The 56,291-nt window shown below is 63.9% G+C and carries 55 protein-coding genes (2 of these 55 only partly in view); 21 read left to right on the forward strand and 34 right to left on the reverse strand.

What is annotated here, in order from left to right:
• The 3 genes from CLU94_RS19880 to CLU94_RS19890 all read left to right on the forward strand — a co-directional run.
• Positions 1-703 carry the 3' end of a phospholipase effector Tle1 domain-containing protein gene (locus tag CLU94_RS19880; RefSeq protein WP_099666892.1) on the forward strand. Its footprint begins 1,469 nt before the window's first position, so 703 of the gene's 2,172 nt are visible here — the last part of the coding sequence; its start codon lies off the left edge, out of view; its stop codon occupies positions 701-703.
• A gap of 38 nt (positions 704-741) precedes the next feature.
• A complete protein-coding gene (locus CLU94_RS19885; protein WP_099666893.1) occupies positions 742-1,194 on the forward strand; it encodes a DUF3304 domain-containing protein in 453 nt (150 codons plus the stop codon).
• Between the two features lie 146 nt (positions 1,195-1,340).
• Positions 1,341-1,793 (forward strand): DUF3304 domain-containing protein, encoded by a 453-nt coding sequence (locus tag CLU94_RS19890; protein WP_099666894.1) that lies wholly within the window; start codon positions 1,341-1,343, stop codon positions 1,791-1,793.
• A 51-nt stretch (positions 1,794-1,844) separates the two neighbouring features.
• Here the strand turns inward: CLU94_RS19890 and CLU94_RS19895 are convergent, their stop codons facing one another.
• The 3 genes from CLU94_RS19895 to CLU94_RS28120 all read right to left on the reverse strand — a co-directional run bounded on the left by CLU94_RS19895 (position 1,845) and on the right by CLU94_RS28120 (position 4,738).
• Positions 1,845-2,699: an SIS domain-containing protein gene (locus CLU94_RS19895; RefSeq protein ID WP_034750862.1), complete on the reverse strand. Its 855-nt coding sequence runs from the start codon at positions 2,697-2,699 to the stop codon at positions 1,845-1,847.
• A gap of 131 nt (positions 2,700-2,830) precedes the next feature.
• Complete coding sequence (gene zwf, locus CLU94_RS19900; RefSeq protein ID WP_034750861.1) at positions 2,831-4,303, reverse strand: glucose-6-phosphate dehydrogenase; 1,473 nt, start codon at positions 4,301-4,303, stop codon at positions 2,831-2,833.
• Positions 4,304-4,399: 96 nt separating this feature from the next.
• Positions 4,400-4,738: a hypothetical protein gene (locus tag CLU94_RS28120; RefSeq protein WP_143451491.1), complete on the reverse strand. Its 339-nt coding sequence runs from the start codon at positions 4,736-4,738 to the stop codon at positions 4,400-4,402.
• A gap of 126 nt (positions 4,739-4,864) precedes the next feature.
• Between CLU94_RS28120 and CLU94_RS19905 the strand changes: the two genes are divergently transcribed.
• Positions 4,865-5,818, forward strand: coding sequence for a chemotaxis protein (locus CLU94_RS19905; RefSeq protein ID WP_070281275.1), 954 nt, complete (start codon positions 4,865-4,867; stop codon positions 5,816-5,818).
• Between the two features lie 71 nt (positions 5,819-5,889).
• Here the strand turns inward: CLU94_RS19905 and CLU94_RS19910 are convergent, their stop codons facing one another.
• Complete coding sequence (locus tag CLU94_RS19910; RefSeq protein WP_099666895.1) at positions 5,890-6,786, reverse strand: SMP-30/gluconolactonase/LRE family protein; 897 nt, start codon at positions 6,784-6,786, stop codon at positions 5,890-5,892.
• A gap of 14 nt (positions 6,787-6,800) precedes the next feature.
• Positions 6,801-8,465 (reverse strand): glucose-6-phosphate isomerase, encoded by a 1,665-nt coding sequence (gene pgi / locus CLU94_RS19915; RefSeq protein WP_099666896.1) that lies wholly within the window; start codon positions 8,463-8,465, stop codon positions 6,801-6,803.
• 336 nt (positions 8,466-8,801) lie between these two features.
• Between pgi and edd the strand changes: the two genes are divergently transcribed.
• Genes edd through CLU94_RS19930 form a run of 3 tightly spaced genes read left to right on the forward strand, consistent with a single transcriptional unit; the run spans position 8,802 to position 11,927 of the window.
• Positions 8,802-10,715, forward strand: a complete 1,914-nt coding sequence (gene edd / locus CLU94_RS19920; RefSeq protein WP_099666897.1) for a phosphogluconate dehydratase — start codon at positions 8,802-8,804, stop codon at positions 10,713-10,715.
• Between the two features lie 3 nt (positions 10,716-10,718).
• On the forward strand, positions 10,719-11,348 hold the full coding sequence (gene eda, locus CLU94_RS19925; protein WP_099666898.1) for a bifunctional 4-hydroxy-2-oxoglutarate aldolase/2-dehydro-3-deoxy-phosphogluconate aldolase: 630 nt from the start codon (positions 10,719-10,721) through the stop codon (positions 11,346-11,348).
• A 57-nt stretch (positions 11,349-11,405) separates the two neighbouring features.
• A complete protein-coding gene (locus CLU94_RS19930) occupies positions 11,406-11,927 on the forward strand; it encodes a type IV secretion protein Rhs (protein WP_099666899.1) in 522 nt (173 codons plus the stop codon).
• A gap of 8 nt (positions 11,928-11,935) precedes the next feature.
• On the opposite strand, the gene CLU94_RS19935 is transcribed toward CLU94_RS19930, so the two are convergent.
• The 23 genes from CLU94_RS19935 to CLU94_RS20040 form a co-directional block, all read right to left on the reverse strand.
• The gene (locus tag CLU94_RS19935) at positions 11,936-12,958 is read right to left on the reverse strand and encodes a LytR C-terminal domain-containing protein (RefSeq protein WP_099666900.1); all 1,023 of its coding nucleotides are present in this window, start codon (positions 12,956-12,958) and stop codon (positions 11,936-11,938) included.
• Between the two features lie 13 nt (positions 12,959-12,971).
• Positions 12,972-13,922, reverse strand: coding sequence for a type II secretion system F family protein (locus tag CLU94_RS19940; RefSeq protein ID WP_099666901.1), 951 nt, complete (start codon positions 13,920-13,922; stop codon positions 12,972-12,974).
• A gap of 19 nt (positions 13,923-13,941) precedes the next feature.
• Complete coding sequence (locus CLU94_RS19945) at positions 13,942-14,916, reverse strand: type II secretion system F family protein (RefSeq protein ID WP_099666902.1); 975 nt, start codon at positions 14,914-14,916, stop codon at positions 13,942-13,944.
• Between the two features lie 10 nt (positions 14,917-14,926).
• On the reverse strand, positions 14,927-16,294 hold the full coding sequence (locus CLU94_RS19950) for a CpaF family protein (protein WP_099379045.1): 1,368 nt from the start codon (positions 16,292-16,294) through the stop codon (positions 14,927-14,929).
• A 26-nt stretch (positions 16,295-16,320) separates the two neighbouring features.
• A complete protein-coding gene (locus tag CLU94_RS19955; protein WP_099666903.1) occupies positions 16,321-17,472 on the reverse strand; it encodes an AAA family ATPase in 1,152 nt (383 codons plus the stop codon).
• Between the two features lie 22 nt (positions 17,473-17,494).
• Entirely contained in the window at positions 17,495-18,013 is a 519-nt protein-coding gene (locus CLU94_RS19960; RefSeq protein ID WP_099666904.1) for a TadE/TadG family type IV pilus assembly protein, read from the reverse strand.
• Positions 18,014-18,023: 10 nt separating this feature from the next.
• On the reverse strand, positions 18,024-18,491 hold the full coding sequence (locus tag CLU94_RS19965) for a TadE/TadG family type IV pilus assembly protein (protein ID WP_099666905.1): 468 nt from the start codon (positions 18,489-18,491) through the stop codon (positions 18,024-18,026).
• 7 nt (positions 18,492-18,498) lie between these two features.
• Positions 18,499-20,046, reverse strand: a complete 1,548-nt coding sequence (locus CLU94_RS19970) for a TadE/TadG family type IV pilus assembly protein (RefSeq protein ID WP_099666906.1) — start codon at positions 20,044-20,046, stop codon at positions 18,499-18,501.
• 46 nt (positions 20,047-20,092) lie between these two features.
• A complete protein-coding gene (locus CLU94_RS19975; RefSeq protein ID WP_099666907.1) occupies positions 20,093-20,371 on the reverse strand; it encodes a pilus assembly protein in 279 nt (92 codons plus the stop codon).
• A 9-nt stretch (positions 20,372-20,380) separates the two neighbouring features.
• Entirely contained in the window at positions 20,381-21,967 is a 1,587-nt protein-coding gene (locus CLU94_RS19980; protein WP_099666908.1) for a type II and III secretion system protein family protein, read from the reverse strand.
• Positions 21,968-21,989: 22 nt separating this feature from the next.
• Complete coding sequence (gene cpaB / locus CLU94_RS19985; RefSeq protein WP_099666909.1) at positions 21,990-22,838, reverse strand: Flp pilus assembly protein CpaB; 849 nt, start codon at positions 22,836-22,838, stop codon at positions 21,990-21,992.
• Positions 22,835-24,181: an ATP-binding protein gene (locus CLU94_RS19990; RefSeq protein ID WP_180278711.1), complete on the reverse strand. Its 1,347-nt coding sequence runs from the start codon at positions 24,179-24,181 to the stop codon at positions 22,835-22,837. The genes cpaB and CLU94_RS19990 overlap by 4 nt, the downstream gene beginning before the upstream one ends.
• A 33-nt stretch (positions 24,182-24,214) precedes the next feature.
• Complete coding sequence (locus CLU94_RS19995) at positions 24,215-24,835, reverse strand: methyltransferase family protein (protein ID WP_099666910.1); 621 nt, start codon at positions 24,833-24,835, stop codon at positions 24,215-24,217.
• A gap of 40 nt (positions 24,836-24,875) precedes the next feature.
• Positions 24,876-25,463, reverse strand: coding sequence for a prepilin peptidase (locus CLU94_RS20000; protein WP_218965309.1), 588 nt, complete (start codon positions 25,461-25,463; stop codon positions 24,876-24,878).
• Positions 25,460-26,530 carry a phosphatase PAP2 family protein gene (locus CLU94_RS20005; RefSeq protein ID WP_099666911.1) on the reverse strand — a complete coding sequence of 357 codons (1,071 nt, stop codon included), beginning with the start codon at positions 26,528-26,530 and terminating at the stop codon, positions 25,460-25,462. The genes CLU94_RS20000 and CLU94_RS20005 overlap by 4 nt, the downstream gene beginning before the upstream one ends.
• Positions 26,527-26,700 (reverse strand): Flp family type IVb pilin, encoded by a 174-nt coding sequence (locus tag CLU94_RS20010; RefSeq protein WP_077407717.1) that lies wholly within the window; start codon positions 26,698-26,700, stop codon positions 26,527-26,529. Before CLU94_RS20010 ends, CLU94_RS20005 begins: the two co-directional genes overlap by 4 nt.
• Positions 26,701-26,794: 94 nt before the next feature.
• On the reverse strand, positions 26,795-26,977 hold the full coding sequence (locus CLU94_RS20015; protein WP_035821247.1) for a Flp family type IVb pilin: 183 nt from the start codon (positions 26,975-26,977) through the stop codon (positions 26,795-26,797).
• A 70-nt stretch (positions 26,978-27,047) separates the two neighbouring features.
• Positions 27,048-27,194 carry a hypothetical protein gene (locus tag CLU94_RS28445; protein WP_158300249.1) on the reverse strand — a complete coding sequence of 49 codons (147 nt, stop codon included), beginning with the start codon at positions 27,192-27,194 and terminating at the stop codon, positions 27,048-27,050.
• A 251-nt stretch (positions 27,195-27,445) separates the two neighbouring features.
• Entirely contained in the window at positions 27,446-28,147 is a 702-nt protein-coding gene (locus tag CLU94_RS20020; protein WP_251350351.1) for a response regulator, read from the reverse strand.
• The gene (locus tag CLU94_RS20025; RefSeq protein WP_180278712.1) at positions 28,144-29,811 is read right to left on the reverse strand and encodes a sensor histidine kinase; all 1,668 of its coding nucleotides are present in this window, start codon (positions 29,809-29,811) and stop codon (positions 28,144-28,146) included. Before CLU94_RS20025 ends, CLU94_RS20020 begins: the two co-directional genes overlap by 4 nt.
• A 150-nt stretch (positions 29,812-29,961) precedes the next feature.
• Entirely contained in the window at positions 29,962-30,933 is a 972-nt protein-coding gene (locus CLU94_RS20030) for a sensor domain-containing diguanylate cyclase (RefSeq protein ID WP_099668402.1), read from the reverse strand.
• A 5-nt stretch (positions 30,934-30,938) separates the two neighbouring features.
• On the reverse strand, positions 30,939-31,565 hold the full coding sequence (locus tag CLU94_RS20035; RefSeq protein ID WP_034786994.1) for a chemotaxis protein CheC: 627 nt from the start codon (positions 31,563-31,565) through the stop codon (positions 30,939-30,941).
• A 2-nt stretch (positions 31,566-31,567) separates the two neighbouring features.
• Positions 31,568-31,936 carry a response regulator gene (locus tag CLU94_RS20040; RefSeq protein WP_077407710.1) on the reverse strand — a complete coding sequence of 123 codons (369 nt, stop codon included), beginning with the start codon at positions 31,934-31,936 and terminating at the stop codon, positions 31,568-31,570.
• A 206-nt stretch (positions 31,937-32,142) separates the two neighbouring features.
• On the opposite strand from CLU94_RS20040, the gene rpiA reads away from it, so the two are divergent.
• Complete coding sequence (gene rpiA / locus CLU94_RS20045; RefSeq protein ID WP_077407708.1) at positions 32,143-32,820, forward strand: ribose-5-phosphate isomerase RpiA; 678 nt, start codon at positions 32,143-32,145, stop codon at positions 32,818-32,820.
• A 32-nt stretch (positions 32,821-32,852) separates the two neighbouring features.
• On the opposite strand, the gene CLU94_RS20050 is transcribed toward rpiA, so the two are convergent.
• Together CLU94_RS20050 and CLU94_RS20055 are read right to left on the reverse strand one after the other, a co-directional pair.
• Entirely contained in the window at positions 32,853-33,422 is a 570-nt protein-coding gene (locus CLU94_RS20050) for a DUF6622 family protein (RefSeq protein WP_306558526.1), read from the reverse strand.
• A gap of 122 nt (positions 33,423-33,544) precedes the next feature.
• Positions 33,545-33,817, reverse strand: a complete 273-nt coding sequence (locus CLU94_RS20055; RefSeq protein ID WP_034750797.1) for an oxidative damage protection protein — start codon at positions 33,815-33,817, stop codon at positions 33,545-33,547.
• A 219-nt stretch (positions 33,818-34,036) separates the two neighbouring features.
• Here CLU94_RS20055 and kdsA point away from each other — a divergent pair, with 219 nt between their 5' ends.
• The gene (kdsA, locus tag CLU94_RS20060) at positions 34,037-34,882 is read left to right on the forward strand and encodes a 3-deoxy-8-phosphooctulonate synthase (RefSeq protein WP_034750794.1); all 846 of its coding nucleotides are present in this window, start codon (positions 34,037-34,039) and stop codon (positions 34,880-34,882) included.
• A gap of 61 nt (positions 34,883-34,943) precedes the next feature.
• On the opposite strand, the gene argA is transcribed toward kdsA, so the two are convergent.
• Positions 34,944-36,254, reverse strand: a complete 1,311-nt coding sequence (gene argA / locus CLU94_RS20065) for an amino-acid N-acetyltransferase (protein WP_046685875.1) — start codon at positions 36,252-36,254, stop codon at positions 34,944-34,946.
• Between the two features lie 56 nt (positions 36,255-36,310).
• Here argA and hrpA point away from each other — a divergent pair, with 56 nt between their 5' ends.
• Complete coding sequence (hrpA, locus tag CLU94_RS20070) at positions 36,311-40,525, forward strand: ATP-dependent RNA helicase HrpA (RefSeq protein WP_099666914.1); 4,215 nt, start codon at positions 36,311-36,313, stop codon at positions 40,523-40,525.
• 243 nt (positions 40,526-40,768) lie between these two features.
• On the opposite strand, the gene CLU94_RS20075 is transcribed toward hrpA, so the two are convergent.
• Positions 40,769-41,359 (reverse strand): PRC-barrel domain-containing protein, encoded by a 591-nt coding sequence (locus CLU94_RS20075; protein WP_099666915.1) that lies wholly within the window; start codon positions 41,357-41,359, stop codon positions 40,769-40,771.
• A gap of 239 nt (positions 41,360-41,598) precedes the next feature.
• On the opposite strand from CLU94_RS20075, the gene CLU94_RS20080 reads away from it, so the two are divergent.
• The 3 genes from CLU94_RS20080 to CLU94_RS20090 all read left to right on the forward strand — a co-directional run bounded on the left by CLU94_RS20080 (position 41,599) and on the right by CLU94_RS20090 (position 46,438).
• Entirely contained in the window at positions 41,599-42,795 is a 1,197-nt protein-coding gene (locus CLU94_RS20080) for an extracellular catalytic domain type 1 short-chain-length polyhydroxyalkanoate depolymerase (RefSeq protein WP_099666916.1), read from the forward strand.
• Between the two features lie 305 nt (positions 42,796-43,100).
• Positions 43,101-44,315: an MFS transporter gene (locus tag CLU94_RS20085; protein ID WP_099666917.1), complete on the forward strand. Its 1,215-nt coding sequence runs from the start codon at positions 43,101-43,103 to the stop codon at positions 44,313-44,315.
• Between the two features lie 83 nt (positions 44,316-44,398).
• A complete protein-coding gene (locus CLU94_RS20090; RefSeq protein ID WP_099666918.1) occupies positions 44,399-46,438 on the forward strand; it encodes a GNAT family N-acetyltransferase in 2,040 nt (679 codons plus the stop codon).
• 66 nt (positions 46,439-46,504) lie between these two features.
• Here the strand turns inward: CLU94_RS20090 and CLU94_RS20095 are convergent, their stop codons facing one another.
• Positions 46,505-47,770 carry a putative Na+/H+ antiporter gene (locus tag CLU94_RS20095; protein WP_099666919.1) on the reverse strand — a complete coding sequence of 422 codons (1,266 nt, stop codon included), beginning with the start codon at positions 47,768-47,770 and terminating at the stop codon, positions 46,505-46,507.
• Between the two features lie 205 nt (positions 47,771-47,975).
• On the opposite strand from CLU94_RS20095, the gene imuA reads away from it, so the two are divergent.
• The 4 genes from imuA (at position 47,976) to CLU94_RS20115 (ending at position 51,730) form a co-directional block, all read left to right on the forward strand.
• A complete protein-coding gene (gene imuA, locus CLU94_RS20100) occupies positions 47,976-48,686 on the forward strand; it encodes a translesion DNA synthesis-associated protein ImuA (RefSeq protein WP_099666920.1) in 711 nt (236 codons plus the stop codon).
• Positions 48,616-50,103 carry a Y-family DNA polymerase gene (locus CLU94_RS20105; protein ID WP_099666921.1) on the forward strand — a complete coding sequence of 496 codons (1,488 nt, stop codon included), beginning with the start codon at positions 48,616-48,618 and terminating at the stop codon, positions 50,101-50,103. Before imuA ends, CLU94_RS20105 begins: the two co-directional genes overlap by 71 nt.
• A 79-nt stretch (positions 50,104-50,182) precedes the next feature.
• Entirely contained in the window at positions 50,183-50,887 is a 705-nt protein-coding gene (locus CLU94_RS20110; protein WP_099666922.1) for a glutathione S-transferase N-terminal domain-containing protein, read from the forward strand.
• An 84-nt stretch (positions 50,888-50,971) separates the two neighbouring features.
• Positions 50,972-51,730, forward strand: a complete 759-nt coding sequence (locus CLU94_RS20115) for an alpha/beta hydrolase family protein (protein WP_099666923.1) — start codon at positions 50,972-50,974, stop codon at positions 51,728-51,730.
• A 198-nt stretch (positions 51,731-51,928) separates the two neighbouring features.
• Here CLU94_RS20115 and CLU94_RS20120 read toward each other — a convergent pair whose 3' ends face one another.
• Positions 51,929-52,279, reverse strand: a complete 351-nt coding sequence (locus tag CLU94_RS20120; protein WP_099668403.1) for a hypothetical protein — start codon at positions 52,277-52,279, stop codon at positions 51,929-51,931.
• A gap of 221 nt (positions 52,280-52,500) precedes the next feature.
• Here CLU94_RS20120 and CLU94_RS20125 point away from each other — a divergent pair, with 221 nt between their 5' ends.
• The 4 genes from CLU94_RS20125 to CLU94_RS20140 all read left to right on the forward strand — a co-directional run.
• A complete protein-coding gene (locus CLU94_RS20125) occupies positions 52,501-52,962 on the forward strand; it encodes an Hsp20 family protein (protein ID WP_099666924.1) in 462 nt (153 codons plus the stop codon).
• A 283-nt stretch (positions 52,963-53,245) separates the two neighbouring features.
• Complete coding sequence (locus tag CLU94_RS20130; protein WP_099668404.1) at positions 53,246-54,760, forward strand: Do family serine endopeptidase; 1,515 nt, start codon at positions 53,246-53,248, stop codon at positions 54,758-54,760.
• Between the two features lie 51 nt (positions 54,761-54,811).
• A complete protein-coding gene (locus CLU94_RS20135) occupies positions 54,812-55,471 on the forward strand; it encodes a response regulator (protein ID WP_034783312.1) in 660 nt (219 codons plus the stop codon).
• Positions 55,472-55,473: 2 nt separating this feature from the next.
• A protein-coding gene (locus tag CLU94_RS20140) for an ATP-binding protein (protein WP_070291769.1) crosses the window boundary here: on the forward strand, positions 55,474-56,291 show its 5' portion. 514 nt of this gene lie beyond the right edge of the window; 818 of the gene's 1,332 nt are visible here — the first part of the coding sequence; it begins with the start codon at positions 55,474-55,476; its stop codon lies beyond the right edge, outside the window.

Below are 56,291 nucleotides of genomic sequence, written 5' to 3' on the forward strand. Positions count from 1 at the left end.
TGAGGATAAACCGTTCAGCGCCCGGGATATTGCGCGCATCAATCACTGGCAATACTATCGCGCGCAAAATCATACACCGCTGGATGACTGGGAAGCTTGGGCGCTCGACATATTCGATCACCCAAAACCACTGCCGCCCGAAGTGATGCGTTTTTTTGACGACTATGTACACGATTCCCTGGCCGGATTCTATATGGCGGGCGAAGTGACGGAATACGATAAACGGGCCAAGATCGCCTCGTTCGCCGATAAACCGCCTGAAGAAGGCTTTTATAAACGCGCGTATGAACTGAGCCGAAAGACCGAAGTTGCGCAATTGAAACAGAAGAATGGCGAAGCATTGACGCCGGAAGAGGACGCACTGGTCAAGGAAGCGCAGTACGGCACCCCCTACCCAATCCGTACGGATGCCGACAGCGCCGACATGCGCAGTGCGGTGATCACCACGCAAACCTATACGCGTCGCGAGGGTGGCGGCTATATCTTGCGCCGTGGCTACTACCCGCAAAGCGGCTTTTTCCGGAAAAGCGTGCACGAGAAGGAATTGCAACGCATGCCGACGGCCGGCATCCAGGCGGAAGAAGCACCCGAAAAATTCGTGTGGAGTGAAAACTTAACACAGGATATTGCGCAGGCCAAAGCCGATGAAGAGATTTACCTGGCGCAGCAGCGCTATGCAACGCGAGCAGAGGCGCTCGCATAGGGCGTGATTTCAGCGCGGCTGGAGCCGAAAGGAAAATCATGAAATGGATTATTTATCTTGGCACTGCTTTGCTGCTGAGCGGCTGTGCGTTCACGGCCAAGCAGGTTGAGGACGCCGGCTCAAGTGCTACCGCGACGGCGCAGGTGGGTATTGTCAACCATACGGGGAAGTATATTTACTCCGCATCGGTGGATGGGGCAGGAGGCGCCAATATGGCCAGATGGGGAGCGGGAGGAGCCGAGGTTTGCTGCGCATCCATCCCGCGGGTATGGTATGCGGGGATGATGGTTCTAGTGCGGTGGGATATGCCGGAAGAGCATACGCATATTGTCAAAGAAAAAATGGTGGAAGTGGAAAAATACGATGAGCCCGGGGATATCTATATGCATTTCTTCCCCGATGACGGGGTGAGAGTGGTTGTGTCAAATGTGGACGGCGATAGTAAAATTCATCCTATTCTTCATTCTGGAAAGCCTGCCAATCTTCCTTGATAGGATGATCGATAAAAATTTCTTTTCTGGACCGATTCCCATCACTTTTTCTTGAGGCATTCAAGCGTGGGCAGTCCCCTATTTTTATTGCCGTATGTGGCAGTGAAGTAGAAAAACCACGTGGCATTTTTTGCAAGGTGAAAATTATGAAATGGATTATTTATCTTGGCACTGCCCTGCTGCTGAGCGGCTGTGCCCTCAAGGCCAGGCAGGTCGAGGAAGCCCGCCCAAGTCCTACCGCGACGGCGCAGGTGGGTATTGTGAACCATACCGGGAATTTTATTTACTCCGCGTCGGTGGATGGAGCCGGAGGCGCGGATATGGCGAGATGGGGGGCGGGAGGAGCAGAAATCTGTTGCGCCTCTATCCCGAGAGTGTGGTATCCCAGAATGATGGTTCGGGTGCGGTGGGATATGCCGGATGGACTACAGCATATTATTAAAGAAAAAATGGTGGAAGTGGAAAAATATGATAGGCCAGGAGATATCTATATGCATTTTTTTGAAAATGACGAGGTGAGAGTGGTTGTGTCAAATGTGGATGGCGATAGTAAAATTCATCCTATTCTTCATTCCGGAAAACCGGCTGATATGCCTTGATGCCTGTCGCACAAAGCAGAGGCTCCAGCGAGGCTGGAGCCGATGGGTGGATCAGCCGATGAAGGAGTCGAACTGCATGTCGAATTCCTGCAGCGCCTTCTGCGCGTTCTGCATCTTCTTGCGGAACTCGGGGCCCCGTTGCAGGGCCAGGCCAACGGCCAGCACGTCGATCACCACCAGGTAGGCCAGGCGGGCGGAAATCGGGGTGTAGGGGTCGGTATTGAAGACCAGGTCTATCGGGATCAACACGGTCGCCAGGTCGGCCAGCGGCGTGCCGGACGGGGCAAGCACGACGACGTCGGCGCCGCCGCGGCGCGCCAGTTTCACGGAGCGGACCAAGGCGGGGCTGTTGCCGCGCTGCGAGATCGCCACCAGGCAGTCGCCGCCGCGCAGCAGGGCCGCCGCAATGCTGTGGATGTTCGGGTCGCTGTAAGCCACCGTCGGCACGCCCGAGCGGAAGAACTTGTGCTGCGCGTCGGCCGCCACGATGCCCGACGTGCCCTGGCCATAGAATTCAATCTTGCTGGCGCGCGACAGGATGTCGAGCGCGCGCTGGATCGCTTCCGGGTTCAGGTTGTTGCGCAGGTCGAGCAGGGTGTTGATCGAGCGGCTGCAGATTTTATTCACGAGGTCGGCAGCCAGGTCGTCCTGCGCCGGCTGCTCGTTCGCGCCCGGCATGGCCAGGGCCAGGCCCTGCGCCAGCTTCAGCTTGAATTCATGCCAGCCGTCGTAGCCCAGGGTGCGGCAAAAGCGCACCACGGTCGGTTCCGACACCTGTGCGCTTTTCGCCAGCGCCGTGATGTTCTGGCTGACCGTCTGGTTAGGCTGGTCAAGCACGGCCAAGGCGACCTTCTTCTCCGACTTGGAGAGCGAATCGAGCTGGGTGCGGATGGAGTCAAGCAGCATCAGGGTAATCTTCTGGGTTAGTTTTCGGGAACTCGGGGACTGGCAACGGTGAAGCAGGGAATTCGTGGAGCACCGCTCCACGCCTGCGTAACGGTCTGGCCTTGCAAGGCCAGACTCCTTGCGCTTCCAAACTAGTCTTCAGGAAGCGCCTCTTCACGCCACTGCAAGCCATCGCGGCCGATCAGGGCGCTGGCGGCCGCGGGGCCCCAGGTGCCGGCCGTGTAGGGAATCGGCGCGCTGTCGTTCTGTTCCCAGTTGTCGAGAATCGGCTCGACCCATTCCCAGGCCGCTTCCAGTTCGTCGCCGCGCATGAACAGGGTCAGCTGGCCGCGCAGGACGTCGAGCAGCAAACGCTCGTAGGCGTCCATGCGCGGGGTCTTGAACGATTCGCGGAAATCGAGTTCCAGTTCCGCCGGTTTCAAGCGCATGCCGTCGCCCGGGGTTTTCGCCATCAGGTTCATGCGCAAGCCTTCGTCCGGCTGCAAGCGGATCACCAGGCAGTTCGGCTGGAAGCTCGACGTGGGCTGGTTGAAGATCGAGTGCGGAATCTGCTTGAAGCGCACGACGATCTCGGCCAGGCTGTCGGCCATGCGCTTGCCCGTGCGCAGGTAGAACGGCACGCCGGCCCAGCGCCAGGTGTCGATTTCCGCCTTCAGCGCAACGAAGGTTTCGGTGCGCGAGTGTTCCGGCGCGTCCGGCTCGTCGCGGTAGCTCGGCACGGTGGCGCCATCGACGTGGCCGGCGCGGTACTGGCCGCGCACGATGTTTTGCGCCAGGGTGGTAGGCGTGAATTTTTTCAGCGAGCGCAACACTTGCAGTTTTTCATCGCGTACGGCGTCCGGCGCGATCGAGGTCGGCGGCTCCATGGCGACGATGCACAGCAGTTGCAGCAAGTGGTTTTGCAGCATGTCGCGCAGCGCGCCCGAGGTGTCGTAGTAACCCATGCGGTTGCCCACGCCCAGCTTTTCGGCGATGGTGATCTGCACGTCGGAAATCCATTCGCGGCGCCACAGCGGTTCGAATAGGATGTTGCCGAAGCGCAGGGCCAGCAAGTTCTGCACGGTTTCCTTGCCCAGGTAATGGTCGATGCGGTAAATCTGCGATTCCTGGAAGACCTTGCCCACTTCGGCATTGATCTGCTTGGCGCTGGCCAGGTCGCGGCCCAGCGGTTTTTCCAGGACCACGCGCGAATTCGGCGTCACCAGGCCGTTGTCTTCCAGGTTGTCGCAGATGAGGGCGAACAAATGCGGCGGCGTCGCCAGGTAGTACACGCGCGTCAGGTCGGCATCGCCGCGCAGCGCTTCGACCAGCGGCGCGTACGTGGCCGCATCGCTGGCGTTGAGCGACACATACACGATGCGCGCGCAGAATTTGCTCCAGGTGGCGGCATTCAGGGTGCTGGCCTTGATGTGGGGACGCGAGTTGGTCTCTACCATTTTCAGGAAAGCATCCTGGCCGCTGTCCTGGCGGCCCACGCAGATGATGCGCGCCGTCGGCGGCAAATCGTTCGCGACGTCGCGCGCATACATTGCAGGCAACAACTTGCGCATTGCTAAATCGCCGCTGCCGCCAAACAGGACCAGGTCAAAATCGGTAAGTGCCATAAGTGAGTGTCGTCGCAAAAGTAAAAGGGCCGGAGCGGGGAGGAAGCCGACCGGAAGTGCCAGTCTGTCGCTACTATAATCGATGGTGTAAATTTACTACGTAGAACAGGCAATTGCAAGAAATTTTACTACATTCCATCCGCTGCCGTCGCCATTTTGCCCGGTATGCATGCCAGCGATGTCGGCCTGGCCATTATATGCCGTTCGCCGGCGTCGGCGCAGCGTCCTGCTTTTCATTGGCTTTTCAAAGCAACCATGGTTGCCAGGGAAATTTTCGATTCTCTCCATCATCATTTGCGCTGTAGCAACAAGCAAATCAAGAAATACTGTCAGGATCGCTGTTGGCAGCGTAAAGTAGCTTTGAAGAAAGTAAAAAACCGTATAATTCAAGCTCGAATCGATAGCAACTATTGGTTGTAAGAAATTGTACGACATACACTGCACCGCTAGCGCCGGCCATGCCCCGAACCCGCCATCCGACGTCCATGCGACGTGCAGTCCGCACTGTCCGCAGCATCAGGGCAGGCGACTTAACTTTACAAGACGGCTCAAGGGGACACAATGAATTCAATGCAGCAAGATGTCGATGAACGCACCAGCCTGACAGGCAATAACAAATTCGAACTGTTCCTGTTCAAGCTGGGCACCAGTGATCACTCGACCAGCCGCGAACTATTCGGCATCAATGTGTTCAAAGTCCGTGAAATCATGGAAATGCCGGCCATCACGGCCGTAGCCGGTTCGCACCCCCACATGCTGGGCGTGGTCAACATCCGTGGCCAGATCGTGCCCGTGATCGACTTGCCGATGGCGGTCGGCTGCAAGAGCAATGGTTTGAAGATCCTGATGGTGACCGAATTTGCCCGCTCGACACAGGCGTTTGCCGTGGAAGAGGTCGATGAAATCGTGCGCCTGGAATGGAATCAGGTGCTGTCGGCCGAATCGAGCGTCGGCGGCGGCCTCGTCACCAGCATCGCGCGCCTCGATGGCGACACGGACAAGACGCGTCTGGCCCAAGTGCTTGATGTGGAACAAATCCTGCGCAACGTGCTGCCGTCGGGCGACCCGGATGTGGACGAGAACAGCATCGGCCCGCAAGTGCGCTTGCCGGCCGGCGCCGTGATCCTCGCGGCCGACGATTCCTCGCTGGCCCGCTCGCTGATCGAAAAGGGCCTCGAAGCGATGGGCGTGCCTTTCATCATGACCAAGACGGGCAAGGAAGCGTGGGAGCGCCTGCAGGCGATCTCGGCCCAGGCCGCCACGGAAGGCAAGACGGCGAAAGACAAGGTCGCGCTGGTGCTGACCGACCTGGAAATGCCGGAAATGGATGGTTTTACCCTGACGCGCAACATCAAGAACGATGGCCGCTTCGCCAACATCCCCGTGGTGATCCACTCGTCGCTGACGGGTTCTACCAACGAAGACCACGTCAAGGGCGTGGGCGCCGATGGTTATGTCGCCAAGTTTGTGGCCGCTGAACTGGCGGAGACGATCCGTAAAGTACTGGCGCGCTGATTCGCGCGCTCGCATGTGAAAAAGCGCCGGTACCCGCGAGGGTCCGGCGCTTTTTTTATGCGGGCAAACGATTACGCCTGATACAGGTGTTCCGGCTGTCCCGCCACGTCCACGCGCACGGACAGCACGTGGCCGCTCAAAGGGTAGTTGGCAATTTCCTCGGCCGAGCGGTTATGGCTGGCGCTGGTGATGTACAGGGTGCGCAGGTCCGGGCCGCCGAATGTCACCATGGTGGGGCAGCGCACGGGCACGGCGATTTCGCCCAGCAGATGGCCATCGGGGGCAAAGCGCAAGATCTTGCCGCCTTCAAACATGGCCGACCAGTAATTGCCTTCGCTGTCGACGGCCGCGCCATCGGGGCGTCCGCCGTAATCAAGCGCTTTCTTGTCCGTGGAAAAACGCTGGAACGGCTGCGGCGCGGAAATGGCTCCACTCGCCGCGTCGAAGTCGAAGCGGTCGATGCGGTGCGTGGTGGTATCCGAGTGGTACATGGTGCGCTTGTCCGGGGAAAAGCCCAGGCCGTTCGATACGGTCATGCCACCCGACCAGACCTTGCGCACATGGCCCTTTTCCAGCACGAACATTTCTGCCGCGTCAGCGCTGCGCGGCTCGAAGATGGTGCCGACCCAGAAGCGTCCGGCAGGGTCGACCTTGCCATCGTTGAAGCGCGTGGTGGCCATGTCGAACGGCGCCGGGGCGATTTCCGCCAGGCTGCCCGTCTTCGTGTCGAGGTGGGCAAAGCCGCTGCGCAAGGCCACGACCAGGCCGCCGCCCGCGTTGATGGCCAGCGCCGATGGTTCCGTCGGCATGCTCCACTGTTCATGCTTGCCGCTGGCGGGGTGCAGGCGGTGCACGGCGCGGCCATCGATGTCGACCCAGTACAGGGCCGCTTCCTTGCCATGCCATAGCGGGCATTCGCCCACTTGCATGGCTTTGTCGCTGACTACTTTGATCTCGTAAATATTCATAAACCTCAATTAAGTTAATACGCCGCCTTGGCGGCTTTCGCCAGGGCAATCAAGCCATTGGTCGAGCTGTCGTGATGGTCGGGATGGGCTTCGCCCGTCAGTTCGGCCTGGATTTTCTTGGCCAGCACCTTGCCCAGTTCCACGCCCCACTGATCAAAACTGTTGACATTCCACAAGACGCCCTGCACGAAGGTCTTGTGTTCGTACAGCGCGATCAGGGCGCCCAGGGTGGTCGGGGTCAGCTGGTCCATCAAAATGGTATTGCTGGGGCGGTTGCCGGGGAAAGTCTTGTGCGGCACCAGCGCTTCGATCTCGCTGTCTGGCAAGCCTTGCGCCTGCAAGTCAAGACGCACTTCCTCGCCCGTCTTGCCCGTCATGAAGGCTTCCGACTGGGCAAAGCAGTTCGCCAGCAGGGCGTCGTGGTGGCCGGGCAAATCGTGCGTGGCGCGCAGGGCGGCGATGAAGTCGATGGGCGTGATGTCGGTGCCCTGGTGCAGCAGCTGGAAATACGCGTGCTGCGCATTCGTGCCGCAATCGCCCCAGATGACGGGGCCGGTCGGCACGCCGACGGGCACGCCATCCTTGGTGACGCGCTTGCCGTTGCTTTCCATGTCCAACTGTTGCAGATAGGCAGCAAAGCGGCTCAAGTCCTGGTGGTAAGGCGCGATGGAAACGGAGCCGCAATCGAGGAACTGGCGGTTCCAGAAGCCCACCATGGCCAGCACCACGGGCATGTTCTGTTCCAGTGGGGCCTGGCGGAAGTGCTGGTCCATCGCATGCGCGCCGGCGAGGAAATCGCTGAAGTATTCAAAGCCGACGGACAGCGCCACGGCCAGGCCGATCGACGACCAGACGGAATAGCGGCCGCCGACCCAGTCCCAGAACGGGAACATGTTGTCCGGCGAAATGCCGAAGTCGACGATGGCTTGCGTGTTGGTCGAGACGGCCACAAAATGCTTGGCCAAGTCGCTTTCTTCGCCTTCGAGCAGGAACCAGGCGCGCGCCGTGTTGGCGTTGAGCATGGTTTCAGCCGTAACGAAGGTTTTCGAGGCGACGATGAACAGCGTCGTTTCCGGGTCGACTTTCGACAGGGTTGCTTCCATGTCGTGCCCGTCGACGTTGGAAACAAAGTGCATTTCCAGGCCCGGGTTGGCGTAGGAGCGCAGCGCCAGGCACGCCATTTTCGGCCCCAGGTCCGAGCCGCCGATGCCGATGTTGACGATGTCGCAAATCGGCTTGCCCGTGTAGCCGAGCCAGCTGCCATTGCGTACCTTGTCCGTAAACGCCTTGACGCGTTGCAGCACATCTTGCACGTCAGCATCGATATCCTGCCCATCGACCACCAGCTTCGTGCCGCGTGGCGCGCGCAAGGCGGTATGCAGAACGGCCCGATGTTCGGTAAGATTGATTTTCTCGCCAGTGAACATGGCTTCGCGCTGCGCTTCCACGCCGCGCTCGCGGGCCAGTTCCATCAGCAGGCCCATGGCGGTGGCGTCGATCCGGTTCTTCGAGTAATCGAGCAGCAGGCCGGCCGCATCCACCGTCATGCTGGCAAAGCGCGCGGGGTCGGCCGCGAACAACTGGCGCAGATGCACGTCGCGCAGGCTGGCGCTGTGCGCTTGCAGGGACTGGAAACTGGCGGTGGCGGTGATGGCAGGAGTAGGTGCTGGCTGGCGCATGGCGGTCGGCTTGGGTGCTTGTCTCGGTTGAAAGGAGCGCGGCGCGTTCGGGGTGGCGAACTGCGGATCCGGCGTTGATGTGAGAATAATACATCAGAAAAACGTAATTTCACTACAGTTTGTGATGCGAAGCTGATTTTGTTGTGCTTTTTTTAGCGATTGCGCCAGTGGTATACAAGAGAGGAGTTGGCCGGTGCTGATACGCGATATTGCCCGGGTTTGCTTTGATACGCCGCAATCCGTGGCTTATTTGTGTTGTTGGCCCATGCAAGAGTGCTTCTTCTTCGTCGTTTTGTAGTAAAATTTCACGAAATACTCATTTTTAAGGAAATCCATATGGCGCTGCATCCAGTAGTCGAATCCGTAACAGCGCGCATCATCGCGCGCAGCCGGCCATCGCGCGGCGCCTATCTGGCGCACCTGGATGCTGCCCGCATCCAGGGCGTGCAGCGCGGCGCCCTGTCGTGCACCAACCTGGCGCACGGCTTTGCCGCCTTTCCCGCCAACGACAAGCTGTCGCTGAAGGAATACAAGAAGCCGTCCGTGGCGATCGTTTCCTCGTACAACGACATGCTGTCGGCGCACCAGCCGTTTGACGGCTTCCCGCAGATTATCAAGCAAGCCGTGCGCGAAGTGGGCGCCGTCGCCCAGTTCGCCGGCGGCGTGCCTGCCATGTGCGATGGCGTGACGCAAGGCCAGCCGGGCATGGAACTGTCGCTGTTCTCGCGCGACACCATCGCCATGTCGACGGCCGTGGCGCTGTCGCACAATATGTTCGACTCGGCCCTGTACCTGGGCGTGTGCGACAAGATCGTGCCGGGCCTGCTGATCGGCGCGCTGCACTTCGGCCACTTGCCGGCCGTGTTCGTGCCGGCCGGTCCGATGACGTCGGGCCTGTCGAACCAGGAAAAAGCCAAGGTGCGCCAGCTGTATGCGCAAGGCAAGGCCACGCGTGAAGACTTGCTCGAAGGCGAGTCGAAAGCCTACCACGGCGCCGGCACCTGTACCTTCTACGGTACGGCGAACAGCAACCAGATGTTGATGGAAGTGATGGGCCTGCATTTGCCGGGCGCTGCCTTCATCACGCCGAATACGCCGCTGCGCGATGCGCTGACCGCCGCTGCCGCCCAGCGCGCCGCCGGCATTACGGCGCAAAGCGCCAATTACTTGCCGGTCGGCCATATTGTCGACGAGAAATGTATCGTCAACGCCGTCGTGGGCTTGCTGGCCACGGGCGGTTCGACCAACCATACCTTGCACCTGGTGGCCATCGCCAAGGCGGCCGGCATCGTCATCGACTGGAACGATTTCAACGAACTGTCGGCCATCGTGCCGATGCTCACGCGCATCTACCCGAACGGCGACGCCGACGTGAACCATTTCCACGCGGCCGGCGGCACCGGTTACCTGATCCGCGAACTGCTGGACGCGGGCTTGCTGCACGAAGACGTCAACACCATCCTGGGCCATGGCTTGCGCGCGCACTGCATGGAGCCGTTCCTGGGCGAAGACGGCAAGGTCTTCTGGAAAGATGCACCGGCTGCCAGCGCCGACGAAAGCGTGCTGCGCCCGGCTTCGAACCCGTTCGCGCCGGACGGCGGCATGGTATTGGTCGCGGGTAACCTGGGCCGCGCCGTGATGAAGGTGTCGGCCGTCAAGCCGCAGCACCGCACGGTGGAAGCGCCTGCGCTGGTGTTCAATTCGCAGGAAGATTTCATGGCCGCCTACAAGGCGGGATCGCTGGACCGCGACTTCGTCGCCGTGCTGCGCTTCCAGGGTCCGCGCGCCAACGGCATGCCGGAACTGCATGCGCTGACGCCGGCGCTGGCCAACCTGCAGGATGCGGGCCGCCACGTGGCGCTGGTCACCGATGGCCGCATGTCGGGCGCGTCGGGCAAGGTGCCGGCCGCCATCCACGTATCGCCTGAAATCCTCGCCGGCGGCCCGCTGGGCCTGGTGCGCGACGGCGACATCATCCGCCTCGACGCCTTCACGGGCGTGCTCGAAGCGCTGGTGCCGGCCGACGTCTGGCATGCCCGCTCTCTGGTCACGGCCGACCTGTCGCCGAACCACGTCGGCATGGGCCGCGAGCTGTTTTCCATGTTCCGTTCCACCGTCAGCGCGGCGGAAGAGGGTGCCACCACCTTCGGCCTGCCGTCGCCGATTCCCACCACCGTCGCCTTGCACGACGCCGACAATGTCGGTGATACCGTACCGGGTTCCGATGAAGACTTTTTGGCTAGGAAATAAGAGATGACCATGACACTACTGGAAATTATGCGCACCTCGAGCGTGATCCCCGTGATTGCGATCGACGATCCTGAACACGCCGTACCGCTGGCGCGCGCGCTGGTGGCGGGCGGCATTCGCGTGCTGGAAGTGACCCTGCGCACCAAGCACGGCCTCGAAGCGATCCGCGCCATGTCGGAAGTGCCGGGCGCCATCGTCGGCGTCGGCACCCTGACCCGTCCCGAGGAATTCGCGCAGGCACGCGATGCGGGCGCCGTCTTCGGCGTCTCGCCAGGCCTGACGTCCGCGCTGGTGGCGGCGGCGAAAAGCAGCGGCTTGCCCTTGCTGCCAGGCGTGATGACGCCGGGCGAAGTGATGGCTGCGCGCGAAAACGGCTTCCAGCAGCTGAAACTGTTCCCGGCCGTGCCGGCGGGCGGCATCGGCATGCTCAACGCCATCTACGGCCCGCTGCCGGACATCACGTTCTGCCCGACGGGCGGCATCTCGCAAGAGACGGCGTCGCAGTTCCTGGCGTGCAAGAACGTTGCCTGCGTGGGCGGTTCGTGGCTGACGCCGAAAGACGCGATCGCGGCCGGTAACTGGGACCGCATCACGGAAATTGCCAAGGCAGCCAGCGGTTTACGATCCGCGTAAGTGGTACCGGAGCGGCAAGCTTGCGTGCTTGCCGCTTCTTTTTTCCGACGGAGTGCCATGCGCGTCTTGCGCCGTTCCCTCACCATCGGCGAAACCGCCATGGCCCGCAGCGTCTTCCAGGGCGCCATCGACTACGCGCGCGTACGCGTCGTGCGCGGCTCCTTTCTACCATTCGGCTTGCAGGACCAGAACACGGCGATGACGCCGCGCGGCAGCCTGCACTTCATGCCGGCCCAGTACCGCGACGATTTTTCCCGCGAAGGCAACGGCGGCAAGCTGTTCTTCATCCACGAGATGGTGCATGTGTGGCAATACCAGCTCGGCTACAGCGTGCTGCTGCATGGTGTGTTGCTGGCGCTGTGCGGCGGCTACATCCGGCAGCGCGCCTACCGCTACGACGCGCAGGCGGGCGGCGTCCTGTCCGACTTCAACATGGAACAGCAGGGCGACCTCATCGCCCACTACTTCGGCGCGCGCCAGCTGGGCATCCCCGCCTACGTGGCGAAGCTGCCGCAACTGCAGGAGATCCTGCAGGGCTTCCTGCTCGATCCCGCCGACCGCCGCCTGCTGCCACGCTGACGCCGCAGTCACAGTGCAGTGTTCGATGCCAGGCGCGCATCCGGCGCGCGCAGGCTGGCTGCCGCATCCTTGCCCAGCAATAAACGCAGGTCGGCGCCCGTGCCGATGCCGCTGTCATCAGACGCTTGCAGCTGTGGCATGCCGCCCAAGGCGAGGGCGAGGGTGGCGGCCGCCTGCGCATGGCCGGGCCGGTAGACGATGCTGCTGGCCTGGACGCCGTATGGCCGCTGGTTGCCCAGCCGCAGCACGCTGATGCCCATGCCGCCCAGCATGCCGCGCATGCGCGCCGCCATCCCCGTTTCGCCATTGCCGTTGATGACTTCCAGCCGTGGCAGCGGCGCCGCCGGCGCCGCCGTTTTTGCCGGGGCGGGCAAGGCGGCGCGCGCCGCCACGGGAGCATCGCGCCAGCTCAGCGCGAAGATATTCGGCTGCAATTGCGTCAATTGCAAACGGCTGGCAGGCGCCGCTGGCGCCAGGTCGGGCGCGACGGACTGCGTGGCGGCATCGCCCGCATCGGCCACATCGACCGTGCCGATGCTGCGCGCCAGCGCGGCGATGGCCAGGTCCAGGTTGGCGCGCGCCGGCTGCTGGCCGTTGTCGAGCTGCAGTGACTGGCGCAGCACGCTGGCCGCCTGGGCATACTCTCCCTGCAGGTACAGCACGTAGCCGAGGTTGTTGTAGGTCCTGGCCGTCGGCACCTCCTGTGCCAGCGCCTGCAGCATGGTGCGGGCCGTTTCCAGCTGGCCCAGCTGCGCGTGCAGCACGGCGGCGCCATTGCGCGCATCGGCCGAGTCGGGTGTCAGCAGCAGGGCTTCGCGGTACGCCGCCAGCGCCGCGCGCTGATCGCCCAGTTCCTGCAGGCGCTTGCCCAGCTTGCAGAACGCTGTGGTGCGGGTGGCGGCGCTGTCATCGATGCGCGCCTGGGGCGGCGCAGCGTGACTGCCCTGGCTGGCCGGGCCGGGCAGGTGGCCGCAGGCGGGCAGCAGGCCGGCGCAGGCGAGCATGAGCATCAGGGTGGTGTGCTGTGACATGGCGGTTCTCCGGTCAGTTGCCGCTGCCCATGCTGGGCAGGAGCACGCGGTAAATTTGCAGGAAGGCTGGTCCCATCAGGACGACCAGCAGCGACGGGAAGATGAAAAAGATCAGCGGGAACAGCAGCTTGAGGGCGATCTTCGCCGCTTCTTCCTCGGCCATCTGGCGGCGCTTGGTGCGCAGCTGGTCCGACTGCACGCGCAGCGAGGCGGCGATGCTGGTGCCGAAGCGCTCGGCCTGGATCAGCATGGCCACCAGCGCGTCGACATCCTCGACGCCCGTGCGCAGCGCCAGGTTGCGCAGCGCCCGCTCCTTGGTGTTGCCGGCGCGTAGTTCCAGCATCACCAGGTGGAGTTCCTCGGCCAGCACGGTGCTTTTCAGGGCGATTTCGGACGCTACCCTGGCCAGCGCCGCATCCATGGCCAGGCCCGCTTCCACGCACACCGTCATCAAGTCCAGCGCATCGGGAAAGCTTTCGAAGATATCGCGCTGGCGCCGCTTGATCATTTGCGCCAGGACAATATTGGGCAGGTAGTAGCCGATGGCGGCGACGATCAGCAGCCAGAACAGCAATGCCTTGCCCGCCATCTGGCTGCCAGAGGCGCTCAGTCCCAGGAACAGCAGCAGGGGCAGGCCGATGGCCAGCATGGTCTTGGCGGAAAAGAACAGGATGGGCGCCGACGCCTGGCGCAAGCCGGCATTCATGAAGCGCCGGCGCATCACGGAGCCTTCCCAGCCCTGGTCGGGAAGCGACAGTTTGGCCAGGGGGCCGCTCAGGCGCACCATGCGCGCCAGCCAGGGGCTGGGCGCCGATGAGGCGCCAGGCGCCGCCGCGCTCTTGCCGGTGGCGTTGTCCATGCGCTGGCGCAAGGGATCGGGTGCAAAGCTGCGCATGGCCACCAGCACGGTGCCGAAGACGGCAATGAAAAGCAGGGCGAGGAAGGCGAAATGGACGGGGTTCATGAGGATTCTCCTTGCGGGCTCAGACACGGATGCGGATGATACTGCGCATGACCAGGACGCCGCACACCATCAGCAGCAGGGCGCCGACGAGCATCTTGCGTCCGCCCGGGTCGACGAACAGCATTTCCAGGAACTGTGGATTGGTCAGGTGGATCATGGCCGCCGCGCCGAACGGCAGCAGCGACAGGATCCAGGCCGACAGCCGGCCTTCGGCCGACAGCACGCGCACCTGTCCCAGCAGCTTGATGCGCTCGCGGATGATGCGGCTGATGCTGTCGAGCAGTTCGGCCAGGTTGCCGCCCGTTTCGCGCTGGATCAGCACGGCGATGACGAAGTAGCGCAAGTCCGTGCTGGGCACGCGCGTGGCCAGGTTCATCAGGGCATCCTGCATGGCGATGCCGAAATTGACTTCGTCGAAGGTGGCGCGAAATTCCACGGCCAGCGGCGCGTTCATTTCATCGCCGACCATTTTCAGGGCGGTGGGAAAGGCGTGGCCGGCGCGCAGGGCGCGCGCCATCAGGTCCAGCGCATCGGGCAATTGCTGCTCGATGCGCTGCAGGCGCTTGGCCTTGGCGCGCAAGACCACCAGCAGCGGCAGCAGGGCCGCGCCGGCCACCAGGGGCAGGCGCAGCAGCCACGGCACGGCGAAGTAGCTGAGCAGCAAAAACGCCGCACCGGCCGAGGCCAGCATCACGCCGGCGAAGCTGGCCACGCTCCAGCTCAGGCCCGACTGTTCCAGCAGGCGGTCGAGCGCATGCACGCGGGGCACGCTGAGCAGCACGCGCTGCAGGGCCGGGGTGTCGCTCAGCAGGCGCTTCTTGATCATCGAACTGCCCGCGTCGCCATGCGCGCCGGCCGACATGATGCGCAGGCGGCGCGCGACCCGTTCCGCTTCCGGGCCGCGCGACGTGTTCCACGCCAGGTACAGTCCCTCGATCAGCAGCACCACGGCGATGAAGGTGAGGATGGCGAATACGTAATAGAGATAGTCCATGATGCTCCCCTTAATGGTACTGGCGGGCGGGATCGAACAGGGTTTCCGGCAGGCTGATGCCGAAGGCGCGCAGGCGTTCCAGGAAATGCGGCCGCACGCCGCTGGCATGGAAATGCCCCTGCACCGTGCCGTCCTCGCCGATGCCCGTCTGGCGGAAGGTGAAGATTTCCTGCATGGTGATCATCTCGCCTTCCATGCCCGTGATTTCCTGGATCGAAATGATCTTGCGCTTGCCGTCCGTCAGGCGCGCCACCTGCACCACCACGCTGATGGCGGAACTGATCTGCTGGCGCATGGCTTTCACGGGCAGGCCCGCCGAGGCCATGCTGATCATGTTTTCCAGCCGCGTCAGCGCGTCGCGCGGGGTGTTGGCGTGGATGGTGGCCATCGAGCCTTCGTGGCCCGTGTTCATGGCGCCCAGCATGTCGAGCGCCTCGGCGCCGCGCACCTCGCCCAGGATGATGCGGTCGGGACGCATGCGCAGCGCGTTGCGCACCAGCGCCCGCTGCGTCACTTCGCCCTTGCCCTCGATGTTCGCGGGCCGCGTTTCCAGGCGCACCACGTGCGGCTGCTGCATCTGCAGTTCGGCCGCGTCCTCGATGGTGACGATGCGTTCGGCCGTGCTGATGAAGCCGGAAATCGCATTGAGCATGGTGGTCTTGCCGCTGCCCGTGCCGCCCGAGATCAGGATGTTGACCTTGGCCTTGCCCAGTGCCTGCAGGGTGGTGCTCATTTCCTCCGTCAGGCTGTGCTTGAGCATCAGGTCGGCCAGGCGCAGGGGCTGGGCCGAGAAGCGGCGGATCGACATCACGGGGCCGTCGATGGCCAGCGGCGGGATGATGGCGTTGACGCGCGAACCGTCGGGCAGGCGCGCATCGACCATGGGGCTCGATTCATCGATGCGCCGGCCCACGCGCGAGACGATCTTGTCGATGATTTTCATCAGGTGGGCGTCGTCGGTGAAGCAGACGTCGCTCAGCTCCAGGCGGCCATGGCGTTCGACATACACCTGGCGGTAGGTGTTGACGAGGATGTCGGATACGCCGGGATCGGCCAGCAGCGGTTCGAGCGGGCCGAAGCCCAGCACCTCATCCTGGATGTCGCGGATCAGCGAGCGCCGTTCCAGCTCGTTGATCACCACATTGTCTTCCGTGAGCACGTCGCTGACGAGGATTTTCAGCTCTTCGCGGATCTGTTCGCGCGACAGGCGCTGCATGCCCTCCAGGTCGACGCGGTCGAGCAGCGCCTGGTGGGTGCGGTGCTTGAGTTGCTGGTAGCTCTGGCTCGATGCGCCCTGGTGCGCGGCATCGTCATTCAGGCTGGCGTCATCCTGGGCATAGCCCAGGCGGTCCCGCAGGGTGAGTTTTTCGGCAGTCATGGTCGGTCTCCGGTAAATAGGGGGTATCAGGCGCGCGCCAGCAGTCGCGAAACCCAGCCTTGCGCGGCGGGCGGGGTTTCGCCGGCCAGGCTGGCGGCCAGTTCCTGCAGGGCGCGCGAGACGGGATTGTGCGACGCCAGCTTGAGGATGGGCACGCCCTGGCTGACGGAGGCCGCCACCGCCTCGTAGTGGTTGGGGATGGATTTGTAGACGTGCTTGCCGTACGCCGCTTCCAGGTCGGCCACGCGGATGTTGTCGCTGCTGGCATAGCGGTTCAGGATCAGGCGGATCTTGTCTTCGCGGTAGCCCAGGCCGCGGAACACGTCGAGCAGGCGCTTGCCGTCGCGTACATACGGCAGCGTTGCCTGCAGCACGGGGAAGATCAGGTCGGCCCGGTCCAGCGCGCGCACGCTGACGGGGTCGAGGCCGCGTCCCACGTCGAGCAGGATGTAGTCGTACTGGCTGCGCGCCAGGGTCAGCAGACGGTCGATATGGTCGGCTTCGACATCGGCCGCATGGGCGGGATCGTCGGCGGCCGCCAGCACGCTGTAGGCGGGCGTGATCTGGATCATGCTGGCGCTGAGCAGCGAAGCGTCGAGGCGCACGATCTGCTGCGACAGCTGCGACAGGGTGGTGGCCGGCTTGTGGTCCGAGACGAACAGGGCGGCGTCGCCGAACTGCAGGTTCAAGTCGAACAGCGCCACCTTGCGCTGCTCGCCGGCGGCCAGCGCGTAGCCGAGGTTGGCGGCGATGAAGGTGGCGCCGCTGCCGCCCTTGCACGAGACGAAGGCCAGTACCTGGCCCTTGCGCGTGACCTGTTTTTGCAGTTTTTCCTCGATGCGGCGCAAGGCGGCGCACAGGGCTGCGTCGTCGTCCGGTTGCAGCACTTCGCGCACGCCGGCGCGCATCGAGCGCAGCAGGAATTGCGGACTTTGCTGTGTACATTGCACGATGATGGCCAGGTTCGGATGGCGCCCGCCCAGCAGTTCCAGCTGTTCCAGCTCCGCTTCGCCCGTCTGCTCCTGCTCCAGCAGCAGCAAGTCTGGCGTGACGCCGTTGTCGAAGACATCCGGTATGCTCGCCAGCAGCGCGACGCGGTCGGCCGCGCTGCGTTCGCGCAGCAGGCGGGTGAGCCGCTTGAGCTGGGCTTCATTTTTCGAGACGATGACGATATTCACGTGGTACTCCTGGTAAAGGCGTTCAGTTGATCTGGAAGCCCAGGCTTTCGGCGTGCATGACCACCACCGAGGCGGGTACGGCGATATTGAGAAAACCGAACAGGCTGACCATCGGCGTATAGCTGACGTTGTCGATCGATACGCGCACGCTGTCGATGCAGCTGGCCGTGCGCGTGTTGTCGCCGCAGGCCGACAGGTTGTCGCCGGGATCGGTGGGCGGCGAGGTCACTTCGGCGCCGCTCTTGTTCAGGTAGCTGATGGTGATGTTGGCGGCCGTCAGTTCCGGGGCGGCCGGCAGGGCCGTGCCGCCGAACAGGGCCAGCGTCTTGACGGCGTCGGTCTGGTCGATCCAGCGCACCACCGCTTCGCGCGCGGCGCGGCGGCTCACTTCCTGCACCGTGTTGTACAGGTACAGCATGCGGCCAAATTCGAGGATGCCGAACAGCAGGGTGAAAAACAGCAGCGCCACCAGGGCGAATTCGACGGCGGCGGCGCCGTGCTGGCGGCCGGCCCGGGGTGCAAGCGGAAGGCGGTGGCGCATGGCGTTCTCCTTACAGCATGTAGCGCATGGTGGTGCGCGGCGACAGCGGCGTGGCATAGCTGCTGGCCGCGCCGATGACGAAGGGCAGGTACTGGCCCACCGACAGCGTGTAGTTGACGACTTCGACGCGGATGCCGCCCGGCGCCGTGCCATCGGTGCAGCTGCTGTCGTTGAAGCTCGCGTCCAGGCAGGTAACCGTCACGTTGGCTGTGGTGAAGCCGCTGATGCCGGCGCTGACGGCCGCATCGACCACCGTCTGCCTGGCCGCAGGCACGCCCTGCGAGGAGATGCTCGCCTTGGCCTTGACGGACATGTTGCGCGCCGCGTCGCGCGTGGCCTTGGTCAGCGCGTCGTAGTACCAGAAGGCGCGGCCGAAGCCGAAGATACCGGCCAGCAGGGTGACCAGCAGGGCCAGCACGATGCCGAATTCGACGGCGGCGCCGCCGCGCTGCCTGAGGGGGGAAAGGGGGATGCGCATGGCCGCCTCACTTGTAGAGTTTGATTTCGGAATTCGGCACGGGCTCGATCAGGCCCGCGAACTCGACGTCGAGGCGCGCACCGCCGCTGAAATCGGCCTTCATCGTCATGAAGAATTTGCCGATGCCCACCGCATCCATGGAGCCGCACGAGGCCGGTCCCACGGGCGCCGTGCGGCAGTCGACCAGCACCACGTTGAGGATGCGCCGGTTGTTGCGGCCCGGATGGGCTGCCGAGGGCGCCTGGAACGTGGGGCCGCTGGTCTGGTTGTACGGCGAAGGCGGCGTACTGGCAGGAAAGCTTGCACCGGGACTGACGGGGTAGCTGGCCGTGTCGAAGTAGTTCGCCTTGGCCGTGCTGTACATGGGATTGGCATTGGCGTCCGCGACGCTGTAGGCCGTGCCGGCCTTGGCCGGGGTGGCGCCGTTGCTTTGGTAGGCGGGGCCGTAGGACCACAGCACGCCGTAGCCGGCGAACTGCGCCTGGGCCGCCGTCACGGGCGTCGTGAAGGTCGGCGGCAGGCGGTAGTTCGGCTTGTTGCCGGACAGGCTGACCGATTGCTGGCTGGGCAAGGTGCTGGCGCCCGGTTCCATCCAGCCGGTGGGCGGCGAGTTGGCGGCGCTGGCGACGCAGGGCGAACCGCCGCCCTTGCATGGATATTCCTTGATGTTGGTATCGGGCGGCGCCGTGGCGGGGTCGCACACGGAAGGCGAGGAATAATCGTCGAAGCGCGAATTGAGGGCGGCTGCGATCTTGCCGGCGCTCAAGCCCGTGTTCGTGTAGACCTTGCCCGAGCCGCTGCTGACCACGGCGCTACTGCCCGTGCACATGAACGGCGCGGTGGAATTGGCGCTGGAATGCGAAGCGTCACAGGAGCCAGGGGGCGCGTCGACGGGGTTGATCAGGTAGGGATCGGACGAGCCGCCCAGCGGATTGAGGCCGAACAGGTTGTAGGTGACGCCGCGGCGAAAGCCGAATTCCAGCAGTTCCGTCAGGCCCGTGCCGGCCGGCGCGGCCGGATACGTGTATTGCGCCGTCTTGTTGGCCGGATCGACGGCGCACACGCCGATCGGCGTGACGTCGTTGACGAAGCGGCCCGCCACGGCCACGCCCGAGGTGCTGGTGCTGGCGATGCCGGCGATGCCCATCAGGTAGGTGGCGAAGGTCTTGCTGCCCGTGTCGACGCGGATGAAGGTCTGGCCCTGGGGGCTGGTGCGGGCGCTGGCGCCGGACGACCATGGCCCGTCCGGGCTGGGGCCGAAGCTGATGTTGGCGGCCGTGATGGTCAGGGTGGTGGAAAAATCGTAGCGGTTCTTTTGCGCGATGGCGATGGCTTTCGTCTGCGCATTGTCGATGCCGGTGGCGCTTTGATTGAGTTCCACGGCGCCTGCCAGCGCCGAGCTGTCGGCGCCGTTCTGCAGCTCCGTCTTGGCGATGTACAGGTGGCCCAGGTCCAGCACCAGGCCGCCCATGGCAAACAGTACCACCAGGGTCAGCCCCAGCACGATGGCGATCGCGCCTTGCTGCTTGTCGTGCCTGCGGAATGCGGTGTTCATGGCTGTCTCCTGGTGGCCTGGGGGAAGTGCATCGCGGGACTGGCGCCTACTGGCGTCCGCCCACGCCGATGGTGAACACATTCGGTTGCGGGTCCGGCGCCGCAAACGATTTCTGGTAGCGCTGGTAGGCGCTGGCGCCGGCCTTGCCGTCGATGCCGCTGACGGGGTTGGTATTGCGGTAGGCGTCCGGATACATGATCTGCTGGGCCTTGAGCAGGGCCACCGATTCGCCGAAGTGCGAATCGAGCACGGGCGTGGTGGTGGCGGTGCAGCCGGCCAGCAGGCATACCAGGGCGGCGCAAGGCAGGCAATGAGCGGTTTTCATGGTGTTCTCCTATTTGAGGTCGAAGCCGGCGGCAGGCTGGGGCGCGGCCGCTTGCGGCTGCATGGGCGCTGCTGGCGCTGCGGGGGCGGGCGCAGGGGCGCTGCCTTCCATTTTTCCCTGCATGAACATGTCGCCGCGCGTCGGCTGGATGTAGCCGTCGGTGGGCAGCTTGTAGTCGGCCGGCAGCGGCTTGACCAGGTGCGGCGTGATGATGAAGACCAGTTCCGAACGGTCCGTCTGGAAGTCCGTGCTGCGGAACAGGGCGCCCAGCACGGGCACTTCGCCCAGGCCCGGCAAGGCCTTGATATTGCTGGTCACGTTGTTCTTGATCAAGCCGCCGATGGCGAAGCTCTGGCCGTCGAACAGCTGCACCGTGGTGGTGGCGCGCCGCGTCGTAAACGAAGGCAGGACGGCGGTGGCCGAGATGCCGGTGGCGGTGATGCCGATGCCGTCCTTGTTCAGGTCCGACACTTCCGGCGCCACCTTCAGGTTGATGCGTCCCCCTTCGAGCACGGTGGGCGTGAATTTCACGGCCACGCCGAATTCCTTCTCTTCCAGGGTGATGGTGGGCACGCCGCCATTGTTGGTCTGGCTGACGGGGATGAAGATTTTGCCGCCGGCCAGGAAGCTCGCCTCCTGCCCGCTGATGGCCATGATGTTCGGTTCGGCCAGCACCTTGATCAGGCCATCGCGTTTTTGCGCGTCGAGGTTGAAGAAGTTGTTCTTGCTGGCGCCGCTCAAGCCGCTGGGATTGTTGCTGAGCAGGCTGGACAGCAGCGAATACGACCAGCTGCCGATGGTCTTGTTGATGCCCAGGCTGGCGCCCAGCTGGTCGACCAGCACCTTCGACACTTCGGCCACCTTCACTTCCAGCATCACCTGCTGCGGCGCGGCGATCGACAGCAGGTTGATCACGCGCGGCATGCCCGCATCGGGCGCAGGGGCTGGAGCGGCGGCGCCTGCGGCCGGCGCTGCGCCGGAGGTGGCGCCGCCGCTGCGGGTGCTGCGCTGCACATAGGCGTTGGCCAGCGACAGGGCCTGGTCGGCCTTGACGACATCGCTGACCATGCCCGACAGGATCAGGGTGTCGCCCGCCACCGTGACGTGGATCTTTTCGTTCGGCAGCAGCTCGGCCATGCGTGCCTGCAGGCTGCTGCTGTCGATGCCGACGGCCAGGTCGATGATGGTGGCGTCATTGCTCTTGTTCCACAAGATCAGGTTGGTGGTGCCGACGGAGCGCCCCAGCAGGTACACCTCGGTGGGGTTGAGCAGGATCACGTCGGCGATGCGCGGATCGCCGACGGACATGCGGCTGGCGGCGAATGGCAGGCGCACCAGGGTCGATTTGCCTTCGGCCAGGCTCATTTGCGGCGCCATCTCGGTGCGGCCGGCGCGCGATTCGCTTTGCGGCGGCGTGGACTTGGGACGGACGGCGGCCCGGCTGCTCCTGGCGGCGCCCGTTTCGGCAGCGGCGGCGGTAGCGGTCGTGGCGGCGACTGGCTCGGCGTGCGCCCGGGGCGCCAGGGCGCCGATGGCGGCGATGGCAAGCGCCAGGCGCAGGCCCCGGATGCCGCTTGCTGTGCGATATGTACTCATGGCTAGGCTCCTCTGGTGCAGGTTAGAATTGTTGGGAGCTGCGTTCCAGCCCCTTGATGACATCGACGCGTGGACCGGCCTGTGGCGCAGCTGCTGCGGCAGGACGGCGGCGGGGGAGCGGCTTGGCTTGCACCATGGCGGCGGGGGCTGCCATGGCGACTTTTTCATCGAGCAAACTGGACTTGGTGGCGCCTTCCGTGTTGACGGGCTTGTCCTCGACCTGGTTGCGCAGCACCAGCGACAGGGTGCCTACGCTGCGCGCCAGGTCGAGTTTTTCCGCCTGCTCCGGTGTCAGCTCCAGGGTCACGGCGTTGACCACCTTGGGCTTGGTGTCGTCGCGGCTCGATTCCTGGGCGATGGCCAGCACGAGGATGCGTTCGAGCACGATCTTGGAAATGTTCGGATCGCGGTCCGGTGTCTTGCGCGCCCCTTCGCCCTGGGTGTTGACGAGGATGTCGACGAAGTTGCCGGGCAGGGCGAAGCCGGCCACGCCCACCACGTCGTTGACGCGCACGGTCATGGCGCGCTTGCCCTCGGCGACGACGGCCGACAGGCCGCCTTGCGTGCCGGGAGGCGCCAGCTTGCCTTCCATGATCGGTTCGCCGTGCTGGATGCTGGTGCGCGTGACGCGCGTTTCCAGCAGTTTCGGATCGTTGACGGCGCCCGGCGGCAGCGCGTTCGATGGCCAGTCCACCATGCGGACCATGTCGGGCGTGAGGCGCGCACCCAGGCTGATGTCGACCTGGGCCACGGCCACCTTGTTGATGTTGCCCGAGGCTTGGGCATTGATCCAGCGCGCGGCCACGATGACCGCGGCGAACGCCAGGATGACCGCAATGGCCATCATCGTCAGAGCGCGTGCGTTTCTCATTTTGCTTCCCCTTTGTGCTGGACCGCTGCCGGTCCGTTATGTGTGCTTGCAAGGTCGTCATCGCTGCCGAAATAGTTTTTCCATGCCCACAGCAGCACTTCCGGATTCAGCTGCGCCGCGTGGTCTTCATAGCGCGCCTGGTCGCACACCTGCGCCAGGATGTCGCGCGGATAGCAGGCCAGCAAGGGCCGCTGGTACTGGCTGTGCAGGTGCAGCAGGTAGGTGTAGGAGGCTTCGTCGAAATTGATGCCCAGCTGGGCGCAGGTGCTGCGGAACACGGCCAGGTAGTGGTAGGCGCTCAGGGGGCCCACGTGGATCTTGTAGCCGATGCGGCGCAGGAACGAGTCGTCGGCCAGGTGCTGCGGCGCCAGGTTCGACGAGAACACGACGATGACGTCGAAGGGCACGGGGAATTTGTAGCCCGTGTGCAGCGACAGGTAATCGATATGCCGCGCCATCGGCACGATCCAGCGGTTCATCAGCTCCACGGGCGAGCAGCGCTGGCGGCCCAGGTCGTCGATGATGAAGATGCCGTTATTGGCCTTCAGGTGCGGCGGCGCCTGGTACAGGCGGTTACCCTGGTCGAATTGCAGGTCCAGCATGTCGAGCGTCAGCTCGCCGCCCGTCAGCACGGCGGGACGCTCGGCGCGCACCCAGCGCGGGTCGGGCGGCACGGAGCCGCCGTGCGACAGGGTGTGCAGCATGGGGTCGAGGAAGGGCAGCACTTCGCCGTCGACCATCACGGCATGGGGTAGGGCGATGGCGCCGCTGAGCAGGCCGTTCAGGCGCTCGGCCAGATAGCTCTTGCCGCTGCCGGCGGGGCCGTGGAAGAACAGGGCGCGCCCGGAATTCATGGCCGCGCCCAGCTGGTCGAGCACGGCCGAACTGGCCACCACGTCGCGAAATTCGCGCTGCACGTCGTCGCGGGTGACCTGCATGTCCGCCACGCTTTGCGCCAGCACCTGGTTGCTGTAGTCGGCCAGGGTGACGGGGGCGGGACCGCTGTAGGCATTGCGGCGCATGTATTCGGCGGCGCGCAGGCGGCCCTGATCGCCCAGCAGGTAATACAGGTCGGCGTCGGTGCCGCTGCCGCCGTTGCGGCGTGCTTCGCACAGCTTTTCGGCGCGCATGAAGGTCAGCAGCGGTTCGAGTACGCCGGCGCCCAGTTTCACGTGCGTCGACAGGGCTGGCAGGCCGATCTGGCCGCGCAGGAAGAGTATCTTGACCAGCAGTTCGACCAGGAACAGGAAGGGCAATCCCGTTTCCTCGACCGTGCGTGGCGCGCGCTTGGCCGCCGGCTCGATGCCGCCGCCGTCGCTGCGTTCTGGATAGGTGTCAGGCATGATAGGTACTCCTCTTGCTTGGGTGGCCGGTTATCAGAAAATGAAGGGCAGCAGGCGGTACTTCACCTGCCGCATATAGACGCGATAGCGCACGTCGGTGGACAGGAAGCGCTCTTCGCGCAGCAAACGCGCCACCAGCATCAGCATGGCCAGCACGTACACGACGCCGTTCATGGGCGAGGTATTGGCCAGCAGGTAGCCGCTCAGGGAAATCAGGTAGCTGGCATACAGCGGATGGCGCACCACGCGGTAGGCGCCGCCCGTCTTGATCTCGCGCTGCGCCGCCACCAGGCCGAAGCTGCGGTTCAGCGACAGCAGGCCGGCGATCTGCAGCAGGCTGCCGAGGGCCAGCAGGTAGCGCGCGCCGGGCCAGATGGCCATGTCGGCGGGCGAGAGCAGGAAGGGGGCGAAGGTGGCGCCGATGGCCAGCAGCCAGTCGCCCGCATCGGTGGAGACGCTGACGGGGGCCGAGCGCACGATGAAGAACAGGGCGGCGAGGGTTTCGGCGGCGCAGAACAGCAAATAGCTCCAGTCGCCGCCCTGCAGGTAGCCCACCACGTGGGCACTGGCGAAGAAGGTCCACAGGCAAGCCATGGCGATGCTGGTGAACAGGCTGGCGTGGCGCGAGTGGCAGAGGGTGGCGAGGGTGTGCATGGTCGGGTCCTGTGGTGGCTGGTCGTCGGAGCGGCGCGTTTCAGCGCAGGCTCCACAGATGGTGGTATTGCAGGAACACCTGCAGCGCGGTGCCGCTGGCAATGGCGAAGGCGTAGGCCAGCTTGCCGGTGGCTGGCGGCGGTTCGGCGATCGTGGCGGCGCCGCCGGCAAGGCTGTGCAGCAGCGCGCCCAGCATCATGTGATAGGTGTTGCGCAGCACCAGGCGCAGGCGGCGGCCCGCCAGCGCGGCGGCCAGGGCCAGCACGCCGCCGCACAGGAAGGTCAGCAGGGCCGCTTCCAGCACCGCATCGGGGCCGAGGAAAGCGCCGCACATGGCCATCAATTTGACGTCGCCGGCGCCGAGGGCGCGCAGCAGGTACATGGGCAGCAGCAGGGCCAGTCCGGCGCCGGCGCCGGCCAGCGCCTGCAGCAGGCCCAGGCCGCCGAAGGAGGCGTCGAACAGGCCGGCGCCGGATGGCACGAAGCTGTTCAGGATCAGCCCCGCCAGCGTGCCCCACAGCACCAGCAGGTTGGGGATGCGGCGCGTGCGCAGGTCGTGCCACAGCGCGGCGGCGAGCAGGGTGGCCAGCATGGCCAGGCACAGCAGCATGGGCAGGTGGGCGCTCATGATGTCAGTCCTCCCTTGCTCAGGCAGGGCGCCGTGGCCAGGTTCATGGCGGGGGCTGCGGCCTGGCTGCCCAGCATGCGTCCCACCAGGTGCCACACCAGCGCCGCGCCGGCCGCACCCACATAACCGTCGAGCGCATAGTGCCAGCCCAGGTGGATGGAGCCGAGCAGGATCAGCACGGCGAAGGCGGACAGGGCGAGTCCGGCGGCGCGGCTCACTTTCCAGCCCATGATCGCCATCAGCACGGCCGTGGCCACATGCATGCTGGGCATGGCGGAGATGCCCAGTTCGCCGTTCGTGCCCTTGCTTTGATAGCCTTGCCACAGCATGTCCTGCACTTGCAGGGCCCACACGGGGACGTGCTGGTTGGCGTCATGCAGGTAGGCCATCAGCGGCGCATACGGGTCGCTGGCGTGCAGGTGGCCGTAGTAGCAGGGGCCGACCGAGGCAAACAGCACGGCCAGGATGCTGCCCAGGGCGATCCAGGTCAGCGCAAAGCTGAGCAGGAACTGCATGCGCAGCAGCGGCCGGCGGGTATCGAGGATGAGCCAGTACAGGATGGCGTAGAACAGGAAGAACCAGAAGTGGTAACTGAAGTTGAGCAGGCCCGTGATGAGCGGGTGGCCCAGCAGTGGCTGCAGCCTTTCCCATGGGGCCTTGCCGCCATGCAGCGCCATGTCCCAGGCGGACAGGCTGGCATCCCAGGTGTACGGATGCAGGCGGGGGATGGCGGCCTTGAAGACGGTGAAGCTGGAGGCGAAGACGGGGATCAGCAGCATGGCTGGCAGCGCGTGCAGCAGGCGCTCGTTGCTCAGGTAGCGGCGCAGATCGTGGTACAGATAGTGGCACAGGCGGTGCGGGCGTTTCACCACCATGACATGGATGGTGTAGCCGCACAGGATGAAGACGGGGCCCGTGAGGATGGCCACGAGGAAGCCGGCCAGTACGTTGAGGGTGTCCGAGGCGCTGGGCAGGCCGCCGGCCAGCAGTGCCGCGGCGGCGGCATACAGCAGCACGATCAGCAGCAGGGCGCGGTGGGTGCGCAGCGAGGCGCGCAGGGTATTCATGACAGGGCCAGGACCACTTGGTCCTTGACGTAGACAAACAGCAGCTTGACCTGGTCACCGAGCAGGGTGATCGTGATCACCAGCACTGCCGCGATCAGGCCCGCCAGCAGCGCGTACTCGATCGCCGTGACGGCGGACTCGTCGGATAAACGGCTGAAGAGAGTTTTCACGATGGGCCTCTGATAGGTGAGCAGGGGGAAACTTGCCTGTGGCGTTGACCTGGCGGTAACCGGACTGGCGACGTGCCAGCCCGGAGTACCGTGTTCAGGCGGCAGCGGTATTGGCGGAGGTGAGCTTGGTGCCGATGGTGCTGAACGTTTTTTTCAGCTGCGTGCCGACGATGGTGACGGCAGCGATGATCACTACGGCAATCAGGGCAGCGATCAGGCCATACTCGATTGCGGTGACGCCATCTTCTTCGCGGATAAAGTTTTTGATGAGGTTCATGACAACTCCTGGTGGTGGTTAAGGTACAGCGGTGGGTAAAACGGCATGGCAGCGTTGCTTCCTGGCGCACTCATGGACTTTCGCCCAGTGCCAGCAGTCCGATGATGCAGACCACCGCCATGAGGGCCGCCACAAGTGCATAGCGGTAGAACGCAGCCTTTTCCTTGCCCTGTAAATAGGTGATCAGGGCTGTCGGAAGAAACTTGTCAAAGCGCATGCTGTGCTCCGTGTTGTGGTGGGCCGCGCGGTGATTTGCACTCCGGTAAATCCACTATAGAAGTCGGCACCTTGATCTACATCAGAAGAACATCCTTTTATTGCGAGGAGGAACTGCTTGTTTTTTCCGTGACAATTGTCATGGTCGAGTTTGGCGCGCAGGGGCGAAGGGAGGCCATGCCGGTGGCTGGCGCAGGGGGCGGCGGGGGAAGGGCGTGCGCGGCCGTGCAGTGGCCGTGCGGGGGAATGGCGTCAGGCGCCGGGCGGCAATTGGCCCAGCTGGTGCTTGGTGGCGTAGGCGTACAGTTCCAGGCGGTTGTACACGCCCAACTTGCGGTAGATCGACGTCAGGTGATTGCGCAAGGTGTGTTCGGAGATGAACAGCTGGTCCGCCAGCAGCTTGGCCGGCGTGCCGCTGCCGTGCACCAGCGCGGCGATGATCTTTCTTTCCTTGAGGGTCAGGCTGGCGACGGCGATGGCTTGCGCCGAGCCGCCGCCGGGCTGGGTCAGCTGCGTGAGCATGCGTCCCAGCATCGCGTGTTCCAGCCACAGTTCGCCCTGGTACACCTTTTCGATGGCTTTCAAGACCATTTCCGCCGGCGCGTCCTTGCTGACGATGCCGCGCGCGCCTTTCAGTACCGTCTGGTCCAGGATGGCCTGGTCGTGGCTGGCCGTCAGCACCAGCACGCGCGTGCTGCCGCACTGCGCCAGCGCGGGCAGGATGGCCAGCGAGCTGATGCCGCCCAGGTCCAGGTCCAGCACGATCACATCCGGTTGCAGCGCCTTCGCCTGCTCCAGCGCCTCGGCGCTGTCGGACGCCGTGGCGACCACGCGCATGCCCGAGTGCTCGCCGCCGATCAGCCGCTCCAGGCCCCACAGCATGGTCTTGTGATCGTCCACCAGCATGACGCTGATGACATGGCCGGCCGGAGGGATGTGGCGTAAGTCATTCATATGGGGATCTCGATCTGCACGGAGGTGTTGCCCAGCATGCCATGCGTGACGCGGGCGGTGCCGCCCAGGGCGGCGGCGCGCTCGGCCAGCGAGTCGGGCAGGAAGTCGGGGACGTGCGCGGCGGCGCATTCGTTGTCGATGCTGATGTGCAGCGCGCCCTGCACGCAGGTCAGCTTGACGGCGCCATGGCGCGCCGACGTATGCTTGCGGATATTGCTCATGCCTTCGTTGACGATCTGGAACACTTCGGCCGCCAGGCGGTCGTTGATGTGCAGGTCGCCTTCGATATGCAGGGCGATGTCGATGCCATAGAATTCGCGGATCTGCGTGGCCTGGCGGCGCAGCGCGACCAGCAGTTCCGGCTCGCTTTGCACTTGCCCATTCTTGAACGTGCGCGCATAGCTGCGCAGGTCGGTGATCACCTGGCCCGACATGATGATCAGCTTTTCCAGCTCGGGCAGCAGCGGGTTGCCCGGCGTGGCTTCGTTGCGCAGGGCGGCCAGGCCATGGCGCAAGCCGATATACGGCTGCACGGCCGTGTCATGCAGGTCGCGCGCGATCTTTTCGCGCTCGCGCGAGGCCGCCTGCGATGCCAGACGGTCGAGCAGATCGATGTTTTCAATGACGGGGAACGCCTGCGCGCCGATATGGCTGAGAAACAGGGCGTCCGTCTTGCTCATGCTGGTGGCGGACACGATGAAGATGCGGCCCTTGCCATTGCGCAAAGGCAGCGGCGCGCTGATGAAGGCGTGCGCTTCGAGCAGTTCGGCCAGGCGGCCGCCTGCTGCGTCGTCGTGCCGCAGCCAGCGCCCGCTGTCGGGTTCGAGCATGCGCGCGCCGCCTGACCATGGCAGCCAGCGGCCGGCGGGCTGGTTGTACAGGGCGATCTTGTCGTACGGGAAGGCGAGCAGGGGGCTGGCCGCATCGTCGCTGAGGATCGAACTCGTATGCACGACGCCCGTGCCCGTATGAATCACGCTGCGCAGGGACCAGACCCGCGTGCCCTTGTCCTGCATGATCAGCAGGCAACTGCGGCCGTTGAAATAACTGCGGGTTTTTTCCAGCACCGAAGTGATGGTCTGGTCCACGCCGAAGCGCGGATTGGACAGCTGGCTGACATCGCGCAGCAGCGCCAGGTGGCTGCGCTGGGTAATGGCCGAGCCGCCCCAGTAGGCGATCATGTAGCCGAGCGCCAGCAGGAAGGTGGTGCGCAACAGCAGGCGCGACAGTTCCGCATCCGTTTCGCCGAACAGGGCGGTGGCGGCAAACAGGCCGGCCGAGGCCAGGGTGACGCGCGCACCTTCCTCGAAGCCCCGCTGGAACGACGAGGTCAGGATGGCAAAGAAAAAGAACAGGAAGAATAAATTGTTGTGGCTGCTGGTGGAAAACACGATCAGCGCATACCAGGCCACGTCCAGCCAGTACAGCAAGATATCCTGCGGCAGGCTGAGGCCCAGCAGGGTCAGCAAATAGAGCAGCAGGCTGTGCATGGTGTAGGCGGAAAAGATCAGCCAGGTGATCTTGCTCAGCTTGCCGGCGCTTTCGGGGTCGATGAACAGGGTCAGCAAGGTGGCGCTCGACAGCAGCAGGCGCATGCCGTTCACCATGGTCGTATCCATGCCGGCACCCGGCAAGCCGGATATGAGGGGAGGATCGAGATTCACAAGCGCTCCTGGCCATGTCCCGCATGGGTGGGCCATGCGCAGGGATAGATACCACAGATAAATTCTTGTTATTGTTGCTGCAATCAGTGACGAGTCTACGCACACGCCGTAAAGATGTCTACTGGAATCCTTTGCCCTGCGTTGCTTTTTTTATAGCGACTGCGCCATCACGCGGTTGCGCCCGGCGCCCTTGGCCTGGTACAGGGCGCGGTCGGCGGCGCCGATCAGGGCGGAGATGGCCAGCGGCTGCTGCGGGTACTGCGTGGCGATGCCGATGCTGACCGTGATGTGCTTGACCTCATTGCCCGTTTTGGCATGCGGAATGCGCAGGTCGGCCGCATGCTGGCGGATCGCCTCGGCCATGCGCAGCGCCTGCGCCGCGTCCGTATCGGGCAGGATGGCGGCAAACTCTTCGCCGCCATAGCGGGCCAGCAAGTCGGTGGGGCGCTGCAGCATGGCGGCCAGCTCGGCCGCCACGCGGATCAGGCAATCATCGCCCTGCTGGTGGCCGTAATGGTCGTTGTAATCCTTGAAATGGTCGATGTCGATCATCAGCAGCGACAGCGGGCTGCTGGTGCGCATGGCGCGCCGCACTTCCTTCTCGATCGCCACGTCGAAGTGGCGGCGGTTGGCGATGCCCGTCAAGCCGTCGGAAAAGGTTTGCGAGCGCAAGACCATGGTCTGTTCGCGCAGCAGCTTTTCGCGTCCCACGGCGATGGTGACGTCATTGATCTGGATCAGGCAGTGGCGCGGCGAATCGGGTAAATTGATCGGTGTGACGGCGATGGCTTGCTGCATGCGTTCCTCGCCGTCGTTGCCGCCCGTGGCCGCGCCATGCGTGTACAGCGCAAACGGCGCCTTGTGCAGGGTTTGCGACAGCAGCGACTGGAAATTGTCGCGCAGGGCCTGGGTGATGGCCGAATCGATGCGCTTGTGCCGCATTTCCGGGAAGACGGCGAAGAAATCCTGGCCCAGCACGGCGTCGGCCTGGCGGGCCGAGTGGCGCGCCATCCAGCTGTTCCACAGCACGATGCGGTGCTGTTCATCGAGCACGATGGCGCCCAGGTTCACGGCGCCGAGTATGCTCTCGAGCAGGGCGAGTCGATGCAATGCATCCGGCATGATCGTCACGCCTGTCCCAGGACCTTGGCCAGGTAGCGGCTGACCTGCTGTTTCAGGTCGTGCAGGGCGGACAGGTCGAGCACGAAGGCCACATAGCCATGGATCTGGTGCTTGGACAGCACGAAGTCGATATGCAGCATCAGCACGACGGCTTCGTCATCCTGGCCGCCGAACGAGGACAGGATTTCCGCACTGGTGCCCACGTGGTACAGGGGCAGCGAGCCATGCAGTTCGCTGTCGAACAGGTTGGCCAGGGTTCCGACGCAGGAGTTGAGGATGATGTTGCCGATCTCGCTCATCGCCTCCTGTTCCATCTCCGTCAGTTCCTGCAGCGGCATGGCGTCGCCCACCATCAGGCGCACGATTTCCAGGCTCTTGTCCTCGGGAAACATCAGGATGGCTTCGGTGGCGAAAGCGCCATCGTAATGCTGGCTGACGCCGCAGATGCGTTCGCCATCCTTCTTGCTGCCCAGCAAGGCGGCCGCGTCGGCACGGTTCAGGAAGGTGATCGACGGCACCGACATGGTGACTTCTTCATTCACGATCTCGCTCATGGCCGCCGCCGCATGGCCCACCCCGATGTTGAATATCTCTACCAGGGCATCATTCTCGAGTTCGGAAAGATTGACCATGCTCACAGTCCCAGTGATTCGATCAGCTGGTGGATGCGCGTTTCCGTGATCGGTTTTTCCATGAAGCCGACGCCCAGTTCGCTGGCGCGGTTGCGGGTGGCGTTCTGCACATTGGCCGTGACGAGAATGATGTGCGTCTGCGGACACAGCGCGCGCAATTGTTCCGCCGCCGCGATGCCGCCCATGCCGGGCATGTTGACATCCAGTAGTATCAGTACAGGGGTGGCGGTCTTGACTTTTTCCAGGGCTTCCTCACCCGTCGCCGCCTCAATCACTTGCCAGTCGGCATGTTTGCTGAGGATGAACTGATGCGACATCAAACGTGAAACCCGGCTGTCATCGACAACAAGTACCTGTTTACTGTGATTCATGTGCTATTCCTGAAACGTCATATCGGTCAATCGTGCCATTTTCGCATATTTTAAAGGGCATAGAGTGTAAATGGACGCGCAATTGCCTTAGGGCAAGGTTTTCGCGCTTGCCTGTTGTATCGCGGCGCCTTGTCGGTCATGATGGCCGGCTGGCCGGGCTGGCAATCCGTTAAAATAGCGCCATTCCTCACTTTAGCCTGAATGTCATGACCCAAGACGAATTGAAGCAAGCCGTAGCCCGCGCCGCCATCGACTACGTAGTAAAAGGTGAAATCATCGGCGTCGGCACCGGTTCCACCGCCAATTTCTTCATCGATGAACTGGCCAAGATCAAGGACAGCATCAAGGGCACGGTCGCGTCGTCCGAAGCGACGGCCGCACGCCTGGCCGGCCATGGCATTCCCGTCTTCGATCTGAACGATGTCGAGTCGATCGCCGTCTACATCGACGGCGCCGATGAAATCACGGCCAGCGGCGCCATGATCAAGGGCGGCGGCGCGGCATTGACGCGTGAAAAGATCGTTGCTTCCGTATCCAAACAGTTCGTCTGCATCGCCGACGGCTCCAAGCTGGTGGAAACCCTGGGCGCCTTCCCGCTGCCGGTGGAAGTGGTGCCGATGGCGCGCGCCGCCGTGTCGCGCCAGCTGGCCGCGCTGGGCGGCACGCCCCGCCTGCGCCTGAAGGCAGGGACTACCGAAGCGTTCATTACGGATAACGGCGGCGAGATCATCGACGTGCTGGGCTTGAAAATTGCCGACCCGGTGGCGCTGGAACAGCAGATCAACCAGATCGTCGGCGTCATCGCCGTCGGCCTGTTCGCCGTGCGCGGCGCCAACGTTTGCCTGCTGGGCATGCCGGAAGGCGTGCGTACCCTGGCGTACTAAGATGATAGCCGGCGTTCGCCGGCATAGATGTGTTAAACGGCGGCCCCTTGCGGGCCGCTTGTCATGTGTGCCTGGCGGTACACGGCCACGGTGCGCAGCAAGCCGCCGAGGAAGATGCCGCTGAAGCAGCCATAGGCGAGGCAGACAGGTACGATGAAGCTGGCCGCATGGGCATAGGCGGGGGCGACGGCCAGGGTCACGGCGACCGCATATTTCATGCAGAAAATGCTCATCATCAAGATCATGGGTACCCAGCTGCCGGGGCGCTGCACGCTGCCCCGTTCGGGAATGGCCACGATGGTGTCTGTCTTGGTCAGCGACCATGCCAGCGCCGCGCCGGCCAGGGCGCCGGCGCTCCAGACGAACGGCGCCACGCCGGCCAAGCCGAAACTGCCATGCACGCCGCTCAGCGACAGGGCCAGCATGACCAGGGGAATGATGCACAGCTTGCGCAAGGTCACTTCGCGGGCTCGGCTGGCCAGCACGCCGCGGTAGACGAGAAAGCCCAGGATGGCCCAGACGTAGAGGGGAGTGTGGCTGAAGATTTGCTGCAACATGGTGTCCGCCTTGGTGTGAAGTTGTCGATGGACGTACTGTGCCAGCCGGCGGCGTGGGCGGCGAGCGGCTTGCGACGAAACGGGGAGGCGGTGCCGTGAAACGGCGGGGAAAGGCGTGAAACGAAGGCGTAACTGCCCGTGACGTGGTCACGGGCAAGCGATACAGCTTATTCCGTAGGCGGCACGTAACCCATGGCCGCATCGGCGCCATCGCCGAAGAAATGCTTTTCCATCTGCGTGGCCAGGTATTTGCGGGCGCGCGCGTCGGCCAGGTTCAGGCGGTTTTCATTGACCAGCATGGTCTGGTGCTTGAGCCAGGCAGCCCACGCTTCCTTCGACACGGATTCGTAAATCTTCTTGCCCAGTTCGCCCGGGTACGGCGGGAAATCCAGTCCTTCGGCTTCCTTGTTGAGTTTGATGCAGTGGATCGTGCGGGCCATCTGTGCTCCTGAATCAGTGTAGAGATAAAGCGTGATTATAAGGCACTTTGCGCCTGCCCTCGCGGGGCCGTCGCGGCCCGGCGACACGCCGTTTGCCGCGCCCTTGCGCTGGATCAAATTTGATCTGCGCCGCCCTAGCTAGTAAGATGCCTTATCGCGCCAGCCGCTGGCGGCGCCTCTTCCAACCAAGTAGTAATAATTAACCAATATGGAATCCCTATGACCTCAGTGAAAGTCCATGGCATCGATGTCAGCAATACAGGCAGCTTTGCGCTGTTTGGCGGCATCAACGTGCTCGAATCGCGCGATCTCGCCATGCGCGCTTGCGAAGAATACGTGCGCGTCACGCAAAAACTGGGCATTCCATATGTGTTCAAGGCCAGTTTCGACAAGGCCAACCGTTCATCGATCCATTCCTACCGCGGTCCGGGCCTGGAAGAAGGCATGCGCATCTTCCAGGATGTGAAGGCGGCGTTCGGCGTGCCCGTCATTACCGACGTGCATGAACCATGGCAGGCGCAGCAGGTGGCCGAAGTGGTGGACGTGCTGCAATTGCCCGCCTTCCTCGCGCGCCAGACGGACCTTGTCGTGGCCCTGGCGAAAACCGGTAAAGTCATCAACATCAAGAAGCCGCAATTCCTCAGCCCTGGCCAGATGGCCAATATCGTCGAGAAATTCAAGGAAGCGGGCAACGATCAATTGATCCTGTGCGACCGCGGCACCTGCCTCGGCTACGACAACCTGGTGGTCGACATGCTGGGCTTTGGCGTCATGAAGAAGACGTGCGACGACTTGCCGATCATCTTCGACGTCACGCATGCGCTGCAGCAACGCGACCCCGGTGGCGCCGCTTCGGGCGGCCGCCGCCAGCAAGTGGCGGACCTGGCCCGCGCCGGCCTGGCCGTCGGCATTGCCGGCCTGTTCCTGGAAGCCCACCCTGATCCCGACAACGCCCGCTGCGACGGCCCCAGCGCCTTGCCGCTGGACCAGCTGGAACCGTTCCTGGCGCAATTGAAGGCGCTCGACGACCTGGTCAAGTCGTTTGCCCCGCTGAACATCAAGTAATGGTGTTTCAATAAAGGTGTTTCAGTAAAGAAAAAGCCCGGCATGCCGGGCTTTTTCAGTTTTACAGTGTCTTGATGAGAACCTGGGATTTACGTTGCCAGTTATACATATGCTGGCGGTCCTTCGGCAAATCGTCGACCGTAGCCGGTACGAAGCCCCGTTTCTTGAACCAGTGCGAAGTGCGCGTGGTCAGCACGAACAGCTTGTTCAGGCCGGCGGCGCGCGCGCGGTTTTCCATATGTTTCAGGATGCGTTCGCCGTCGCCCTGGGCTTGCACTTCCGGGTTGACCGTCAAACATGCCATTTCTGCCATCTTTTGCGCGGGGAACGGGTACAGGGCGGCGCAGCCGAAGATCACGCCGTCATGCTCGATGACGGAGAAATAATCGATTTCGCGCTCGATCAGCTCGCGGCCCCGCTTGACCAAAGTGCCGTCCGCTTCCAGCGGTTCGATCAGTTTGATGATGCCGCCCACGTCTTCGATGGTGGCCTGGCGCAAGCTTTCCAGGTTTTCATGGCTGATCATGGTGCCCACGCCATCATGGGTAAACAATTCCAGCAGGGCGGAACCATCCATCGAGAACGGCACGATGTGTGAGCGCTCGACGCCGTTGTGGCATGCTTTGACGCAATGTTTCAGGTAAAACGCCGTGGCGTCGGGCAGGAAGCCCGCCATCAGCACGGCTTCGGCCTGGTGCGACGACAGTTCGCGGATTTCCACGCCCGTCGCATCTTCCATCATCGGTGTTTCCGTGATGAAAATCAGCTTGTCTGCGTGCAGGGCGATGGCGGCGCTGCAGGCCACGTCTTCCATGGTCAGGTTGAACGCTTCGCCGGTCGGCGAGAATCCCAGCGGCGAGAGCAGCACCAGGCCGTCCGAACCGAGGATGGAATGGATGGTTTCGGCATCGACCTTGCGCGTGATGCCCGTCAGTTCCAGGTCCACGCCATCGATCACGCCCAGCGGGCGCGCCGTGATGAAGTTGCCGGAAATGATACGGATGGCCGCATGCGACATGGGCGTGTTCGGCAAGCCCTGGCTGAACGCGGCCTCGATATCGAGGCGCAGCTCGCCGGCGGCTTCCTTCGCGCATTCCAGCGCGGCGATGTCCGTGATGCGCACGCCGTTGTGGAAGCGGCCTTCGACGTTACGCAAGGCCAGTTGTTCCGCCACCTGCGGCCGCGAGCCGTAGACGACGGTGACATTGATGTCCAGCGCATGCAGCAGGGACAAATCATGGGCCAGCACCTGCAGCGCCCCGGCGCTGACGAGTTCACCGGGGAAGGCGACCACGAAGGTCTTGCCGCGAAAGGCGTGGATGTAGGGCGCGACTGAGCGCAGCCATTGGACGAATTGGGTAGGGTTTTCCATTAAGCGCATTATAATTCGCTGCGCGATGTGCGCGCTTAAAATACCTGTAAAAAACAATGTCTTCAGCCAGCAATAAGTCTTCCCCTCCTTCCACCGTTGCAAATGTGCCCGCCAGCGGGGATGTTTCCGCGCCTGCCGCCACGCCTGCGCAGGGCCGCCAGCGCCCGCCCGTGAGCCAGCAAAGGCAGCAAGCGCCGCGCGCGGAACAGCAGAAACAGCAACAGCAGCAGCGATCGGGAGAGGGCAAGCCCCAGGCCGCGCGCCCGCCGCGCGAGGGGCAGAAAAGCCGCGAAGCCCGCGATGCGGCCCGCGCCGCGCGCGAAGCGGAAAAGGCTTTCCGCAACCCGCTGCCGCCGATCACGTATCCGGAAGACTTGCCCGTCTCGGGCCGGCGCGAAGAAATCGCCAAGGCCTTGATGGAAAACCAGGTGATCATCGTCTCGGGCGAGACGGGTTCCGGCAAGACGACCCAATTGCCGAAGATTTGCCTGGAACTGGGACGCGGACAGAAGGGCTTGATCGGCCACACGCAGCCGCGCCGCATCGCCGCCTCGTCGACGGCCAAGCGCATCGCGCAGGAACTGGGCACGCCGCTGGGCGAAACCGTGGGTTTCAAGGTGCGCTTTGCCGACACCTTGACGAAGGGCGCGTCCGTCAAGCTGATGACGGACGGTATCTTGCTGGCCGAGACACAGACCGACCCGTTGTTGAAAAATTACGACACCATCATCATCGATGAAGCGCACGAACGCAGCCTGAACATCGACTTCCTGCTTGGGTATCTGAAGCAGCTGCTGCCGCGCCGGCCCGACCTGAAAATCATCATCACCTCGGCCACCATCGATGCGGAACGCTTCGCGCGCCATTTCGGCACGCCGGAAAAACCGGCGCCCGTGATCGAAGTGTCGGGCCGTCTGTACCAGGTGGAAGTGCGCTACCGTCCCGTCGAACGGGAACAGGTGGCCATGCCGGGTGTCGCCAACCCTGACAAACCTGGCCAGAGGACGGCTGCCGCGCGCGAAAAGCGCGACTTGATGGATGCCGTCGTCGATGGCGTGGAAGAGCTGTGCCGCATCGGTTCGGGCGACGTGCTGGTGTTCTTGCCGGGCGAGCGCGAAATCCGCGACTGCGCCGAAGCGCTGCGCAAGCACCACCCGCCGCATGTGGAAATTTTGCCCCTGTTCGCCCGCCTGTCGGCCGAAGAGCAGGAGCGCGTGTTCAAGACCAGCAATGCGCGCCGCATCGTGCTGGCTACCAACGTGGCGGAAACGTCGCTGACGGTGCCCGGCATCCGCTACGTGGTCGACGCGGGCCTGGCGCGGGTGAAGCGCTACAGCTACCGCAACAAGGTCGAGCAGCTGCAGGTCGAGCCGATCGCCCAGTCGGCCGCCAACCAGCGCGCCGGGCGTTGCGGCCGCGTGGCCGACGGCGTCTGCATCCGCCTGTACGAAGAGCAGGATTATTTGCTGCGCCCGAAATTCACGGAGCCGGAAATCCTGCGTTCCTCGCTGGCGGCCGTCATCCTGCGCATGAAGTCATTGCACCTGACGGACGTGGAAACCTTCCCCTTCATCGAGCCGCCGCTGGCGCGCGCGGTGGCCGACGGCTATCAGCTGCTGCAGGAGCTGGGCGCCGTCGATGAAGTCAATAAACTCACGCCGCTGGGCAACAAGCTGGCCAAGCTGCCGCTGGACCCGCGCGTGGGCCGCATGATCCTGGCCGCGCTCGACAACGCCTGCCTGACGGAAGTACTGATCGTCGCCTCGGCCCTGTCCGTGCAAGACCCGCGCGACCGCCCGATGGAGCACCAGCAGGCGGCCGACGAGGCGCACAAGAAGTTTGCCGATGAAAAGTCGGAATTCCTCAGCTACCTGAAAATCTGGCGCTGGTTCGAATCGGCCATCGAACACAAGAAAACCAACCGCCAGCTGCAAGACAATTGCCGCACGAATTTCCTGTCGCAGATGCGCTTGCGCGAATGGCGCGACGTGCACTCGCAGTTGTTGACCATCGTCAAGGAACAGGGCTGGCGCCTGAACGAAGCGCCCGCTACCTATGATAATCTGCACATGGCCTTGCTGACTGGCTTGCTGGGCAATATCGGCTTCAAGGGCGAGGACGAGCCGGGCGCGGGCTACCTGGGCGCGCGCGGCATCAAGTTCCATATCTGGCCCGGTTCCTCGCTGCTGAAAAAACCGGGCAAGTGGATCATGGCGGCCGAGCTGGTCGACACGACGCGTTTGTACGCGCGCTGCGTGGCGCAGATCCAGCCCGAATGGCTGGAAAAGGTGGGTGAGCACCTGCTGAAGAAATCGTGGGGCGAGCCGCGCTGGGAAAAACGCTCGGCGCAGGTGACGGCGTCCGAACGGGCTACTCTTTATGGCCTGGTGGTGTACAGCCAGCGGCGCATCAATTATGGCAATTTCAACTTGCCGGAAGCGCGCGAAATCTTCATCCGCGACGCCCTCGTGGGCGGCGACTTCGACACGCGCGCGCCATTCTTTGCGCACAACCACAAGCTGATCAAGGACATCGAAAACCTCGAGCACAAATCGCGCCGCCTGGACGTGCTGGTCGACGATGAATTGATCGCCGCCTTCTACGACAAGCTGCTGCCGGCGGACGTGTGCAATGGCGCCGGTTTCGAGAAATGGCATAAAGAGGCCGTACGCGAGAATCCGAAGCTGCTGTACCTGAACCGCGAAGAGCTGATGCGCCACGAGGCGGCCGGCGTGACCACCGACCTGTTCCCGAAAACCATGTCCGTGACGGGCCTGGAAATGGGCCTCACGTACCACTTCGAGCCGGGCAGCGTGCGCGATGGCGTGACGTTGTCGGTACCCCTGTATGCACTGAACCAGTTGCCGCGCGAACGCTGCGAATGGCTGGTGCCGGGCATGCTGAAGGAAAAAGTGCATCTGCTGCTCAAATCGCTGCCGCAAAAGCTGCGCCGCCACTGCGTGCCGCTGCCCGATTACGCGGCGAAATTCTGCGAGCGCGTGCACGAGGCTGGCGTGTTCGGCCGCGGCGACCTGGTCGACGCCATCATCCTCGACATCCGCACGCAGATCACGATCAATGTGCTGACGACGGATTTCAAGCCGGAAACCTTGCCTGCCCATCACTTCATGAATTTCAAGGTGATCGACGAGCATGGCCGCCAGCTGGACATGGGCCGCAACCTGGCCACCCTGCAAGCGGAATTCGGCGGCCAGGCGCGCCAGAGTTTCCAGAAACTGGCCGAAGTGTCGGGCGTGTCCGGCACGGGCACGCCCGGTGCCAAGGTGGCGGGCGCGCAAGTGGCGTCGCGGCTGCAGGCGCAAGCGCAGGGTGCCAACGCGGCGCCAGGCAAGGGCGGCGCGCCGGCCAAGGGCGCAGCCGCTGCTGCGGCACCGGCGTCGGGCAATGCCACCGTCTCGCAGCACATGGGCTTGACGGGCTGGACCTTTGGAGAATTGCCGGAGTTGCTCGAAATCGTGCAAGGCAAGCTGACCCTGATCGGCTTCCCCGCGCTGGTCGACAAGGGCACGCATTGCGACCTGGAAGTGTTCGACGACCCGACCGTAGCCGCCCGCACGCACAAGGTGGGGTTGCGCCGCCTGTTCGCGCTGCAAATGAAGGAGCAGATCAAGTACGTCGAGAAAAGCATCCCCGGTTTGCAGCAGATGGGCATGCAATTCATGGCCCTCGGTTCGCAGGAAGAGTTGCGCGAGCAAATCATCAACAAGGCGCTCGATATTGCTTGCTTGCAAGATCCGCTGCCGCTGGACGCCGCCTCGTTCGCCAAGCGCCAGGCGGAGGGCAAGTCGCGCCTGGTCTTGCTGGTCAATGAAATCGCCCGTTTGCTGTCGCAAGTGCTGACGGAATTCCACGGCTTGCCCAAGCGCCTGCAGAATATTCCTGCAGCGGCGGCCACCGATATCCAGTCGCAGCTGCAGGGACTCGTGCATAAGCGTTTCCTGACGGAAAACGAGTACACGCAGCTGGCGCACTTCCCCCGTTACTTAAAAGCGATCAATGTGCGCCTGGAAAAGCTGCGCGCCGACCCAGCGCGCGACACCAAGTTGATGGCCGAGTGGCAATCGGCGGCCGCTCCGTATTTGCGCCAGGCCAAGGACCGCCAGGCTGGCAAGAACACGGACCCGAAACTGGTCGACTTCCGCTGGATGCTGGAAGAGCTGCGCGTGTCGCTGTTCGCGCAGGAATTGCGCACGCCGATGCCTGTTTCGGCCAAGCGCCTGCAGAAGGTATGGGAGTCGATGCAGCGGTGATAGTACCTCTATAAACCTACTGCGCAACTCACTATTGCGTCGGCGTTGCTCACCGTACTAGAGTACGGTTGCGCTACTCAACGCAATATTGAGCTTGCTCGCTACGGTTTCTAGAGGCACCGTGACACTAACGATGGGCGGCTATAGTCGCTTGTTCGCTAAATTCTGAAGCGTTTTCTGCCGGATTAGCAGAGCCGCCGAGGCGAAGCGCCGCGTACTCTGCGCTACTTAAGACCTTTCTCGTCAACTACGCTTATCCATCTTGTCATCGCCGAGCGCCGAACGCGAGCCCAGGTCGCCCTGGCTGCTGCCCGTGCCGGCGCGGCTGCCGCTCATGGAGGTGCCGGACATGCTGCCTTCGCTGCCCGATTGCAGGCTGGCGCTGCCGCGCAGGTCGCTGCCGGATGGCATGCGGCTGCCTGCCATGGCGCCGCTGCCGTAGCGCGTGCCGCTGCCATAGAAGGCTTCCATCTGCTGGTTCCATGCTTCGCTGCCCATGTCGGGCCAGTTGTTCTTGTCGAAGCCGGGGGCGTCTTTCAGCAGGTCTTTGTCCACGTTGAGCAGGAAGCGCTTGTTGACGGTGTCCAGGGTCAGGCGTTCCCAGGGCACGGCAAACAGCTTGTCGCCCATGCCCAGGATGCCGCCGAAGGACAGCACGGCATAGGCGATCTGGCCCGTGCGCATGTCGAGCATGATTTCCTTGATGTCGCCCAGTTCCTCGTCGTTGTGATTGTAGACATCGTCGCCGAGCAGGGTATCTGCCCCCATCAGTGCCGGCCCCGGGCCGTCGTGGTTGCGGTACATGCCCAGGATGTCGCGGTCCAGATAGCTCATGGTGTTCTCTCCTCTGGTGAAGTGCGGATCGAACATCCAGATTAAGCATGCGCACGAGGTCGCGCTTGATCTGCCTCAATCGTGCCAGCGGCACTTTTATCCGTGTGCAAACGTACGGTGTTGTCAGACAATTGCGGTACTCTATGCATTCTACGGAGGAGGCCGCACATGCTGACGATGCAACGATGCAGTGGGATGAACTTGCGGTACGCTCCACCACGCCATGCGCGCCGCTTGCCATGGTAAAGCCCGCCACCAAATGGCTGCGCGGGCTGCTGCGCGCCGGTAAGGCGCAGCAGCGCACGGCCAGCAAGCTGGCCAAGGTGCTGTTCGGCCCCGTGCCGGCCAAGCCCAAGGCCAAAGCCCGCAGCAAGGTCGTGGCCAAGACCACGCAGGCGAGCCACAAGCCGCGCGCCAGGCCCGCCAGCGACGCGCTGCCCGCCCTGGCGCCCTTCGGCACGCCCCTGTCGCCATCGCGCGTGCGCAAGCGAACGGCGCCCCCGCCGGGCAAGTGGCTGGCCGCCCACTATGCGCCGTTGCCGGAACTGGGGCAGTTGCCGGGCCGGCGCCTGCCATATTTCCTGTACCTGCCCGAGAAGGCGCCGAGCGCCGCCATGCGCAGCCGGGGCCGGCCGCTGCTGGTGATGCTGCACGGCTGCGAGCAGAGCGCCACGCAGTTTGCCGAAGGCACGCGCATGAACCGCCTGGCCGAGCGCAAGGGCTATGCCGTGCTGTATCCGCAGCAATCGCTGCGCTCGCATGCGCGCCGCTGCTGGAAGTGGTACGACAAGCTGACGCAGGACGGCGGCGGCGACGTGCGCCTGATCGTCGGCGCCATCGAGCAGGTGGCGGCCCGCTATGCGATCGACCGCGCGCGCATCTATATCTGCGGCATTTCCGCCGGCGCCGGCATGGCGCATATCGTGGCCCTGAACCATCCGCAGCTGTTCGCCGCGCTGGGCCTGCATTCCGGGCCCGTGTTTGGCGCCGGGCATAACCTGATCGGCGCGCTGGGCGTGATGCAGCATGGCGCGGCCGCCCGCGCCGACGCGGCCATCGATGAAGTGCTGGCGCGCCAGCCCGGGTTTCCCCGCCTGCCCACCATCCTGCTGCAAGGGTTGGCCGACAAGGTGGTGCGGCCCATCAACCAGACGCAACTGGTGCGCCAGAGCGTGCGCGTCAACCGCTTGCCGGTCGATACCGTGGTGACGGCGCAGCGCCTGCCTGGCGGCGCGGCGGGCGGGCGCAATCCGGCCCATGCGTATGCGCTGCACGATTACCAGGTGGACAAGCAGGTGCTGCTGCGCGTGGCGCAGGTCGAGCACCTCGAGCACGCCTGGAGCGGCGGCGACGCCAGCCTGCCGTTCAACGACAAGGCCAAGCCCGACGCCAGCAAGATGCTGCTCGATTTCTTCGCCAGCCACCGCCGCCGATAAGCCGCCGTGCCGCGCGCCGCAACGGTGCGCAGGCACTGGTACGCATCGCTTTCCTTTCTCCCGCAAGACCGCTGCCGCGCGCCGGCACGCTGGCCGCGCCCTTTTTAGTGCCAATTTCCAATGCTGCAGCAGCACGGTTTTTCATTAAGTGGTATTGCTGCGGTATTTAAAAATCACAAAAACAGGCGCTAAAAATACTAACTGGTATACAATTGGTACACGTTTTCAGTGAAGTCGTGTCCGCCGTCCCATGCCCCGACAGCCGGTACGCACTGACGGCAGCCACCCACGTTACGGAACGCGCCATGTCCATCAAGTCCAAGCAGTTGCTGTGGTTTTTTGCGTTTTTCCTCGTCTTTGAACTGAATATCTATCTGTCCAACGACATGATCATGCCGGCCATGCTGGGCATCGTCGGCGAGTTCCAGGCGGAGGCGAAATTCGTCCCCTTGTCCCTGAGCCTGTATCTGCTGGGCGGCAGTTCCCTGCAGATTTTCCTGGGGCCCCTGGCCGACGCCATCGGCAAGCGCAAGCTCGTGTTGACCGGCAATACCTTGTTCCTGCTGGCCACGTTGGCGGTGCCATTGACCGCTTCGATCGAGCAATTTCTCGTCGCGCGTTTCATCCAGGGCATGGGCTGCTGCTTCATCTTCGTCGGCTATGCCATGATCCATGAACTGTTCGACGACATGGCGGCCGTCAAGCTGAGCAGCATTCTGTCGAGCACCACCATCCTCGCGCCCCTGGCCGGTCCCATCCTCGGCAGCGCCATCATCAGCCGGCTGGACTGGCGCTACGTGTTTTTCCTCTCCGGCCTGCTGGCGCTGCTGTCCTTGCTGGGCCTGTGCAAGACCATGCCGCGCACGCCGGCGCCGGTCGCTCGGCTGGACCTGGCTGCCATCGCGCGCAGCTATGGCGCCATTTTCAGCAATCGGCGCTTCATGTTCGGCATGTTCACGGCCGGACTGGCCACCGTGCCCCTGACGGCCTGGATCGGCTTTTCGCCCCTCTTCGTGCTGCAGGAAATGGGCGCCTCCTACGCCACGTATATCGCCCTGCAATGCGTGATCTTGTCCGGCTTTGTGCTCAGCAGCATCGCCATCCAGCGCCTGCGCCAGGATTTCCCCCTCGTGTCCCTGTTGCGCCTGGGCGGGCTGATCGCGGCCGCCGGCATGCTGGGCGCCGGCGCGGGCCGCCATCACGTCGACGTGTTTGCGGCCTGCATGTTTGTCTATTCCATCGGCTTCGGCCTGTTCAACGGCGCCCTGATCCGCAGCGCGCTCACGGCCAGCAAAGAATCGATGACCTTGACGACGGCCGCCATGAGCTTGCTGTACTGCATTTATCTGTCCGCCTGGCTGCAGCTGTACAACGTGCTGTGCCAGCGCTTCGGCTATGCACTGGAAACGTATGCGCTGCTGAATATCCCCGTCATCGTGGTCATCACGGCCTGCCTGCTGCTGTTTACACGGGGCATGGCGGGACGCCGGGAAAGCGAGGTGCTGCTCGCCCGGCACTGATGGCGCAACGATGCGCATGTTGTCGACCTTGTTTTATCTCCTGCGACGTTTATTGACACTCTCCTGCGGAAAATGGTGCGCCCATGAAAATAGATGACCTGGCCTCGAAACACGATCAAGCAAAGATTTTCAACCTGGAATACGAGTTTCGCATCAACCGGCTGAAACTCGATTACATCACCCTGGCCGATGTCAGGCCGGCCGGCAGCGACCTGGAGCAATTGGCAGCGGAGCACCAGGCGGGCATCGCGGCCCTGCGCAGCTTCGTCGCCCTGAACTTCAATCATTTCAATGCGGCAAGCTGTTCCTCGCTCAGCTGCATCCCCACGCGCGCGCTCGGCGAGGACGAGCGCTACCTGCACCGCATCTGGATGGGCGGGCCCTTGCCGGCCATCGCCTGCGAGGCGATCCAGCAGTGGGGCGCGGCGCTCGACGACGTGCGCTGCAACGGCGGCGCGCCGTATGTCTCCATCCTGTGGGTGTGGGATGCGCAGCAGTTGCGCGATGACGAGCGCTTCAGCCCCACGGGCGGCGCCGGGCGCTACACGATAGGCCGCTACGACATCGGCGGCACGACCCTGCATATCAATTCGCTGCGCGCGCTGGCGCTGGACTTCGCGCCGGCCCGCTTCGATATCCTCGATACCCTGCATACGCAGCGCTATTTCGCCACCTTGTCCGATTATTTCCGCATCCTCATCATGTGCGAATACGGCGGCCTGTATATGGATGTGGATACGATCCCGCACAATCCGGCGACGATTTTCCTGATGAAGCCGGAAGTGCCCGATTATTTCCAGCGCAAGGATGATGACAGCGAAGAGCGCCGGCATGTCAGCTGGATGAATCTGTTTCTCGATGAAACGGGCATGCTGATCGCCAAGAAGAACGATGCGGCGCTGCGCGTGATCCAGCGCAATGTGAACCGCGCGTATGCGGGCATCGACCAGCAGATTCCCCGTTCCTGCCCGCAATTCGAGGCGCGGCTGTTTGGCCAGTTTTATGCCGAATGGAAGAAAAACCTGGGCGTGACCGTGCTCAGCCATGCCGAGTTTTACCAGCGCTATTGCGTGCTGTATGACGGCGCGCGGGAAGCGGTGGCGGGCGGCATCCGCGGCATGCGCTTGCTGGACGATATCATTACCGACATGCACATCCCCTTGAGCGACGAGGAACGGCGCGCGTATGCGCGCTGCGTGGCGCGGCTCGACGAAATCGGCTGGCAACTCGACGATCCTTTGATCCTGCCCAATATCGTCGACGTGTTCGATATCGAGGAAGTGCCGCGCATGGCGTATGCTGCCCAATTGCGGGCGGATATCGAGCATTTCCACTATTACTCGGTGCTGTCGGACGATCCGCAGCTCGACCGCGTGAATGACGTCTTTTGCCGCTACCTGCTGGCCCATCGTTCGCAGCATATTGCCGCCGGCAACTTCTGGCGCCCCACCGTGGGCCGCCACGGCAGCCGCATGCCGGCCGCCGGCGATACCGTCCAGCCAGGTGACGAAGTTCAGGCTCAGGCGGGCCTGCTGTCGCATGCGCCGCTCACGCTGGTGCCGGGCGAACTGCTGGGTGACGAGGCGAAGAACCGCATGGCCAAATTGCTGTTTGCCACCAGTTACCTGGAATACTGTTCTTTCGGCAACAAACTCAACCTGCAGTTCGTTGAATTGCAGCGGCGGCAGAACATCGACCCCTACCTGGCGCACATCCACGGCCTGCATGACGAGGACGGGCGTTTCATCGGCTTCTTTACGGCCGCGACGATGGACGAGTTCCAGGCGTGCGGCGCCGTCTCGTATTACCGCGATGACATGAAGGCGCTCGACGATGCGTATGACGCCTTCGTGCTCGCGCATGCACGCGCCGACGACTGTTTCGTCAGCAGCCTGGCCATCGACGAAAAATACCGGGGGCAGGGTTTATTCAGGCAGATGTTCCACGAAATCCGCGACCTGTCCAGCCGCAAGGGCTGCGCGCGCATCACCCTGACGGTGTGGGAAAAGAGCGAAGCGCTGCAAGTGTATCTGCACAAGGGTTTTCGCAGCGTGGGCACGTTCGACTATGCCTACAGCCTGTTCTATGACCGGCTGCATTTCCTCGTGTATGAAGGAAACTGAGGAAGGTAACTGAGGAGGGAGAACGAGGGAGAGCAGGGGCGGCCGGCAGCCGCCCCGTGTAGTGTCTTACAGGGCCAGGAAGGCCAGGCCCGCCACGGCCGTCGGCAGCAGGGCGCCCGCCAGCAGGCCGACGGCGCCGATCGATTCATCCTTGAAGCCGCGGCGCAGCAGGGCCACGCCGGCCGGATTCGGCGCATTGGCGATGACGGTCAAGCCGCCACCGGCCACGGCGCCCGCCATCAGCATGTATTTCGCTTCGTCCGTCATGCCGACGATCAGCGAACCGAGGTAGGTGAGGGCTGCATTGTCGGTAATCGCCGTCAAGCCCAGGGCGCCGAAGAACAGGGCCAGCGGTTTCAGGCTGGAAACGATGGGCTGCAGCCACCATTGCTGCATGCCGCCCAGCACCACCAGGCCGCCCAGGAAGAAGCCGACCAGCAAGCCTTCCTTGAGGATCAGCGGGCTTTGATAGCGCTCATACGCCTGCACGAAGCCGAGGAAGAACAGGAACAGGCCGATGAACAGCACGGGATGGTGCGCCAGGGTGACGACGCCGGCCAGCACGATCATGTGCACCAGGCTGACGGCCAGCGGCACTTTCGGCGCTTCCACTTCACCGGCCTTCGGCTTGATGTCGGAGGTGTTGCTGTGCAGATATTTGCGCAGCAATATGCTCACGCCCGTGGCGTTGACCAGCACGGCGATGGCGGCCTTCCAGCCGAAGTGGGTGGCCATGTAGGCGCTGTCCCAGTTCCACGTGGTGGCCACCATCAGCACGGGCGGCGCCGCGTACGAGGTGAGGGTGCCGCCGATGGAAACGTTGACGAAGAGCACGCCCAGCGCGCCGTATTTCAGCCATTCAGGGATGCCCGGGCGGAAGATTTGCGGCGCCAGCATCAGCGCGGCCAGGGTCATGGCGGCCGGTTCCGTGATCAGGGAGCCCGTCAGGGGCACGAGCGCCAGGCCCAGCCAGACGAGGGCCAGTTCCGTGCGCAGCGGCATCACGCGCGCCACGCCCTTCAACAGGCGCTGCACGGCGTCGAGCACGGGGCGCGAAGCGGCCACGACCATGACGACAAAGACGAACAGCGGCTCCGTGTAATGGCGCGACTCGGCATACTCGATGGCCGCATCGCCGCCCGAGACAAAGGCCATGATGATGATCAAAATGAAGGCCCAGAAGCCGAACACGACTTCCACTTCGCCCAGCAAGTGCAGCAAGCCCGCATGGCGGGGATGGCGCCGCGATAATGTTTCAAACGACTTGGCGGCGAAGGTGTGGATGAGCGCGAGGCCGAAGACGATGGCGCTGATGAGTTGGATGGTGGTCAAATGCGTTTCCTTATGGACGGAGGAGGCCGCCCGGTGCATTGCCGAGCGGTAAGGAGAGTGCTTATGGTACAGCAATCGATGTGAAAAACGGTGTTTTTCGGACGTCGCGGAACGGCCCCCGGATGGGGATGCGCAGATAGGCCTTGCCAAAAGGGGGACCGGATAGTACTGTATATGCATACAGTATTTGTCTTCATATTCAATTATGCAACTTTCCCAATTGATGGCCTCGCCGGAAGCCTTGCACCCGTCCCTGTGGCGCGCATCGCAGCTGGGGCAGGGCGCCACGCGCTGCCTGGACACGGGCTTTGCCGCCCTGTCCGCGCAGCTGCCCGGCGGCGGCTGGCCCTGCGGCAGCCTCATCGATCTGCTGGTGCAGCAGCCGGGCAGCGGCGAATTGCGGCTGCTGGCGCCCGCGCTGGCGCAGCTGCCGGGCTTGCCCATCGTGCTGCTGCAGCCGCCCCATCCGCCGCAGGCGCTGGCCCTGGCCGCGCAGGGGCTGGCGCCGTCGCAACTGCTGTGGCTCAAGAGCGCCGGCAGCAAGGATGCCCTGTGGGCGGCGGAAAACATCTTGCGCAGCGGCACGTGCGGCGCCTTGCTGTTCTGGCAGCCGCACGTGCGCGCCGACAGCCTGCGCCGCCTGCACCTGGCCGCGCAGTCCGGCAACACCCTGTTCTGCATGCTGCGCCCGCTGCACGGCGCGCAGGATGCGTCGCCGGCGCCGTTGCGCCTGTCCGTGCGCCCGGCCGCCGGCGGCATCGAGATCGGCTTCATCAAGCGCCGGGGACCGCAGCGCGACGCGCCCCTGTTCCTGTCCCTGCAACCTCCTTCATTACTGCTACGCCATGCGACTCTGGATCGGCCTGTACCTGCCCAGGCTCCCGCTCGAAGTGTTTTGCCCGCGCTGGTCGGCTGACCTTCTCGGCGTGGTGCTGGAGCAGGAGCAAGTGATGGCCGTGTCGCCGCTGGCGCGGGCGGCGGGCATCCGGCCGGGCATGCGCCGCGCGGGCGCGCTGATGCTGGCGCCGCAGGCGCGCCTGCACGAGCGCTCTTTGGCACTGGAGGCGCAGGCGCTGCAAGCGGTGGCGCTGGCGCTGCTGCAATATTCGCCGCTGGTGGCGCAGGGCGAGGAAGCGACCCTGCTCGTCGATGCGGGCGCCAGCCTGCGCCTGTTCGGGGGCGTGCGCGCCCTGTGCCGGCAGATTGCGGCCAGCTTGCGCGCGCTGGGCTACACGGCCCAGCTGTCGTGCGCCCCCACGGCGCGCGGCGCCTGGCTGCTGGCGCGCGCCGGGACGCGCCGGGGCCGCGTGCTGGGCATGGAGAGCCTGGTGCGCCGTCTCGACGGCCTGCCGTGCGCCTTGCTGCCGCCCGCGCGCCCCTGGCTGGAATGGCTGGACGGCATCGGCTGCCGCACCCTGGGGCAGTTGCGCCATTTGCCGCGGCCCGGCTTGCAGCGCCGCTGCGGCGGGGCCTTGCTCGACATGCTCGACGATGCGCATGGCCACGGCACGGAACTGTACCTGTGGCTCGAAGCGCCGCCCACGTTTTGCGCCAGCCTGGAATTGTTCGACCGCGTGGAGCACGCGGAAGCGCTGCTGTTCGGCGCGCGCCGCCTGCTGCAGCAAATGACGGGCTGGCTGTGCGCGCGGCAATTCGCCGTCGAACGCATCCAATTGCTGCTGGCGCACGAGCGGGGCAGGGTGGCGCGCCCGCCCACCGTCATCGACCTGGCCCTGGGCGAGGCCGTCTGGCGCGACGAGCATTTATTGCGCTTGCTCAAGGAACGCCTGGCGCAGCTGGTGCTGGAGGCGCCCGTGATCGGCCTCACCCTGGAAGCGCTGCAGGTGCAGCCGATGGCGCCGCCCAGCGACACCCTGTTTCCCGAGCCGGGCGGCACGCCGCAGGAGCGCCAGCGCCTGCTGGAATTGCTGGTGGCGCGCCTGGGCGCCGAGAATGTCTTGCAGGCGGCGCCGCGCGCCGATTACCGGCCCGAGGCGGCCAACCAGTGGCTGCCGCTGCCGGCCAGGCCAGGCGCACAAAACGCGCAGCCGGACTTGCCGCCCGGCTTGTCCGGCATGCCCCGTCCCGGCTGGCTGCTGGCCCAGCCCATCGCCCTCCTGATGCGCGAACACCGGCCGTTTTATGGCTCGCCGTTGAAAATGGTGTCCGTCGCCGAACGCATTGAGGCGGGCTGGTGGGGGCAGTCGCAGGCGCGCGATTATTTCATTGCCGAAGGACTCGATCACGCCCATTACTGGGTCTACCGTGAACGCATCGCCGGCAGCGGAGAAGATGCCGCGCCGCGCTGGTTTTTGCATGGCTTGTTTGGTTGAAGGCGTTGTCCTGCTGAAACTGTCATGCTTGGCTATACTTGCCTGCTTGTGCCACGTCATACACCTCAAAAGGATTTTCATGTCCCAACTCTCCGACTTCCCCATCACCCAAAAATGGCCTGCCCGGCATCCCGAGCGCTTGCAGCTGTACTCGCTGCCGACGCCGAACGGCATCAAGGTCTCCATCCTGCTGGAAGAGCTGGGCCTGGCGTACGAGCCGCACCTGGTCAGCTTCGAGCAAAACGACCAGCTGTCGCCCGCCTTCCTGTCCCTCAATCCGAACAACAAGATTCCCGCCATCCTCGACCCGGACGGCCCCGATGGCAAGCCGCTGGCCCTGTTCGAGTCGGGCGCCATCCTGCTGTACCTGGCTGAAAAGACGGGCAAGTTCATCCCGCAGGACGCGGGCTTGCGCTATGAAACGATCCAATGGCTGATGTTCCAGATGGGCGGTATCGGCCCCATGTTTGGCCAGGTGGGCTTCTTCCACAAATTCGCCGGCAAGGATTACGAGGACAAGCGTCCGCTGGAACGCTATATCGGCGAAGCGAAGCGCCTGCTGGGCGTGCTCGAGCAGCGCCTGCAGGGCCGCGACTGGATCATGGGGAGCCAGTACACGATTGCCGACATCGCCATCTTCCCGTGGGTGCGCTGCCTGGTGGGATTCTATGGCGCGGGCGACTTCGTCGGCTTTGCCAACTTCCTGAACGTGCAGCGCGCGCTGGACGCCTTCCTTGCCAGGCCAGCCGTCGCCAGGGGCGTGGATATTCCCAAGCGTGATTGAAGCTTGCCAGCCGCCAGCGGCGGCGGCCGGGCGGCGCTACAATGCGCCTTCGGCCGCCCTGCGCGGCAGCTTTGATCTGAGACAATGAAATCCACCCGGCAAGATTTTCCCGGCGCGCACGGCCATGTGCTGGCGGCGCGGCTCGATGCGCCCGACGGCGCCATCCGCGCCTATGCGCTGTTCGCCCACTGTTTTACCTGCGGCAAGGACGTGCTGGCCGCGCGGCGCATCGCGCAAGGTCTCACGGAACACGGCATCGCCGTGCTGCGCTTCGATTTTACGGGGCTGGGCGCCAGCGAAGGCGAGTTCGCCGCCACCAATTTTTCGTCGAACGTGGACGACCTGGTCGCCGCCGCTGATTTCCTACGGGCAAAACATGCCGCGCCGCAATTGCTGATCGGCCATAGCCTGGGTGGCGCCGCCGTGCTGGCTGCCGCGTCGCAAGTGCCGGAAGCCACCGCCATCGCCACCCTGGCCGCCCCCAGCACGCCCGCGTACGTGACGCGCATGTTCAGCGAGCACCTGGAGCAAATCGCCGCCGAAGGCGAAGCGCTGGTGCAGCTGGAAGGGCGGCCGTTCCGCATCCGCCAGCAATTCGTCGACGACGCAGGCAGCCACAGCCTGAAGACCCACATCACCGGCCTGCGTCGCGCCCTGCTGGTGATGCACGCGCCGAATGACACGACGGTCAGCCTGTCGAACGCGATGGAGATCTTTACGGCCGCCAAGCACCCGAAAAGCTTCGTTTCGCTCGACGATGCCGACCACCTGTTGACGGGGCGCGACGACGCGGCCTATGTCGCCAACGTCATCGCTGCCTGGAGCGCGCGTTATTTGAACTAAGCTGAACTAAGTTGTCGCCCATGAAAAACGCCGCGGCAGCAGAAGCTGGCGCGGCGCGGATACTATTGGTACTTTACAACACCTGACAAAATCGTAGCGAGCGGCAGTGATTTGTGGCCGAGAAGCGCAGCCGTGCTAAAGCACGGTGAGCATCGCCGGCCGCAAAGCGCGACGCGCAGTAGATTTGGTCAGGTGTTCTCAGTCTTCGTCAAATTCGGCGGATAGATCCTTCCAGCCCTTGCTCACGGCAAAGGCGGAAAATTCCTCGGGCGCTTCCAGTACGATCAGTTTCTTGTCTTGCAAGCCCAGGTCGCCATGGCCGAAGTCGGGGCCTACATAGCCAAGGCTGCGCAGGCGGGCCAGGATGTGGCCGACCAGGGTCTTGTCCTTGCAGGCGCCCGCTTCGAGCGGGGCGGCGAAATCGACGTAGACGTCGATGATGCCGTAGCCTTCGTCGAAGATGCGGATGGCCTTGATGTCGTGGGCACGGCCGGAGCCGTCGGTGGCCTTGAAGGGGCCGCTGAGCTGGATGTCGGTGTCATTGTTCATGCCGCCAGCATACACCAAAAGCCGGCCCTGCATGAGGGGTGTCATGCAACCCATCGCTGGATGGGGCATGTAAAAATTTCTTACAAATTCTTTGCCGTCTGGGGTGTTTTTCACCGATTTCAAGGCCTTGAAAGGGCGTTGGCAGGCCGTATATCGGTAACAGGCGGATGCTCATGGTGAGGTCCGCCCCTCTTATCGCTTTAATGAAAAGGATATTTATCATGCGTACTTTTGACCTTGCTCCCCTGTACCGTTCCGCCATCGGCTTCGACCGCCTGGCGCAATTGCTCAACGAACAGCGCGCCGATGCACAGCCCAGCTACCCGCCCTACAACATCGAACTCGTATCGGAAGACAAGTACCGCATCGTGATGGCTTTGGCCGGCTTCTCGCGCGAAGAGATCGACATCATCACGGAACGCGATTCCCTGCACGTCACTGGCCGCAAGCAGAAAGATGGCGTCGAGCGCACGTTCTTGCACCGCGGCATCGCTGCCCGCGATTTCGAACAGCGTTTCCAGCTGGCCAACCACGTGAAGGTCACGGGCGCCACGTTTGAAAACGGCATGCTGACCATCGACCTGGTGCGCGAAGTGCCGGAAGCGCTGAAGCCGCGCAAGATCGAGATCGGCACCACCACTGGCGCCACCGTCAGCGCGCTGGAACAGCGCCAGGCAGCCTGAGCTGAGCTGAGCTGAGCTGATCCCGGCGCCACGCGCCGGCATCGGCGGGAGGGAACAGCGCTTCCCCATGCAGTAGAATACTGGCCGGTCGATCCGGCCAGTGTCACGTCCGGAGCCCGTTCGGGCCGCATTCAGGGCTTCCATTGGTTGCCCATGCCACGCAAGATTAAACCCCGCTTAAAGGCGCAAATGCCTGTTTCCAAATGGAAAAATGTTAAGCACCGCCTAAGACTCGTGGCCCACTATTGCATACATCAAAATCTCATTGAATGAGGAGCAATTCATGGAACAGCAAACGAATACCGCATCGCTGAAAATCAAACGCACCGTAGCCGCGCTGGCCGCGATCGGTGTGCTGGGCGCCGGTGGCGCCATGGTGATGCATCAGAACAATGCCGGCGCGAATGCCACCGCAGGCACGCCCGCCGCACCCGTGGCCGCGGCAGTCGCGCCTGCAGCAAGCGCGCCGCTGGTGGCCTTGCCCGACTTTAGCCAGATCGCCGCGCGCAACAGCCCGGCCGTCGTCAATATCAGCGTCACGGGCAGCACCAAGGTGGCGTACGACCCATCGGCCCAGGCCGGCAATGACGACTTCGGCAACGACCCCTTCCTCGAATTCTTCCGCCGCTTCCAGGGGCCGCAAGGCGGGCAGCGCGGCGGCCGCGACGTGCCCACGCACGGCCTCGGCTCCGGCTTCATCGTCAGCCCCGACGGCATCATCATGACGAATGCCCACGTGGTGCGCGATGCGCGCGAAGTGACCGTCAAGCTGAACGACCGCCGCGAATTCCGCGCCAAGGTGCTGGGCACGGATCCGAAGACGGACATCGCCGTGCTGAAGATCGACGCCAACAACCTGCCCATCGTGCCGCTCGGCCACTCGAGCGACCTGAAAGTGGGCGAATGGGTGCTGGCCATCGGTTCTCCTTATGGCTTCGACAGTACGGTGACGGCCGGCGTCGTCAGCGCCAAGGGCCGTTCCTTGCCGGACGACAGCAATGTGCCGTTCATCCAGACGGACGTGGCGGTGAACCCCGGCAACTCGGGCGGTCCCCTGTTCAACACGCGCGGCGAAGTGGTCGGCATCAATTCGCAGATCTACAGCCAGACGGGCGGCTTCCAGGGCTTGTCGTTCGCCATCCCCATCGACCTGGCCGGCCGCATCAAGGACCAGATCGTTGCCACGGGCAAGGCCAGCCACGCCAAGCTGGGCGTGACGGTGCAGGAAGTCAACCAGGGCTTTGCCGACTCGTTCAAGCTGGCCACGCCGGAAGGCGCGCTGGTGGCCAACGTGGAGCGGGGCAGCCCGGCCGACAAGGCTGGCCTGAAGTCGGGCGACGTGGTGCGCAAGGTGAATGGCCAGCGCATCATCGGCTCGGCCGACTTGCCGGCGCTGGTGGGTACGTCCTTGCCAGGCGACAAGATCAGCATGGATGTCTGGCGTGACGGCAAGATCGTCAGCCTGACGGCAACCCTGGGCAATGCGGCCGACAAGGTGGCCGAAGTGGCGAAGAGCGACAGCGCCGCCGGCAAGGTAAAGCTGGGCCTGGCCCTGCGTCCGTTACAATCGGATGAAAAACGCGAGGCGGGCATCAGCGCCGGCCTGCTGGTGGAAGACGCGGGCGGCGCCGCCGCGAATGCCGGAGTGCAGCCGGGCGACGTGCTATTGTCGGTGAATGGCCGTCCCGTCAACACGGTCGAGCAGGTGCGCGACGTGGTGGAAAAATCCGCCAAGTCGGTGGCCTTGCTGATACAGCGCGGCCCCGATAAGATCTTCATTCCCGTGCGCCTCGGTTGATCTGGCGCAGGATGCAAGGTCGATAAAACAGTCAAGATGAAGGAGTAGGGCATGCGCTTATTGCTGGTAGAAGACGATACGATGATCGGCGAGGTGGTGCTCGATTTGCTGCGCGCCGAGCATTACGCGGTGGATTGGGTCAAGGATGGCGACATGGCCGATACGGCCCTGCAAACGCAAACCTACGACCTGGTGCTGCTGGACCTGGGCTTGCCCCGCAAGGATGGCCTCGACGTGCTGCGCTCGATGCGCTTGCGCAAGCTCGACACGCCCGTGCTGGTGGCCACGGCGCGCGACGCCATCGAGCAGCGCATCGCGGGCCTCGACGCGGGCGCCGACGATTACGTCTTGAAGCCGTATGACCTCGACGAATTGCTGGCGCGCATACGCGCCCTGCTGCGGCGCGCCTCGGGGCGGCCGGAACCGATCTTCGAACACCAGGGCGTCTCCATCAATCCGCTGACGCGCGAAGTGATCGCCGAGGGCCACCCGGTCAACCTGTCGGCGCGCGAATGGGCCGTGCTGGAAGCCTTGATCGCCCGTCCCGGCATCGTGCTGTCGCGTGCGCAACTGGAAGAAAAGCTGTACAGCTGGAAAGATGAAGTCAACAGCAATGCCGTGGAAGTGTATATCCATGGCTTGCGCAAGAAACTGGGCAGCGACCTGATCCAGAACGTGCGCGGCCTCGGCTACATGGTGCCCAAGGCATGAGGATGAAGGTCACGGTGACGCATTCGCTGCGCGGCCGCCTGCTGTGGTTTTTGCTGGCGGCCATCATCATGGCGGCCCTGGCGCAAGCCTCGATCGCCTACCGCAGCGCCCTGTACGACGCCGACCAGATCTTCGACTACCACATGCAGCAGATGGCCCTGTCGCTGCGCTCCGGCGCGCCGCTGGCCAACCATGCGCAAGCGTTGCCGGCCGACCCCGTCAACAACGACATGGTGGTGCAGGTGTGGACGCCGGACGGCGTGCAGGTGTTCCGCTCGATCACGCGCGCGGAATTGCCGCAGCGCGCCGTGCTGGGCTTTTCCAACGTGAAAGCCAACGGCACGACGTACCGCATCTTTTCCGTGCAAACCAGTTCCCAGACCGTGCAGATCGCCCAGGACATGGCCGTGCGCAAGCGCATGGCCGGCAGCCTGGCCCTGCGCACGGTGGGGCCCATCGCGCTGATGGCGCCTATTTTGATGCTGGTCGTCTGGTGGGTCGTCAGCGGTTCGCTGGCGCCCGTCTCGCGCGTGCGCAAGCAGGTGGCGGCGCGCCAGGCGGACGATCTGTCTCCCGTCTCGGAAGCGGGCTTGCCCGACGAAGTGCGCCCCCTCGTGCATGAACTGAACCTGCTGTTCGGGCGCGTCAAGACGGCGTTCGACGCGCAGCAGCATTTCGTTGCCGACGCCGCGCATGAATTGCGCACGCCGCTGGCGGCCCTGAAACTGCAGGTATTGAGCCTGGAACGGGCCGAATCGGAAGAAAAACGCAGCCTGGCGATTTCCCGCGTGAGCGCCGGCATCGAGCGGGCCACGCGCCT

Source organism: Janthinobacterium sp. 13, assembly GCF_002749695.1.
Taxonomy (GTDB): Bacteria; Pseudomonadota; Gammaproteobacteria; order Burkholderiales; family Burkholderiaceae_D; genus Janthinobacterium; species Janthinobacterium kumbetense.

Coding starts and splice junctions, on each gene's coding strand:
- CLU94_RS19885 (WP_099666893.1), top strand. CDS start 742: ATGAAATGGATTATTTATCTTGGCACTGCTTTGCTGCTGAGCGGCTGT.
- CLU94_RS19890 (WP_099666894.1), top strand. CDS start 1,341: ATGAAATGGATTATTTATCTTGGCACTGCCCTGCTGCTGAGCGGCTGT.
- CLU94_RS19895 (WP_034750862.1), bottom strand. CDS start 2,699: ATGCTGCTTGACTCCATCCGCACCCAGCTCGATTCGCTCTCCAAGTCG.
- zwf (WP_034750861.1), bottom strand. CDS start 4,303: ATGGCACTTACCGATTTTGACCTGGTCCTGTTTGGCGGCAGCGGCGAT.
- CLU94_RS28120 (WP_143451491.1), bottom strand. CDS start 4,738: ATGTCGTACAATTTCTTACAACCAATAGTTGCTATCGATTCGAGCTTG.
- CLU94_RS19905 (WP_070281275.1), top strand. CDS start 4,865: ATGAATTCAATGCAGCAAGATGTCGATGAACGCACCAGCCTGACAGGC.
- CLU94_RS19910 (WP_099666895.1), bottom strand. CDS start 6,786: ATGAATATTTACGAGATCAAAGTAGTCAGCGACAAAGCCATGCAAGTG.
- pgi (WP_099666896.1), bottom strand. CDS start 8,465: ATGCGCCAGCCAGCACCTACTCCTGCCATCACCGCCACCGCCAGTTTC.
- edd (WP_099666897.1), top strand. CDS start 8,802: ATGGCGCTGCATCCAGTAGTCGAATCCGTAACAGCGCGCATCATCGCG.
- eda (WP_099666898.1), top strand. CDS start 10,719: ATGACCATGACACTACTGGAAATTATGCGCACCTCGAGCGTGATCCCC.
- CLU94_RS19930 (WP_099666899.1), top strand. CDS start 11,406: ATGCGCGTCTTGCGCCGTTCCCTCACCATCGGCGAAACCGCCATGGCC.
- CLU94_RS19935 (WP_099666900.1), bottom strand. CDS start 12,958: ATGTCACAGCACACCACCCTGATGCTCATGCTCGCCTGCGCCGGCCTG.
- CLU94_RS19940 (WP_099666901.1), bottom strand. CDS start 13,922: ATGAACCCCGTCCATTTCGCCTTCCTCGCCCTGCTTTTCATTGCCGTC.
- CLU94_RS19945 (WP_099666902.1), bottom strand. CDS start 14,916: ATGGACTATCTCTATTACGTATTCGCCATCCTCACCTTCATCGCCGTG.
- CLU94_RS19950 (WP_099379045.1), bottom strand. CDS start 16,294: ATGACTGCCGAAAAACTCACCCTGCGGGACCGCCTGGGCTATGCCCAG.
- CLU94_RS19960 (WP_099666904.1), bottom strand. CDS start 18,013: ATGCGCCACCGCCTTCCGCTTGCACCCCGGGCCGGCCGCCAGCACGGC.
- CLU94_RS19965 (WP_099666905.1), bottom strand. CDS start 18,491: ATGCGCATCCCCCTTTCCCCCCTCAGGCAGCGCGGCGGCGCCGCCGTC.
- CLU94_RS19970 (WP_099666906.1), bottom strand. CDS start 20,046: ATGAACACCGCATTCCGCAGGCACGACAAGCAGCAAGGCGCGATCGCC.
- CLU94_RS19975 (WP_099666907.1), bottom strand. CDS start 20,371: ATGAAAACCGCTCATTGCCTGCCTTGCGCCGCCCTGGTATGCCTGCTG.
- CLU94_RS19980 (WP_099666908.1), bottom strand. CDS start 21,967: ATGAGTACATATCGCACAGCAAGCGGCATCCGGGGCCTGCGCCTGGCG.
- cpaB (WP_099666909.1), bottom strand. CDS start 22,838: ATGAGAAACGCACGCGCTCTGACGATGATGGCCATTGCGGTCATCCTG.
- CLU94_RS19990 (WP_180278711.1), bottom strand. CDS start 24,181: ATGCCTGACACCTATCCAGAACGCAGCGACGGCGGCGGCATCGAGCCG.
- CLU94_RS19995 (WP_099666910.1), bottom strand. CDS start 24,835: ATGCACACCCTCGCCACCCTCTGCCACTCGCGCCACGCCAGCCTGTTC.
- CLU94_RS20000 (WP_218965309.1), bottom strand. CDS start 25,463: ATGAGCGCCCACCTGCCCATGCTGCTGTGCCTGGCCATGCTGGCCACC.
- CLU94_RS20005 (WP_099666911.1), bottom strand. CDS start 26,530: ATGAATACCCTGCGCGCCTCGCTGCGCACCCACCGCGCCCTGCTGCTG.
- CLU94_RS20015 (WP_035821247.1), bottom strand. CDS start 26,977: ATGAACCTCATCAAAAACTTTATCCGCGAAGAAGATGGCGTCACCGCA.
- CLU94_RS28445 (WP_158300249.1), bottom strand. CDS start 27,194: ATGCGCTTTGACAAGTTTCTTCCGACAGCCCTGATCACCTATTTACAG.
- CLU94_RS20020 (WP_251350351.1), bottom strand. CDS start 28,147: ATGAATGACTTACGCCACATCCCTCCGGCCGGCCATGTCATCAGCGTC.
- CLU94_RS20030 (WP_099668402.1), bottom strand. CDS start 30,933: ATGCCGGATGCATTGCATCGACTCGCCCTGCTCGAGAGCATACTCGGC.
- CLU94_RS20035 (WP_034786994.1), bottom strand. CDS start 31,565: ATGGTCAATCTTTCCGAACTCGAGAATGATGCCCTGGTAGAGATATTC.
- CLU94_RS20040 (WP_077407710.1), bottom strand. CDS start 31,936: ATGAATCACAGTAAACAGGTACTTGTTGTCGATGACAGCCGGGTTTCA.
- rpiA (WP_077407708.1), top strand. CDS start 32,143: ATGACCCAAGACGAATTGAAGCAAGCCGTAGCCCGCGCCGCCATCGAC.
- CLU94_RS20055 (WP_034750797.1), bottom strand. CDS start 33,817: ATGGCCCGCACGATCCACTGCATCAAACTCAACAAGGAAGCCGAAGGA.
- kdsA (WP_034750794.1), top strand. CDS start 34,037: ATGACCTCAGTGAAAGTCCATGGCATCGATGTCAGCAATACAGGCAGC.
- argA (WP_046685875.1), bottom strand. CDS start 36,254: ATGGAAAACCCTACCCAATTCGTCCAATGGCTGCGCTCAGTCGCGCCC.
- hrpA (WP_099666914.1), top strand. CDS start 36,311: ATGTCTTCAGCCAGCAATAAGTCTTCCCCTCCTTCCACCGTTGCAAAT.
- CLU94_RS20075 (WP_099666915.1), bottom strand. CDS start 41,359: ATGAGCTATCTGGACCGCGACATCCTGGGCATGTACCGCAACCACGAC.
- CLU94_RS20080 (WP_099666916.1), top strand. CDS start 41,599: ATGGTAAAGCCCGCCACCAAATGGCTGCGCGGGCTGCTGCGCGCCGGT.
- CLU94_RS20085 (WP_099666917.1), top strand. CDS start 43,101: ATGTCCATCAAGTCCAAGCAGTTGCTGTGGTTTTTTGCGTTTTTCCTC.
- CLU94_RS20090 (WP_099666918.1), top strand. CDS start 44,399: ATGAAAATAGATGACCTGGCCTCGAAACACGATCAAGCAAAGATTTTC.
- imuA (WP_099666920.1), top strand. CDS start 47,976: ATGCAACTTTCCCAATTGATGGCCTCGCCGGAAGCCTTGCACCCGTCC.
- CLU94_RS20105 (WP_099666921.1), top strand. CDS start 48,616: ATGCGACTCTGGATCGGCCTGTACCTGCCCAGGCTCCCGCTCGAAGTG.
- CLU94_RS20110 (WP_099666922.1), top strand. CDS start 50,183: ATGTCCCAACTCTCCGACTTCCCCATCACCCAAAAATGGCCTGCCCGG.
- CLU94_RS20115 (WP_099666923.1), top strand. CDS start 50,972: ATGAAATCCACCCGGCAAGATTTTCCCGGCGCGCACGGCCATGTGCTG.
- CLU94_RS20120 (WP_099668403.1), bottom strand. CDS start 52,279: ATGAACAATGACACCGACATCCAGCTCAGCGGCCCCTTCAAGGCCACC.
- CLU94_RS20125 (WP_099666924.1), top strand. CDS start 52,501: ATGCGTACTTTTGACCTTGCTCCCCTGTACCGTTCCGCCATCGGCTTC.
- CLU94_RS20130 (WP_099668404.1), top strand. CDS start 53,246: ATGGAACAGCAAACGAATACCGCATCGCTGAAAATCAAACGCACCGTA.
- CLU94_RS20135 (WP_034783312.1), top strand. CDS start 54,812: ATGCGCTTATTGCTGGTAGAAGACGATACGATGATCGGCGAGGTGGTG.